This window comes from Pseudomonas sp. App30, from assembly GCF_047947025.1.
Taxonomy (GTDB): Bacteria; Pseudomonadota; Gammaproteobacteria; order Pseudomonadales; family Pseudomonadaceae; genus Aquipseudomonas.
In genome coordinates this window covers 5,694,810-5,750,340 of record NZ_CP133165.1, presented here as the reverse complement: position 1 = coordinate 5,750,340, position 55,531 = coordinate 5,694,810, and the positions used below count along the sequence as shown (strand labels likewise).

The window sequence follows — 55,531 nt, the reverse complement described above, 5'->3', positions numbered from 1 at the left end:
TACGGCGGCCGCCATTCCTTGATCAGCGTCTGCTCCAGCAGCAGCGCCTCGGTCTCGTTGGCGGTGATGGTGGTTTCCACCTGGGCGATACGCCCCACCAGCGCGGCGGTCTTGGGCGCCAGGCCAGTCTTGCGGAAATAGCTGGCCAGACGCTTCTTGAGGTTCTTGGCCTTGCCCACGTAGAGCAGGCGCGCCTCGCTGTCGAACATGCGGTACACCCCGGGGCGACCGCTACAGGTGGACAGGAAGGCAGAAGGATCGAAGGGGGTGTCCATGGTCAAAGTGCAGCGTCAACCATACCGTGCCGTACCGCCAACAGCGTCAGCTCCACGTCGCTGGCGATCGACAGTTTCTCGAAGATGCGGTAGCGGTAGGTGTTCACGGTCTTGGGCGACAGGCAGAGCTTGTCGGAGATGATCTGCACTTTCTGGCAGTTGACGATCATCAACGCGATCTGGATCTCGCGCTCGGACAACAGGTCGAACGGCGAGTTGGTGGTTTGCGGCTGGAACGACTTGAGCGCCAGCTGCTGGGCGATCTGTGGGCTGATGTAGCGTTGCCCGGCGAACACCAGGCGAATGGCCTGGATCATTTCATCCAGGCCGGCGCCCTTGGTCAGGTAGCCGGCAGCGCCGGCCTGCAGCAGGCGCGTGGGGAACGGGTCTTCCTCGCACACCGTCACCGCCACCACCTTGATGTCGGGGTAGCTGCGCAGCAGCTTGCGCGTGGCTTCCAGACCGCCGATGCCAGGCATCTTGACGTCCATCAGGACCACGTCGGGCTTGAGTTCGCGCGTGAGGCGCAGGGCCTCTTCACCCGACTCGGCCTGGCCGATTACCTGCAGCCCGTCGATGTCCGCCAGCATACGGGTAATGCCCGTACGTACCAGATCATGATCATCGACTACTAGGACCCTAATCAAGCAGACACCTCGTTGTTGTGGTCTTTTACGGAATGTTAGCCACCTTAGCAAAAAATCGGATCCGGAACCTAGCGCAAAGCGTCATCCACATGACGCCATGCGCCTGCCTGGCTGCCTTCATCGAGGCTTGGGCGACCCGCGACGCGGGCGCGCGGTGTAGCTGGCGGCCATTTCCGCCAGGCTGATTGCCATGTGCCGGATGGCGTCCTGCCCCTCCCGTGGGAGAACCCGATAATGCCCCAGAACATGCTCCTCGGCCTGGCTTAGCCGATCAGCGGGGATGGGCGCGCGGTCCCCGGTGAGCACATAGAGCACGTCCACCCCGTGGGTGGCGACGCTGGCAAGGTACGTAGCCTTGGGGGTGCGTTCACCGCTTTCGTATTTTCCCTGGGCGTTGGGCTCGACACCACCGATGTCGCCGAACTCCTTCTGGGTCAGGCCAAGCCTGTCCCGTTCTTCCCTCAAACGCGAACCGATTCCAGTCATTTGAATGTATAATCCCTTATTAATCACCCAATCGGGTGATGTTTATAACCACAATTACACCAAATAAAACGGACTTGAACTATGCACGGTATACGGACTGCCGCACAAGCCAGGGCCTGGCTAGACCAGCAGGGAAAATCGGTACAAGAGTTTGCCAGGGAACATGGCGTGGATCCGGCAACCACCTACCAGGTGCTGTCGGGACGCAAGAAGGGACGCCGCGGGGAATCGCACCGCGTCGCCGTTTTGTTGGGGATGAAGGAAGGGATATTGCCGGACCGGGCGCCAGAGTGACGGGCGCCCCGGATCAGTCGCCGCTCAGGCGCTCCATGCGCCAGAAGCACTGGTCCTCGCCAACCTCGGCAAAGCCTTTGCGCAGGTAAAGGTGCCGCGCCGGATTGGACTGGAACACCATCAGCCGCACCCGCGGCAGGCGCCGCTCGCGGGCCAGTTCCACGATCCGGTCCAGCGCCCACCCGCCAATGCCGCGGTTGCGCGCTTCGGGCAGCAGGTGCAGTTCACGGATGAACAGCGCCTGCCGGTCGATGCTCAAGCTGAAATACCCCTGGGCGACGCCATCGGCCAGGACAATGAAATTGTCGCGCCACAACCACGCCTGGTTGAACGCCTCTTCCTGCCACAGCAGGCTGTAGCGGCCGTAGTACGGCAGCATGGCACGGCGCGTGAGGTCACGCGCGAAGGTCAGGTCGTGCTCGGTGGCCGCACGCAGCGCAAGCTCCATCGTCCCTCCCCTCAAGTGAACTGAACCACGTTGCCCTGCCAACCGTTGGCGGCCAGGCGCGCCAGCAGCAACTGGTCGCCCGCGCCTTGGGCTTCGACGACAAGTGAGCCGGAAGCGTCCCACAGCGCGCTGCGCCCGGCAGCCTGCCAGCCACCGGTGACGCCACCATGGTTGGCCACCAGCACCGCCATGCCATGGGTTTGAGCATAGCCCTGAAGGATGGCGCCATCGACCGCGTAGCCCGATTCGCCGATCAGCACGCTGGCGGCGTACAGGCTGGCGCCGGCCTCGCGTGCCAGGCGTGGATGGCTGGCCTGGCCGAAGTCCGCGCACACCGCCAGGGCAATCTGCTCGCCGCCCAGTTGCAGCGGCGCACCGCCATGGCCGGGGATGAAATACGCCTCCTCACCGCCGTGCAAGTGCTGCTTGGTGTAGACCGCCTGCTGGCCATCGGCACCCAATACCAGCGCGCCCACCTGCACGCCTGTTTGCCCGGTTTCACGCAGGGGCAGGCCGACCACGGTGGTCATCGCCAGTTGGCGTGCGCGGTCGCGCAGGGGTTGCAGCACGGGCGCGTCGGGCGCCAGCGCAAGCTCGGCAGCCAGCGTCGGCTCGTAGCCGGTGAGGGACAGTTCGGGAAACAACAGGAACTGCACGCCGTGGGCGGCGGCCAGGTCCATGAAACGCAGGTGGTGGGCGATGTTGGCGGCGAGGTCGCCAGCCACGGCGCAGGCTTGGGCGGCGGCAATGCACAGGCGGGTCATGGGTCCTTCCCTTTGGCGAGACGAGAAGGCCTGCATCATGCCGCAACATTTCCGCCAACGCACCTGCAACGGCAACCCCTTATCTCGTAGCCGCTGCCGGAGGCTGCGCTGGCCAGCATGAACCCTGAACATCTCAAGCGAAGCATAGGGCCAGCGCAGCCTACGGCAGCGGCTACGGAGTTGCAGGGCGTCGCGGCAAGGACAAAATATTGTGCTTGAAACATTTAGCCACGCTGCAGTAAGCTCGGCGCATTCAAACGGAGACATTTCATGTCGCACCCAGCTCACCTCAAGGCTCAACACACTGCCAGCGCTCGTCGCCCGGTAGCGGTTGCCTGCGCGTGCGCTGCCGTTGTTGCAGATTATTACTATGGGTATTGGTTTAGCCACTGGCGCGCCTGATACCTAGATATCCGGCGGCCAGATCCCAAGGTCGCCCGGTTTGAGAAACTCCAAAACCCCCGGTCGGCCTCCCGACCGGGGGTTTTGTTTTTTCCGCCTTCCACGAATTTGATACAGAGGATTACCGCAATGAACTACGCCACCTATTACCGCTACGACTACTGCACCGCCTGGCGATTTACCACCCTCCGTTCGGGCCAGCTTGCCGCCTCCGACCGGTCCTGCCTGGGTGGCCATACACAGACAAACGTCATTAGTCGAACATCGCGATAGGGCTGAGCGAGCGCAGCAGACTGCGCCGCCAGCCCAGGGAAAAATTACACATGAACATCTCCATCAGCGCCCTGCCCCTCGCCACCGCTACCGCCGCCGTCCAGCCCCTGGCCCCCGCCGCCAATGCCCCGGCCCTGCAACGCCTGCCCAGCACCACCGAACTCAAGCAACAGCTGCCCCTGAGCCGCGACCTGGCCCACCAGGTAAACGGCCACCGCAATGCGATCCGCGCCATTCTCGAAGGCCGCGACGAACGCATGCTGGTGGTGGTCGGCCCCTGCTCGCTGCACGACCCCGAAGCCGCGCTGGAATACGCCGAGCGCCTGGCCACCCTGGGCAGCGACCTGAAAGGCCAATTGCTGCTGGTGATGCGCGCCTACGTTGAAAAACCGCGCACCACGGTCGGCTGGAAAGGCCTGGCGTACGACCCGCGCATGGACGGCAGCGACGACATGGTCGGCGGCCTGAAGCTGTCCCGCGACCTGATGCGCGAAATGCTGCACATGGGCCTGCCCCTGGCCACCGAGCTGCTGCAGCCCATGGCCGCCGGCTACCTGGACGACCTGCTGAGCTGGGTGGCGATCGGTGCCCGCACCACCGAATCGCAGATCCACCGCGAGATGGCCAGCGGCCTGAAGATGCCCGTGGGCTTCAAGAACGGCACCGATGGCGGCATCGCCATTGCCTGCGACGCCATGCGCAGCGCTGCCCACCCGCACCGCCATTTCGGCGTGTCGGCCGACGGCCACCCGGCCATCATCGAGACCGCCGGCAACCCCGACACCCACCTGGTGCTGCGCGGCGGCCACCGCGGGCCGAACTACGACCAGGACAGCGTCGCTCAGGTGCACAGCGCCCTGGGTAAGGCCGGCATCCCGGCGCGCATCATGGTCGACTGCAGCCACGCCAACAGCAGCAAGAACCCGCTGCGCCAGCCCGAGGTGTTCAACGACGTGCTGCGCCAGCGCCTGGCCGGTGACCGCTCGCTGGTGGCGACCATGCTCGAAAGCCACCTGTTCGAAGGCTGCCAGGCCATTGGCCCGGGCATGCGCTACGGCGTGTCGGTAACCGACGGCTGCCTGGGCTGGGACGACACCGAGGCGCTGCTACGCAACGCCGCCCGCCAATTGCGCGGCTGAAGCGGACGCAGCCTTCGGCAGCTGCTACATCCTGTGGGAGCTGGCTTGCCAGCGAGCTGTTGGGGCCTTAAAAGCTCGCTGGCAAGCCAGCTCCCACAAGACAGTTGCTGCTACGCGTGTAATGCGGTCCCGTAGCAGCGGCCGCAGGCCGCGTCCCGGGGCGCCACATAATCGCCCCCGGGGCAGCGCTTTTGCGCAAATTGCGGTAGGCTGCCTTCTTTAGGTTTTTTTGGAGTACTTTCCCATGGCCAAAGCCACTGCCCGTCACATCCTGGTTTCCTCCGAAGCCAAGTGCAACGAACTGAAAGCGCAAATCGAAGGCGGCGCCGATTTCGCCGAAGTCGCCAAGGCCAACTCCACCTGCCCATCCAGCCGCCAGGGCGGTGACCTGGGTTCGTTCGGCCCAGGCCAGATGGTCAAGGAATTCGACACCGTGGTGTTCAGCGCCCCGATCAACGTGGTGCAGGGCCCGGTCAAGACCCAGTTCGGCTACCACCTGCTGGAAGTCACCAGCCGCCAGGACTGATACCTGTCCCGCTGCTGACGGCCCGCCTTGTGCGGGCCGTTTTGTTTGTGATCAGTGCCTTGGTTGATGATAGGGTAAGCACGCGCCCACACTCATTCGAACAAGGCAGACAATGCGCTCGGTTTTCGCCCTTCTCCTGCTGACCGCCCAGTTGCTGATGCTCCCCTGCGCCCTTGCCGCCGCGCAGCACGCCCTCACCGTCTACGGCGAGCCGCCCAAGTACCCCGACGGCTTCAAGCACTTCGACTACGTCAACCCCGATGCCCCCAAGGGCGGCAGCCTGCGCCGCTCGGCCGTGGAAATCGGCCAGTTCGACCACCTGCTGCCTTATATAGACAAGGGCACCGGCGTGAGCCAGGTGGACGGCCTGCTGTACGCACCCCTGGCCCTGCGCTCGCTGGACGAGGCCTACACGGTGTACGGCCTGATCGCCGAGAAAATGGAACGCGACGACAGCGGCCTGTGGCTGCGCTTCTATATCAACCCCCAGGCGCGCTTCAGCGACGGCGTGCCCATCACCGCCGCCGACGTGAAGTTCACCTTCAACCTGCTGATGACCCAGGGCAGCCTGCGCTTTCGCACCCAGTTCGCCGAGGTGAAAGACGTCGAGGTCGAAGGGCCGCGCCAGGTGCGCTTCGACTTCAGCGCCAACGACAACCGCAGCCTGCCCCTGGACCTGGCCTCGCTGCCGGTGCTGCCCGAGCACTGGTGGAAAGACCACGACTTCGCCAACGGCGGTGGCTTCGAGGCCGCGCCCGGCAGTGGCCCCTACACCGTAGGCAAGGTCGACAACGGCCGCAGCATCACCTTCCAGCGCGACAAGGACTGGTGGGCCCGGGAGCTGCCGGTGACCCGCGGGCTGTACAACTTCGATCAGTTCGGCATCGAGTTCTTCGGCGACACCGAGGTGGCGCGCCAGGTGTTGCTGGGCGGCGCCTTCGACTACAACCGCGAGTTTTCCGCCACCGGCTACACCATCAAGTACAACAGCGCGGCACTGGACGACGGCCGCCTGCAACGCGCGCACCTGGCGCCGCAAAGCCTGCAGGCCGCCCAGGGTTTCGTGTTCAACCTGCAACGGCCAGTGTTCAAGGACCGTCGCGTGCGCCAGGCCCTGGCCCTGCTGTGGGATTTCGAGTGGACCAACCGCCAGCTGATGCGCAGCATGTACATCCGCCAGCAGAGCTTCTTCGCCAACAGCCCGCTGGCAGCACGGCAGCTGCCGGACGCCGCCGAGCTGAAGATCCTCGAACCCCTGCGCGGGCAGGTGCCGGACGAGGTCTTCACCCAGGTGTTCGAAGCCCCGCGCACCGACGGCAGCGGCTTTATTCGTGACAAGCAATTACAAGCCCTGGCGCTGTTGAAGGCCGCCGGCTGGACGCCCGACGGCGACCGCCTGGTGAACGCCGCCGGCGAGCCGCTGAGCTTCACCTTCCTCAATGGCCAGCCCGGCCTGGAAAAACTCATCCTGCCGTGGAAACGCACGCTGGCGCAGATCGGCATCGACCTGCAGATCCGCCGCATCGACTCTTCCCAGTACATCAACCGGCTGATGGCCCGGGACTACGACATGATCATCACCGGCTACCCGGTGTCGCCCTCCCCCGGCATGGAGCTGTCCAACTACTTCGGCTCCGCCAGCGCCACCGATTCGGGCTCCAGCAACTACATGGTGCTCAAGGACCCGGCGGTCGACACGCTGATCAAAGGCCTGGTCAATGCCAGGACCAAGGCCGACATGACCGAATACGCCCACGCCCTGGACCGGGTGCTGCAGTGGAACTACTACTGGATTCCCAACTACTACCCGCCAGGCACCTCTACCGTGTGGTGGAACCGCTTCGGCATTCCCGCGCACCCGGCGCCCAATGACGAGGCCCCGGAAAGCTGGTGGCAGGTCAGCCCCACGCCGCTGACCAACGCGCAGATGGCCGAGCTGCGCGCCAAGGAGGCCCATTGATGCTGGCCTATACCCTGCGGCGCCTGCTGCTGATCGTGCCGACGCTGCTGATTATCCTGCTGGTCAACTTCGTCATCGTCCAGGCGGCGCCCGGCGGCCCGGTGGAGCAGGCCATCGCCCGCCTGCAGGGCCTGGGCGGCGTGGCCGTGGGCGGTGGCGGCGGCGATTCGGCCCAGGGCGCGTCGCGCGCCAGCCGTGGCCTGGACCCGAAACTGATCAAGGACATCGAGCACCAGTACGGCTTCGACAAGCCCGCACCGGAGCGCCTGTGGCTGATGATCAAGAACTACGCCACGCTGAACTTCGGCAACAGTTTCTTCCGCGGCGCCAAGGTCACCGACCTGATCCTCGACAAGATGCCGGTGACCCTGTCCCTGGGCTTCTGGGCCACGCTGATCACCTACCTGGTGTCGATCCCGCTGGGTATCCGCAAGGCGGTGCACCACGGCAGCCACTTCGATATCTGGAGCAGCACCGCCATCATCATCGGCTACGCCATGCCGGCGTTCCTGTTCGCCATGCTGCTGATTGTGCTGTTCGCCGGCGGCACCGAGCTGAACTGGTTCCCGGTGCGCGGCCTGGTGTCGGAAAACTTCGACCAGCTGTCCACCCTGGGCAAGGTCGCCGACTATTTCTGGCACCTGGTGCTGCCGGTGACCTCACTGGTAATCGGCGGCTTCGCCACGCTCACCATCCTTACCAAGAATTCGTTCCTCAACGAAATCACCCGCCAGTACGTGGTCACCGCCCGCGCCAAGGGGGTCAGCGAGCGCCGGGTGCTGTACGGGCACGTGTTCCGCAACGCGATCCTGCTGGTGGTGGCCGGCCTGCCCCAGGCGTTTATCAGCGTGTTCTTCGCCGGTTCCCTGCTGATCGAAGTGATCTTCTCCCTCGACGGCCTCGGCCGCCTGAGCTACGAAGCAGCCGTGGCCCGTGACTACCCGGTGGTGTTCGGCACCCTGTTCATCTTCACGCTGTTCGGCCTGCTGATCAAACTGGTGGGCGACCTGTGCTACACCCTGGTCGACCCGCGCATCGACTTTGCCGGGAGGAGCGCCTGATGAAACGCCTGTCCCCGGTCTCGCGCCGGCGCCTCGACCGTTTCCGCAAGAACCGCCGCGGCTGGTGGTCGCTGTGGATCTTCATTGCCCTGTTCGCCCTGAGCCTGGGCGGCGAGCTGATCGCCAACGACAAGCCACTGGCCCTGAGTTACCACGGCCAGTGGTACTTCCCGGCCTTCAAGCGCTACACCGAAACCGAGTTCGGCGGCGTGCTGCCGTTCCAGCCCGACTACCGCAGCGACTATGTGCGCAAGCTGATCGCCGACGCCGGCGGGGAAATGATCTTCGCGCCCATTCCGTTCAGCGCCGACACCCCCAACTACGACCTCACCCAGCCGGCCCCCAGCCCGCCCAGCGCCAGCAACTGGCTGGGCACCGATGACCAGGGCCGCGACGTGCTGGCGCGGGTGATCTACGGCGCGCGGGTATCGATCCTGTTCGCCATTGCGCTGACCGTGATCAGCTCGCTGATCGGCATCCTCGCCGGTGCCCTGCAAGGCTATTACGGCGGCTGGGTGGACCTGTTCGGCCAGCGCCTGCTGGAGGTATGGTCGGGGCTGCCGGTGCTGTACCTGCTGATCATCCTCTCCGGTTTCGTCGAGCCCAACTTCTGGTGGCTGCTGGGCATCATGGCGCTATTTTCCTGGCTGGCCCTGGTGGATGTGGTGCGCGCCGAGTTCCTGCGCGGGCGCAACCTGGAGTACGTCAAGGCGGCGCGGGCGCTGGGCCTCAACGACGGCAAGATCATCCGCCGGCACATCCTGCCCAACGCCATGAACGCCACCCTCAGCTACCTGCCGTTCATTCTCACCGGGGCCATTTCCACCCTCACCGCCCTGGACTTCCTGGGCTTCGGCATGCCGGCGGGCAGTGCTTCGCTGGGCGAACTGATCGCCCAGGGCAAGGACAACCTACAGGCGCCGTGGCTGGGTTTCACGGCCTTCTTTACCCTGGCACTGGTGCTGTCGCTGCTGGTGTTCATCGGCGAGGCATTGCGTGATGCCTTCGACCCCCGCGCCTGAGGCCAGCATGAGCGAAAACCTGATCGAAATACGCAACCTGAGCGTGGCCTTCAACGACCACACCGTAGTGCGTGAGCTGAACCTGGACATCCGCCCCGGCGAGTGCCTGGCGCTGGTGGGCGAGTCGGGCTCGGGCAAGTCGGTGACCGCCCACTCGATTCTGCAGCTGCTGCCGCAGACCGGCAGCCACACCCAGGGCAGCATCCGCTACCGCGGCACCGAGCTGCTGGGCGCCCCGGCCAACGTGTTGCGGGAGATCCGCGGCAACCGCGTGGCGATGATTTTCCAGGAGCCCATGACCTCGCTGAACCCGTTGCACACGGTGGAAAAGCAGATCGGCGAAACCTTGCTAGTGCACCGCGGCCTGACCGGCAAGGCCGCCCAGGCGCGCACCCTGGAGTTGTTGCAACTGGTGGCCATCCAGCAGCCGGAAAAGCGCCTCAAGGCCTACCCGCACCAACTGTCCGGCGGCCAGCGGCAGCGGGTGATGATCGCCATGGCCCTGGCCTGCGAGCCCGACCTGCTGATTGCCGACGAACCCACCACCGCCCTCGACGTGACCGTGCAGCGGCGCATCCTGGTGCTGCTCAAATCACTGCAGCAGCGCCTGGGCATGTCGCTGCTGCTGATCAGCCACGACCTCAACCTGGTGCGCAGCATTGCCCAGCGGGTGTGCGTGATGCGCGCCGGCGAGATCGTCGAGCAGGCCGACACCGAAACCCTGTTCTGCACGCCCAAACACCCCTACAGCTGCATCCTGATGAACGCCGAACCGGCCGGCGAGCCGCTGCCGCGCCACGAACGCCCGCCGCTGCTGGACGTCGACAACCTGCGGGTGTGGTACGCCACCAGTGGCGGCTTCCTGCGCAAGCCCCATTACGTCAAGGCGGTGGACGGCATCAGCCTGAGCCTGCAGAAGGGCAAGACCCTGGGCATCGTCGGCGAGTCCGGCTCGGGCAAATCCACCCTCGGCCAGGCCATCCTGCGCCTGCTCGATTCCCAAGGTGGCATCCGCTTCGACGGCCAGCCGTTGGAGGGCCTGACCCCCAAGCAGATGCTGCCGTGGCGCAAGCGCATGCAGGTGGTGTTCCAGGACCCTTTCGGCAGCCTCAGCCCGCGCATGTCGGTGCAGCAGATCATCAGCGAAGGCCTGGAAGTGCACGTCGAGTGCGACGCCGAAAACCGCGAGGAACGGGTGATCAAGGTGCTGGAGGAAGTGGGCCTGGACCCGGCCAGCCGCCACCGCTACCCCCACGAGTTTTCCGGTGGCCAGCGCCAGCGCATCGCCATTGCCCGGGCGCTGGTGCTCAAGCCCGACCTGATCCTGCTGGACGAACCCACCTCGGCGCTGGACCGCACCGTGCAGAAGCAGATCGTCGCCCTGCTGCGCCAGTTGCAGGACAACCATGGCCTGACGTACCTGTTCATCAGCCACGACCTGGCGGTGATCAAGGCCCTGGCCCACGACGTGATCGTGGTCAAGGACGGCCAGGTGGTGGAGCGCGGCGCCAGCCACGACCTGTTCGAAGCCCCGCAACATCCTTATACCCGCGAACTGCTGCTGGCCGCCCACGTGCAGGCCGAGCCGCACTGACCCTGGAGGCATAGGCATGACCCTGAATGGCAAGACGGCATTGGTCACCGGTTCCACCAGCGGCATCGGCCTGGGCATTGCCCACAGCCTGGCCGCCGCTGGCGCCAACGTGATACTCAACGGCTTCGGCGACGCCCAGGCGGTGCTGGCCGAACTGGCCCGCCACGGGACGAAGGTTGGCCACCACCCGGCGGACGTCAGCCAGCCGGCGCAGATCGAGGCGATGTTCGCCTACGCCCAGGCCGAATTCGGCGGCGTCGACATTCTGGTCAACAACGCCGGCATCCAGCATGTGGCTGCGGTGGAAGACTTCCCGGTGGAGCGCTGGGACGCGATCATCGCCATCAACCTGTCCTCGGTGTTCCACGCCGCGCGCCTGGCGCTACCCGCCATGCGCGAGCGCGGCTGGGGGCGCATCATCAACATCGCCTCGGTGCACGGGCTGGTGGGCTCAACCGGCAAGGCCGCCTACGTGGCGGCCAAGCACGGGGTAATCGGCCTGACCAAGGTGGTGGGCCTGGAAACCGCGCGCACCCAGGTGACTTGCAACGCCATCTGCCCCGGCTGGGTGCTGACGCCGCTGGTGCAGAAGCAGATCGACGACCGCGCGGCCAAGGGCGTGGACCCGCAACAGGCGCGCGAGGACCTGCTGGCGGAGAAACAGCCGTCACTGGAATTTGTCACCCCCGAGCAGTTGGGCGAGCTGGTGCTGTTCCTGTGTAGTGAGGCCGGCAGCCAGGTGCGTGGCGCGGCGTGGAACATGGATGGCGGGTGGTTGGCGCAATGACGCGGCCTGCGGCCGCTACATCCTGTGGGAGCTGGCTTGCCAGCGAGCTGTTGGGGCCATAAAAGCTCGCTGGCAAGCCAGCTCCCACAAGACAGTTGCTGCTACGGATGTGCGTAGCAGCGGCCGCAGGCCGCGTCCTGGGCCCGATCAGGTGTTCTCATCATCCACCAGGTTCCAGTCAGCGCTGTCCACGTCCGCCGCCGGCTCCGGCGGCAGTGGCACGCTGCTGGGCTCATGGCCGTTTTCACGGTGCAGCTTGAGGCGCAGGCGCAGGTTGTTCTGCGAGTCGGCGTTCTTCAGTGCTTCCTCCTCGCTGATCGCCCCCTCCAGGGCCAATTCGTACAGCGCCTGGTCAAACGTCTTCATCCCCAGGTTCACCGATTTTTCCATGATGCCCTTGAGCTCGCCGAACTCGTTGCGGTGAATCAGGTCCTTGATGGTGGCGGTGCCCAGCATCACCTCCACGGCCGCCCGGCGCTTACCGTCGGTGGTCTTCACCAGCCGCTGGGAGACGAACGCCTGCAGGTTGTTGCCCAGGTCATTGAGCAACTGCGGGCGACGGTCCTCGGGGAAGAAGTTGATGATGCGGTCGAGCGCCTGGTTGGCGTTGTTGGCGTGCAGCGTCGAGATGGCCAGATGGCCGGTATCGGCGAACGCCAGGGCGTGCTCCATGGTCTCGCGGTCGCGAATTTCGCCGATCAGGATGACATCCGGCGCCTGGCGCAAGGTGTTCTTCAAGGCCGCCTGGAAGCTGCGGGTGTCGACACCCACCTCGCGCTGGTTGATGATCGACTTCTTGTGCCGGTGCACATACTCCACCGGGTCTTCGATGGTGATGATGTGGCCGCTGGCGTTGCGGTTGCGATAGTCGATCAGCGCCGCCAAGGAAGTCGACTTGCCCGAGCCGGTGGCGCCGACGAACAGCACCAGGCCGCGCTTCTGCATGATGGTCTCGAGCAGCACCGGCGGCAGCTTGAGGTCTTCGAAACGGGGAATGTCGAGCTTGATGTTACGGGCGACGATGGACACTTCGTTGCGCTGTTTGAAGATATTCACCCGGAAGCGTCCGACGCCATGAATGGACATGGCCAGGTTCATCTCCAGGTCACGCTCGAAATCCTGGCGCTGTTCGGCGTCCATGATATCGGCGGCGATGGCCGCCACTTCGCCGGGTTTCAGCGCTTCCGCCGACAGTGGCTTGAGCACGCCGTTGAACTTGGCGCAGGGCGGCGCCCCGGTGGACAGGTAGAGATCGGAACCGTCCTGGGAGGCGAGGATTTTCAGCAGGGCTTGGATTTCCATATGCGAGGGTCCACAGGGCGACAATAGAAAAGTAAGCTATAGCTTGGCGGTAGAACACCCCGCCATGCAAATCAAAGGACAACGCACATGAGCGGCACCCCCGTCGGCAGCTCCATCGTCGAACTGATCGAACAGCTGCCGTGGCGCGACAGCCCCCTGCCCGCGCCCGCGCAGTGGCCGCAGAGCCTGCGCACCGCGGTGGACATCGTGGTGCATTCGCCCATGCCCATGTTGCTGCTGTGGGGCCCGCAGCTGTGCCAGCTGTACAACGACAGTTTCGCCCTGCTGGCGGGCAGCAACCACCCCCGCGCGTTTGGCCAGCCGGTGGACCTGATCTGGCCGCAGCTGAAGGAATTCACCGACCCCATCTACCGCGCGGTGCTGGCCGGCGAGGTGCGCACCTACGTGGAACAGGGCTTTACCCTGCCCCGCGACGCCGGCCCTGCCCAGGTGTGGCTGGACCTGACCTACAGCCCCATCCGCGATGAAAGCGGCACGGTGGCCGGCATCCTGGTCACCGCCATCGAAGCCAACGAGCGCCGGCGTGTGACCGCCGAGCTGCAACGCCGCTCCGAAGCCAGCGCCAAGGCCCAGCTCGACACCGAAGAGCGCTTGCAGCTGGCGCTGGAGGCGACCAACGGCGTCGGCACCTGGGACTGGGACATCCGCGAGGACCTGTTCCAGGCTGACGCGCGCTTCGCCCAGTTGCACGGCGTGGACCCGGGCCTGGCCGGCAAGATGCCTATCGGCGAGTACCTCAAGGGCGTGCACCCTGACGACCGCGGCATGGTGGCGCGCAGTATCAATGCCTGCGTGCACAGCGACGGCGAATACGCCAACGAATACCGGCTGCTGCGCCCCGACGGCGAAGTGCGCTGGGTGTACGCCCGCGGCCGCAGCCACAACGACCACCATGGCCGGCCGGTGCGCTTTGTCGGCGCCTCCATCGACATCACCGAGCGCCGCGAGGCCGAACGCACCCTGCTGCGCCTCAACGAAACCCTGGAAGAACGGGTGGCCGAGCGCACCGAGGCGCTGGCCGAGGCCAACCGCCGCCTGCACACCGAGATGCAGGAGCGCGAGCGCGCCGAGGAAGCCCTGCGCCACGCGCAGAAGATGGAAGCCGTGGGGCAACTGACCGGCGGCATCGCCCACGACTTCAACAATATGCTCACCGGCATCATCGGCAGCCTCGACCTGATGCAACGCTATATCGCCGCTGGCCGCGCCGATGAGATCGGCCGCTTCAGCGAGGCCGCCATCACCTCGGCCCATCGCGCCGCCGCCCTGACCCACCGGCTGCTGGCGTTCTCCCGGCGCCAGTCGCTGGACCGCAAGCGCCTGGACCCCAACCAGCTGGTGCACTCGCTGGAGGAGCTGTTCAGCCGCACCAAGGGCGAACACATTCAGCTGAAGATCCGCCTGGCGCCCAATGTCTGGCCGGTGAACACCGACGCCAACCAGCTGGAAAACGCCCTGCTCAACCTGGTGATCAATGCCCGCGACGCCATGCCCGACGGCGGCACCCTGCGCATCGAGACCAGCAACCTGAGCCTGGCCGCGCCTGGCGAGGAGCCGGGACTGGAAGCCCTGAAGCCCGGCCAGTATGTGCTGCTGAGCGTCAGCGACGACGGCGCCGGCATGACCCCGGCGATCCAGGCCAAGGCCTTCGACCCCTTCTTCACCACCAAGCCCATCGGCCAGGGCACCGGCCTGGGGCTGTCGATGATCTACGGCTTTGCCCAGCAGTCGGGCGGCCTGGTCACCCTGCACAGCGAACCGGGCCAGGGCACCTGCGTGCGCCTGTACCTGCCGCGCCACGTCGAGCAGGAGGAGGCCAAGCCCAAGGTGCTGGCGCCCCAGGGCGCGCCGCTGGCGCAGCACGGTGAAAGCGTGATGGTGGTGGAGGACGACCCGGCGGTGCGCATGCTGGTGCTCAACGTGTTGGACGAACTGGGCTACCACGCCCACCCGGCGGCGGACGCCAAGGCCGCCTTGCCGCTGCTGGAGTCGAGCCTGCGCATTGACCTGCTGGTGACCGACGTGGGCCTGCCCGGCCTCAACGGCCGGCAGCTGGCGGAGATGGCGCGCCAGCATCGGCCGGGGCTCAAGGTGCTGTTCATGACCGGCTATGCGGAAAAAGCCGCGGAGCGCCACAGCTTCCTCGCCGAGGGCATGGACATGGTCACCAAGCCGTTCTCCATTGACCTGCTGGCCAACAAGATTCGCGAGATGATCAATCAACCCGCCGCCGACAGCTGATTTGCGGCATAATCGCGCGCTTTTTCAACGTCGTTCACAGGGCCCCGCGTCATGAAAGCTCAAGCTCGCCACATTCTGGTGAAAACCGCCGAAGAGGCCGAACAACTCAAGCAGCGCATCGCCAAGGGCGAAGCCTTCGACGTGCTGGCGAAGAAATTCTCCACCTGCCCGTCGGGCAAGCGCGGCGGCGACCTGGGCGAAGTGCGCCCGGGGCAGATGGTGGGCGCCATCGACCAGGTTATCTTCAAGAAGCCGCTGCGCACCGTGCATGGCCCCATCAAGAGCAAGTTCGGCTACCACCTGGTGCAGGTGTTCTACCGCGACTGATCCCCCGTAGCAGCGGCCAAAGGCCGCGTCCCGGCCCGGACGCAGCCTTCGGCAGCTGCTACGGGGTTGTCAGAACTGGGTGGTGAAGGTTTCCACCACGTTGAAGCGTTCGTCGACGATGCAGCCTACCCGCCACTTGTCGAACGTCAGGCACGGGTGCGAGGTGCCGAAGGCGATGATGTCGCCGATGCGCAGGTCTACCCCCGCCGCCACCTTCACGAACGCGTGCTGGTCCATGATGCGGGTGACCTCGCAGGCACTGACGTCATCGCCGGTGTCGCCCAGCAACCCGGCCCGGTAGCGCCGCAGCGGCTGCGGCATGCCGGCGTCATGGGCGACGTCGCGCTTGCCCAGCGCCACGATCGCACAGCCCGGTTCCGGCACCGATTGCACGTGCGCCCACACCTCCATGGCCGGGCGCAGCCCCTCGCCCAGGTCGGCACGACGAGCCAGCACGCCGCCCTGGGCGACCTTGTAGATGCCATGGTCATGGGCCACGTAGCTACCCGGGCGCAGCACGGCCAGGAAGCGCCCACGGGCGGCGTGGGCGTCGAAAGCCTCGGCAATCAGGTCATACCAGGCCGAACCGGACGCGGTGACGATGGGTTGCGGCAACGCAAAGGCGCCCTGCCCCTGCAACTCGACCGCCAGGCTGACCAGCGAGGCGGCGAAGGCGCGGATAGCGGCAATTTCCTGCTCGCCGTGGATCACCCCCTCGTAGCCTTCGATGCCGGTGAGGCGCAAGGCCGGCTGGGCAGCGATGGCGGCGGCCAGCGCCTTGACCTCGGCCTCGCTGCGGCAACCGCAACGGCCGCCGGCCACGCCGTACTCGATCATCACGTTGAGGTGCTGGCCGCGTTCGGCGAAGTATTCACCCAGGGCCAGCACCTGGTCCGGGTGGTCCACCAGGCAGTGGAAGTCGAAGCTGGGGTCCAGCAGCAGGTCGGCGACCAGGCGCATGTTCGCCGCGCCCACCAGCTGGTTGGCCATCAGCACCCGGCGAACACCGGCCGCATAGGCCGCGCAGGTTTGCACCGCGGTGGCCAGGGTGATGCCCCAGGCGCCGCGCTGCAGCTGCCGGGCGAACAGCGCCGGGGCCATGCTGGTCTTGCCGTGGGGCGCCAGCTGCGCGCCGCTGGCGCTGGCGAACGCCTGCATCCAGCGAATGTTGTGTTCCAGCGCTTCGCCGTGCAGCACCAGGGCTGGCAGGCTGACGTCGATCAACAGGTTGTCGCCCGGTACCGCGGCGCCCTTCTCCACTACTTGCATAACGTATCTCCAGGGGCGGCAACGCGCGCGATCATGCTCGGGGTTTGGCTTTGTAGGCCACGCAGTCGATTTCGACCTTGCAGTCCACCACCATGCTCGATTGCACGCACGCCCTCGCAGGCGCCAGGTGCGGCGGGAAGTATTCGGCGAAGACCTTGTTGAAGCTCCAGAAGTCGCGCGCATCGTCCAGCCACACGCCGGTGCGCACCACGTGCTCCAGGCCGTAGCCCGCCTCGTGGAGGATGGCGACGAGATTCTGCAGGGTCTTGTGGGTTTGCGCGACGATGCCGCCGTCGATGATCTCGCCGTTTTCCATGGCCACCTGGCCCGATACATACAGCCAGCCATCGGCCTCCACCGCCCGTGCGAAGGGCAGCGGCTGACCACCGGCACCTGTGCTGCCGGTGCCATGACGAGTAATGGACATGAGGACTCCTGTGCTCTCGCGCTGAACGCAATGATGGGTAATATGCACCGCCATTGTGCCAGCCGCCCCGCCCGCCATCGACGACAACTTTGCGACAGGGTTTGAAAATCCGATACCAAATTCACATGCGCGCAAGGCCGCGACCGCGCTACTATCAGCGTTTGCGCTGGACGCATGATTTTTTCAAGGACTAGAAATGCCGCTGACTTTCCGTCGCCTCGCCCTCTTTTGTGCCTTCCTGTGTTTCGCCCTCGCCCTGATCTGGGGTACCTCCGCCGAACGCCTGCTCGCCTTCTGGGACATCCCTCACAGCGAAGCCGCCGCCTTGCTGGGCAGGCGCATTGCCGCGCTGCTGCTGGGCGTGGGCGTGATGTTTTTCTGCGTGCGCGGTTGCCCGCCGTCGCCGGCGCGGGCTGCCATGGTGCGCGGGTTCATGGTGGGCTGCCTGGCCATGGCACTGTTGGGGTTATTCGACTGGCTCAGCGGCCATGCCGGCCCCGGCATCCTGATTTCGGTGTTCGCCGAGCTGGGCCTGGGCCTGGCGTTCGTCAGCGTGGGCAATGGCGAGCGCGCCATCCTGCGGCAGATGCAAGCGTCGCGCTGATACCTCGACAAGGCACAAAAAAACCGGCGCGCCCGAAAGGGAGCAGCCGGTTTTTTTACGCGCAGTTGAACCAATCAGAGGCTGTCGTTCACCCGTCGCACCTGGTTCAGGTGGCGGTGCGCCAGGTCGGCGCGCAGGCCGGCGATCAGGTTCGAGATCGCCCGGCTGCTGTTGAGCTGCTGCGCGCTGATGCCGGTGACGGTGAGGTCCACCCGGTCCGATGTTCGATCAAACACTCGCACCGTCAGGGACTGGTCCTGGGCCAAGGTGCATTGGCAACGCTGGGGCAGAAAACTTGATTCAATGATGTTGCGCAGTTCAAGGGTGGACAACATGGCAAAAGCTCCATTTCTTATCGGTTGCGTCCGTGATTTTTCAGCGGCTTCGTGCAGCCTAGATGGCTATTTGATTGCGCGCTGCACCACCGGTCTGATGGCAGGGATCCTGCACTTTTCTTGTGCAGCTTCCATGCCCGGCCACCGCCGCCAAGCGTATCGTTGAAAATCAACGACATACCCGCTAGAAATCAAAAAGCCATCATGCAAAATGCCACGTTACAGGTCGCAGCCCCTGCAATTTGCACACCTTCCCTGCGCTGAAACTTAACCGCCCTCGCCATGGTCAGCTGAAAATATCGTACAGGACGTCAGATCCCAGAGGTTCAGCCCAGGAAGTACACATCATGGCCAAGCCGTTGAGCGAAGATCGTCGCAGCCCGCCTGCCGACACCCCCTCAGAGCCAGCTCCCATCCCGCCCCACCTGGCGCCGCAACGGGCCACCCGCGTCGAGCAGCCGCCCGAAGGCGAATGGTTGTTCGAGATCAAGCATGACGGCTACCGGCTGATGAGCCGAATCAGCGGCGGCGAGGTGCGCCTGTTCAACCGCGAGGGGTTGGACTGGACCGCCGAGCTGCCGCACCAGGCGCAGGCCATCGCTGCGCTGCAGCTCAACGAGAGCTGGCTGGACGGCAAGCTGGTGCAGGCCAACGCCGAGGGCGTGGCCGACTACCTCGCCCTGCAGGAGGCCTTCGAGGCCGGCCGCTGCATGGACCTGCAGTACTACCTGTTCGACCTGCCGTTCCACAACGGCGAGGACCTGCGCGAGCAGCCGCTGGAGCAGCGCCGCGCGCGCCTGCGCAAGCTGCTGGGCAGCGCCAAGCATCCGCTGCTGCGCTTCTCCGACAGCTTCACCGCCAGCACCCCGGACATCCTCGAAGGCGTCTGCACCCTGAACCACGAAGGCGTGATCGGCAAGCGCCGCGGCAGCCTGTACCGCGACGGCGAGCGGAACCTGGACTGGATCAAGCTGGACTGCGTGACCGACGCCAGCCATGCGCCACTGATGACCGAAAGCCAGGCCCGCCACACGGACGAACCCAGCCATGACTTCAGCGATGGCCACCGCGAGTCTGTCGCCGGGGTGTCCATCAGCCACCCCGAGCGCGTACTCGATCGCGTCAGCCAGACAGCCCGTGTCGACCTGGCGCGTTTTTACCAGCGGATCGGCGCCTGGCTGCTGCCGCAGTTGCGCCAACGCCCGGTGGCCCTGATGCGCGCGCCCCACGGCGTCGAGGGCGACCTGTTCCTGCAGCGCCACACCGAACACCTGGCCTTGCCGCACATCACCCTGCTACCTCCCGCCCTCGACCCCGGGCACGCGCAGCTGATGCAGGTCGACCGCCTGCCGGCGCTGATCGAGGCCGTGCAGCGCGGCGCCGTGGAATTCCACGCCTGGGGCGCCACCAGCGACCGCCTGGACCTGCCCGACCGCCTGGTGCTGGACCTCGACCCCGACCCGGCGCTGCCCTGGGGCATGGTGCTGGACGCCACCGCCCAGACCCAGGCGCTGCTCGATGAACTGGGCTTGCGCAGCTACCTCAAGACCAGCGGTGGCAAGGGCATGCACATCATCGTGCCACTGGCCCGCCACGCCCGCTGGAACCGCGTGCTGGGGTTCGCCAAGGCCATCGCCCACTACCTCATGACCCAACTGCCCGAGCGCTTCACCGCCACCCAGGGGCCGCGCTACCGGGCGGGGCGCATCTTCGTCGATTACCTGCGCAACCAGCGCGGCGCCAGCACCGTGGCCGCCTACTCGGTACGGGCCCGCCCCGGCCTGCCGGTGTCCACGCCCATCGCCCGGCACGAGCTGGCCAACCTGGAAAGCGCGCGTCACTGGCACGTGGGCAACATTGGCGAGCGCCTGGAACAACTGCCCACCGACCCGTGGCAAGGCTATGACAACCGCCAACGCCTGACCACGCGCATGTGGACGCAGCTGGGCGTGGAGCCGCCCCATGATTAGGATCCGATTATTGTGTGGTTTGAAAAGGTGTTTCACTAACTGTTAGCTGGCTCATAGTTAGCACACAGGCTATCGTGCAGGTGTCGAGACAGGATGTCTCAACGTTTGCCCTTGAATGGCCAATGCCCGGAGATCCCCAACCCCGAGGGCATTGGTCTTTTTTTTGGCTGGGATGCGCCGCCCCGGCTACCCGGGGGCGCCCACCTTCATCTGCCTGCCTGGCACAGAAATAACATATTTGTTATTCTGCGCTCCATGACTTATACCCTAACCTATTACAATGAAAGCGTTCAGGATGATGTGCTTGCATTGCCGCCGGGTTTGCGTGGCCGCTACTTTGCCTTGACCGATCGCATGGAGCTTCACGGTCCCAACCTCGGGGAACCCCACAGCAAGGCGTTTGGCGAGGGGTTGTTCGAGCTGCGCCTGAAGTCCGCTGAAGGCATTGCCAGGGCGTTCTACTGCACCTTGGTCAACAAGCGAATCGTGGTCCTGCACAGCTTCGTGAAAAAGACCGACAAGACGCCTGTCAAAGACAGACGGTTGGCCGAAACCAGAATGAAAGAGGTAAAGAACAATGCTGACTCACGCTGAGCTTAAAGCCAAGGCCTTGGCGGAGCCCGAAGCGCTGGCCGAGTACGAACGGCTGAACCGCGAGGAATTTGCCCTGCTGGACGAGATGCTCAATGCGCGCCGGGAAGCAGGGCTGACCCAGGCGCAGGTGGCCGAGCGCATGGGCACCAAGGCGCCCGCCGTGGCGCGCCTGGAGCGGGCACTGGCGTCCGGCAAGCACTCCCCCAGCCTGGACACCTTGCGCAAGTACGCCGCCGCGCTGGGCAAGAGGATTGAAGTGCATTTCGTCTGAGCGCCCTATCTGCGCGTCAACGCCGCGCCGCCAACAGCCCCACCCCCGCGCAACTCAACAACACCGCGCTCGCGCGGTTGAACACCCGCCGTGGCCGCGGCTGGCTGAACCAGCGCTGCAGGTGGCTGCCCAGCCAGGCGTAGATGGCGATGGCCAGCCATTCCAGCAACAGGAACATGGCCCCCAGCCAGAAGAACTGCTGGCCCACCGAGGTGGGGCCGTCGACCGAGACGAACTGCGGCAGGAAGGCGGTGAAGATGAGGATGGCCTTGGGGTTGCCCGCCGCCACCCAGAACTCCTGCCCCGCCAGTTTGAACAGGCCGCGGCTGCCCGGCCCGCCCGGCGCCTGGCCGTCCACCGGGGCGCGCCACAGCTGCACGGCGAGGTAGAACAGGTACAGCGCACCGGCCACCTTGACCATCAGGAACAGCCGTTCCGACGCATGCAGTACCACTGCCAGGCCCATGGCCGCCAGGGCGATCATACCGGCGAAGGCCAGCAGCCGCCCGGCGCCCGCCAGGCACGAGGTGGCGAAGCCGTGGCGGCTGGCGTTGTTCAGGGACAGCAGGTTGTTCGGCCCCGGGGCCATGTTCAAGGCAAAGCAGGCGGGCACGAACAGCAGCAGGGTCGCAAGGTTCACGGCATGACGCTCCAGGCAAGACGGCCTGGCAGCTTAGCACCGCCTGTCGGGCTGGCTCAACGAGGGTCGTCGGGGCTCATTTCACCGTCGTCGGTCTCGGTGCGGACCTTGTCCGGGTCCAGTTCCGGGTCCTTGTCCAGGGGAATGGGCGGCAGGTTTTCATCGCCCGGGCGCGCATCGGGCGGTACCGGGTCGGGAGCCAAGGGGTTGCTGGAGCGGTCGAGGGGGTCGGAGGTCATGGGACACCTGTACGCGCGGGGCTGGTTTTATTGTGATCGCCATCCGCGCCAGGAGTTGCCTGCTGGCGCGCTCACGCCAGTTCCGGCTCCACCCGGTCCCTGCCACCCTGCTTGGCCGCGTACACGCCGGAATCGGCGCGCAGCAGCAAGGCATCGGCGCCCTCGCCGCGGCGCCAGCTGGCCACGCCGAAGCTGGCGGTGACGACGCCCACGCCATCCACCGGAGTGTGGCGCAGGCCCTGCCACAGCTCCAGGGCCAAGGCGTGGGCCTGCTCGCCGTTGCTGCCGGGGCACAGCACCATGAATTCCTCGCCGCCCAGGCGGCAGAAGACGTCGGTGCGGCGCAGGCGATGGCTGATTTTCTCGCAGATGTTCTTGAGCACCCGGTCGCCCACGGCGTGGCCGTAATGGTCGTTGATGCGCTTGAAGTGATCGATGTCGAGCATGATCACCGACAAGTGCAGATGATCGCGCTCGGCGCGGTCCAGTTCGACCTTGAGGCGCTCCTGGAAGTAGCGGCGGTTGTGGATGCCGGTGAGCACGTCGGTCACCGACAGGGCGCGCAGTTCTTCCTCCACCCGCTTGAGGTCGGAGATGTCCGTGAGGTAGCCATGCCACAGGGTGCCGCCGCCCGGCGTCGGCTCCGGCGTGGCCTCGCCGCGCACCCAGCGCAGGCCCTGGCGCGGCAGCTGCACGCGGTACTCCTCGCGCCATGGCGTCTGGTGCTCGGCGGAATAGCGGATCGACTCCAGCACCCGCTCGGCGTCGTCGGGGTGGATGCGCTGCATCACCAGCCGGCCGTCCTCGCGCAGGGCGCTGGGCTCCATCTCGTAGATGTCGCGGATGCCGTCGCTGGCCCAGCTGAAGCTGGTGCGGCCGTCCGGGTCGAGGCGGAACTGATAGATGCCCCCCGGTACCTCGGCGCTGAGCTTGCGCAGCAGCTGGTCGCGGGCGGCCAGGGCCTCGTGCACGCGCTTGCGCTCGGTGATGTCGATGCACACGGCCAGGTGCCCCACCCACTGGTCTTTCTCGTCGAGCACCGTGGTGGCCAGCATGTTCACCGGCATCCGGCTGCCGTCGCGGCGCACCAGGGTCCACTCGCGGGCCTGGTCGCCGCCGTCGCCGGGGGTCTCCACCAGCATCGCCTGGGCCAGGGGGATGTCGCGCTCGTAATAGGCGCGCAGGGTGCAGGCGCGCGCCACCAGCTCTTCACTCAGGTGCAGGTTCTGCAGGGTCAGGTGCCCCACCGCTTCCTCGCTGCGGTAGCCCAGCATGCGTTCGGCGCCGGCGTTGAAGATGGTGATCAGGCCATTGAGGTCGGTGGCAATGATCGCCACCTGGGTCGCGGCGTTGAGCACGCTGCTCAGCTGGTTGTGGGTGATGCGCAGGGCCTGCTCGCTGCTGCGCAGCTGCGAGGTGCGCTGCTCTACCAGCTTCAAGGCCCGCTGGCGCTGGCTGACCAGGCTATAGAGCAAGGCGCTGAGCATCAGCGTCAGCAGCGCACCCAGGGTCACCACCACGTTCAGCGGCGAGGTGTGATTGGCCTCGGCGAACAGCGGGCTGGGGCTGATGTCCAGCTGGTAGTCGCGGTCGGCCAGGCGTAACAGGTGCGTGGCGGTCAGGCCCTCGGGCGGCGCCGGGTTGCTGGACTCGTACAGCACTTCATGCTCGCCCGCCGTGGACAGGTCGAGGATGCGCACGTGCAGGTTGTCGTCGTTCTGCGCCGGCAAGCCGTCGCCCATCAACTGGCCGAGGCTGATGACCGCCGACACGAAGCCCAGCGGCGGCCCGCCATCCTTGCCCGGCACGGGCGCCACCATCAGCACCCCGCGGCTGTTGCGCAGGGCCACGCCCACCAGATTGACCGGCGGGGTGACGGCCAGGTCGCCGGTCTTCAGGGCGCGCTGCAGGGTCTCATGCCGCGAGGGCTGGGAGTTCACGTCAAAGCCCAGGGGCAGTTTCAGCCGTGTCTGCGACTGGGTGAAGAACACCGGATAGTACTCGTCACGCGTGGCGGCTGGCACCAGCGAACCGTCCGGCCGCTGGTCGCGGATGGCAAAGTCCTCGATGCCCTCGTCACGGGCTGCCTGCTCGAAGGCGGCGCGCTGGGCGTTGGTCACCCGCGGCAGCCAGGAATAGGCCTGAGTGCGCAGCAGCAACGGCCCGGCATAGCCTTCGTATTCGTGGCGGCTGACGTTGTCGGAATAGCTGAAAAAACGGCGCAGGCCAGCCAGGCGCTGGGTCTGGTCCTCGAAGCGCTCTTCGATGCGGCTGAAACGTTCGTTGGCCAACAGCTCGAAGCGTTGCCGCAACTGCCGCTGATACAGCTCGGAGGTGCCCAGGGCCACCAGGCTGGTGACCACGGCGCCAGCGGCCAGCGCCAGCGAGGCGATAAGCCAGGCGGAGGCATCCTCACTGATAAAGCCAAGAATTTTCGGGCGAACGGCATGCAACGACATAAGCGGAACTCACAACGCCGGCGTGCTTCGTATCACTTTGGCTTTGGCTCAGTTATAGCTATTTGCCAGTAGTTTGCCTAGTGAGTCATCAAGCGAAATTGTTGATCATGGGGTGCAGCAAAAAGGGCTCCATGGGAGCCCTTTCGCGATGTAGCCAAAATGTACGACAGTCAGGACTGGCGCGGGCTACCGTTCATCGGGCCTGAATTTTCCAGGCGCGGTGAATCTTGCTGTTGCGGGCGAAGTCCGGGTCCAGGGTCTGGGCGCTGATTTCTTCCACCTGGTAACGCTCGCCCAGGTGCTCGTCGAGCTGGAACTTGCGGAAGTTGTTGGAGAAATACAGCACCCCGTCCTTGGCCAGGCGCGCCACGGCCAGGTCCAGCAGCTCGACGTGGTCGCGCTGCACGTCGAACACGCCTTCCATGCGCTTGGAGTTGGAGAAGGTCGGCGGATCGATGAAGATCAGGTCGTATTCCTCGCGGTTGGCCGCCAGCCACGCCATCACGTCACCCTGCTCCAGGCGGTTCTTGTCGGAGAAACCGTTCAGCGACAGGTTGCGGCGCGCCCAGTCCAGGTAGGTTTTCGACAGGTCGACGCTGGTGGTGCTGCGCGCGCCGCCCTTGGCCGCGTGCACGCTGGCCGTGGCGGTGTAGCAGAACAGGTTGAGGAAGCGCTTGCCGGCCGCCTCGCGCTGGATGCGCAGGCGCATCGGCCGGTGGTCCAGGAACAGGCCGGTGTCCAGGTAGTCGGTGAGGTTCACCAGCAGCTTGATGCCGCCTTCCTGCACTTCGGTGAACTGGCCCTGGGCGCTCTGGCGCTCGTATTGCTTGGTACCGCTCTGGCGCTCGCGGCGCTTGATGATCACGCGGCTCTTGTCGATGCCCAGCGCCTGGGGAATGGCGGCCAGGGCGTCGAACAGGCGGGCCTGGGCCTTTTCCGGGTCGATGGATTTCGGCGCGGCGTATTCCTGCACGTGGACCCAGTCGTGGTACAGGTCGATGGCCAGGGCGTACTCGGGCATGTCGGCGTCATACACGCGGTAGCAGTCGACCTTCTCGCGGCGGGCCCACTTGCCCAGCTGCTTGAGGTTCTTCTGCAGGCGGTTGGCGAACATCTGCCCGCCTTCGCTCAGGCGCGCCTGCTCGACCACAACCGGTGCCGGCTTGATCGGGTTGCCGTTCTTGTTGACGCGCGCGTACGGGTCGGCAGCCGGCTGGGTGGCCTGCTCGTCGGCCTGCTCACGTTCCAGCTGGCGCTGCTCGGCGGTGCGACGCTCGCCGGTGACGAACTGATCGGGCAGCACCTTGATCAGCAGCAGCTTGCACGGCAGCGCGCCGTTCCAGAACGAGTATTGTTTGTGGCTGCGAATGCCCATGCGCTTGCCCAGGTCCGGGGCGCCGGTGAACACCGCCGCTTCCCAGTTCAGGCAGGCCTGGCGCAGGCGCTCGCCGAGGTTCTGGTAGAGGTACAGCAGGCTGGCCTCGTCACCCAGGCGCTCGCCGTAGGGAGGGTTGCAGATCACCAGGCCTTTCTGGTTCTGGTCCGGGCGCGGCTCGAAGGTCGCGACTTCGCCCTGGTAGATCTTGATCCAGTCACTGAGGCCGGCACGCTCGACGTTGTTGCGGCCAGGCTGGATCAGGCGCGGGTCAGCTTCGTAGCCGCGGATCCACAGCGGTGGCTTGGCCAGGCCGGCGTCGGCACGGGCCAGCGCCTCGTCGTGCAGCTTGCGCCACAAGGCCGGCACGTGACCCAGCCAGGCGCTGAAGCCCCAGCGGGTGCGCTTGAGGTTGGGGGCGATGTCGGCGGCGATCATCGCCGCTTCCACCAGGAAGGTGCCCACGCCGCACATCGGGTCGGCCAGCGCGCCGCCTTCGGCAGCAATGCGCGGCCAGCCGGAACGGATCAGGATCGCCGCCGCCAGGTTTTCCTTCAGCGGCGCCGCGCCTTGCTGCAGGCGGTAGCCGCGCTGGTGCAGGCTGTGGCCGGACAGGTCCAGGGACAGAATGGCTTCGCCACGGTCCAGGCGCAGGTGCACGCGCAGGTCGGGGTTGAGCTTGTCGACGCTGGGGCGCTCGCCCTCGGGGGTGCGCAGCTTGTCGACGATGGCGTCCTTGACCTTCAGGGCGCCGAAGTGGGTGTTGTCGATGCCCGAGCCATGGCCGCTGAACTCCACCGCCAGGGTGCCGTCGGGCAGCAGGTGGTCCTGCCAGTCCACGTCGTGCACGCCGTGGTACAGGTCTTCGGCGTCCTTCATGGCGAAGCGCTTGAGCACCAGCAGCACGCGGTTGCCCAGGCGCGACCACAGGCACAGGCGGTAGGCCGTTTCCATGTCGGCCATGCCGCGCACGGCGGAGGTGTGTTCGCGGGTGTCTTCGAGGCCAAGCGCGGTGGCTTCCTCAGCAAGCAGGCCTTCGAGGCCCTTGGGGCAGGTGAGGAAGAGTTCGTAACGATCCGACATGGGGTATCCAGGGGCATGAGCCATAAATGGAAGGGCAACGCATCACCCTTCCCGAGTTTAACCAGGCGCTTTTCTGTGGAAGCGCCCGTGTGACACCACCGTGGTGTCGACCGCCGGGACTGGAAATCGGCTGTGGAACAGCCTTTGATCGCCCCGGCAGAAAAAAATTCTGCAAAACGACGGGCCTGAAAATGACCCTTCGTCGTTTAATACTGAAAAGCATTTAGCCATCAATCCCTGATGGCAACGTCCCATTACTGGGGCTGCAAGGCTGATCATAGCCGGGTTTAACCCCCGCTGGCCTTTGAAGCATCCTTTTACTTATGGTCGAGACACCATAATCGTTACGTCCTTATGACAAAACGGTCGTTCACACGGAAGAACGCATTGTTTAGAAATCCCTACAGGCCGCATCGCAATGGTACGGCACCACTGCTCGCCACGCCGGCAGCGAGCATCCAAAACCGGCAGAAAGACTCTGCCCGGCCTCAGACGAGGCCGACGGGACATAACAGTCAACAGACGAGGGCAACACCCTATGAGAAGACTTAAGCGTGATCCGTTGGAACGAGCATTTTTACGCGGATACCAATATGGCATCCATGGCAAATCCCGTGAGCTTTGCCCTTTTACTCTACCGTCAGTTCGTCAAGCCTGGATCAATGGCTGGCGTGAAGGACGCGGCGACAACTGGGACGGTATGACCGGCACTGCGGGTATCCACAGACTCAACGAACTTCACGCGGTCGGCTGACGAGGACGATTTTTCTCTTACATTTTCGTGATCAACCATGCGCGCCCTAACGGGCGGCGGGCGAGAGCCCAGGGGCCCCTTCGAGGGCCCCTTTTTTATGCCTTCAGCCTCGTGGCAGCGCGGCGATGGCGTCCACCGCCTCGCGGATCAGCGCCGGGCCCTTGTAGATGAAGCCCGAGTACAGCTGCACCAGGCTGGCGCCGGCGGCGATTTTCTCGGCCGCGTGCTTGCCTTCGGTGATACCGCCCACCGCGATGATCGGCATGCGCCCGGCCAGCTCGCCGGCCAGCACCTTGACGATGTGGGTGCTCTTCTCGCGCACCGGCGCGCCCGACAAACCGCCCGCCTCGTCACCGTGTGCCAGGCCCTCGACGCCTTCACGGCCCAGGGTGGTGTTGGTGGCGATGACCGCGTCCATGCCGGAGGCCAGCAGCGCCTGGGCCACTTGCACGGTTTCCTCGTCGCTCATGTCCGGGGCGATCTTGATCGCCACCGGCACGCGCTTGCCGTGCTGCACGGCCAGCACTTCGCGGCGTGCTGCCAGGGCGTCGAGCAGCTGCTTGAGCGACTCGCCGAACTGCAGGCTGCGCAGGCCCGGGGTGTTGGGCGAGCTGACGTTGACGGTGATATAGCTGGCGTGGGCGTAGACCTTGTCCAGGCAGATCAGGTAGTCGTCGACGGCGCGCTCCACCGGGGTGTCGAAGTTCTTGCCGATGTTGATGCCCAGCACGCCCTTGTACTGCGACGCGCGCACGCGGTTCAGCAGGTTGTCGACGCCCAGGTTGTTGAAGCCCATGCGGTTGATGATGGCGGTGGCTTCAGGCAGGCGGAAGATGCGCGGCTTGGGGTTGCCCGGCTGCGGGCGCGGGGTCACCGTGCCGATCTCGACGAAGCCGAAGCCCAGCTGGGCGAAACCGTCGATGGCCGCGCCGTTCTTGTCCAGGCCTGCGGCCAGGCCCACCGGGTTGTCGAACGCAAGGCCCATGACGGTCACGGGCAGGCGCGCCGGCGCCTTGGTCAGCAAGCCGTTGAGCCCCAGGCGGCCACCTGCGCCGATCAGGTCCAGGGACAGGTCGTGGGAGGTTTCCGGAGAGAGTTTGAACAACAGCTGGCGGGCCAGGTTATACATGGGCAGGCATGACTCGTTGGAAGATCGTCGGGGGCCGGCATTATAGCCACATTTACGCCCCCGTAGCAGCTGCCGCAGGCGGCGTCCGCATCCAGCACCGTCCCGGTGCACTGGCATACCTCTTGCGTCACATTGGGTACTTTTACACGGACCCCCACCATGACCGAGCCCCACACCCCCCTGGCCTGGGTGGCCGGCAGCGATGCGCCGGAGATAACCAGCCTGAACATCGGCTACATGGCCCTCACTGACTGCGCCCCGCTGGTGGTCGCCGCCACCCAAGGCTTCGCCCAGCCCCACGGCCTGACCCTGAACCTGCACCGCCAGGCGTCCTGGGCCGGGCTGCGCGACAAACTGTTGAGTGGCGAACTGGACGCTGCCCACAGCCTGTACGGCATGGTCTACGCCGTGCACTTGGGCATAGGCGGCACCCCGGCCAGCGACATGGCGGTGCTGATGGGCCTCAACCAGAACGGCCAGAGCATCAACCTGTCACCCACCCTGCAGGCCGTTGGCGTGACCAGCCCCGAGGCACTGGCGCGCCACGCGCACCAGCAAGGTGCGCGCCTGACCTTCGCCCAGACCTTCCCCACCGGCACCCACGCCCTATGGCTGTATTACTGGCTGGCCGCCCAGGGCATCCACCCGCTCGACGACGTCGACAGCGTGGTGGTCCCCCCGCCGCAGATGGTGGCGCACCTGCGCGCCGAGCGAATCGACGGCTTCTGCGTGGGCGAGCCCTGGGCCGCCAGCGCCGTGGACCAGGGCCTGGGCTTCACCCTCAGCACCAGCCAAGCGATCTGGCCCGACCACCCGGAGAAGGTGCTGGCGTGCACCCAGGCCTTCGTCGACCAGCACCCCAACAGCGCCCGCGCCCTGGTGGCCAGCGTGCTGCAGGCCAGCCGCTTCATCGAGCAGAGCCCGGAAAACCTGCGCGGCACCGCGCAGCTGCTCAGCGGCGCGGAGTACCTGGACGCACCACTGACCGCCATCGAGCCGCGTCTGCTGGGCAACTACGACGACGGCCTGGGCCACCACTGGCATGACCCCCACGCCCTGCGCTTCTTCGCCGGCGGCAGCGTCAACCAGCCGTGGCTGTCCGACGCCATGTGGTTCATGACCCAGTTCCGCCGCTGGGGCCTGCTGCGCCATGACCCGGACTACCTGGGCATCGCCCGGCAAGTGCAGCAGACCGCGCTGTACCGCAGCGCAGCCGCCAGTGTCGGTGTGCCAGTGGCCCCTGATGATCTGCGCAGCAGCCAACTGATCGATGGCAAGGTCTGGGACGGCAGCGACCCCGCCGGCTACGCGCGCAGCTTCGCCCTGCATGCCTTGGCCGATGACTGACGGGAGACGACCACTATGCTGCGTATCCTGTTGATCAACGACACCCCGCGCAAGGTCGGGCGCCTCAAGTCGGCGTTGGTGGAAGCCGGTTTCGAGGTGATCGACGAGTCGGGCCTGACCATCGACCTGCCGGCGCGCGTCGAAACGGTGCGCCCGGATGTCATTCTGATCGATACCGAGTCACCGGGCCGCGATGTGATGGAGCAAGTGGTGCTGGTGAGCCGTGACCAGCCGCGCCCCATTGTGATGTTCACCGACGAACACGACCCGCAGGTAATGCGCCAGGCGATCAAGTCCGGGGTCAGCGCCTACATCGTCGAAGGCATCCAGGCCCAGCGGCTACAGCCGATCCTTGACGTGGCCATGGCCCGCTTCGAGAGCGACCAGGCCCTGCGCGCGCAACTGCAGGCCCGCGACCAGCAGCTGGCCGAGCGCAAGCGCATCGAGCTGGCCAAGGGGCTGCTGATGAAGATGAAGGACTGCAAGGAAGAGGAGGCCTACACCCTGATGCGCCGGCAGGCCATGAGCCGCCAGCAGAAGCTGATCCAGGTGGCGGAGCAGATCATTGCCATGAGCGAACTGCTGGGCTGATCCCCACCCTTGTTCCGTAAGAACGCGCGTGGGGGCTGGCCCGGGATTTGCTTTGTATCAGCCAGGTAGCCAACGGCGGTTGCCCCCACATTGAACGACAAAGACGTCGCACACCCTCTCGCCCTGGCGAGCCGGGTTGCGGCGTTTTTTCGTTTTCGGCCCCTGCTGCCCCCTGTCGAGGTGTTCGATGAGCACAAGCTTCTGGAAATCCGGCCATGCCCCTACGCTGTTCGCCGCCTTCCTGTATTTCGATCTGAGCTTCATGGTCTGGTACCTGCTGGGCCCGTTGGCCGTGCAGATCGCCAACGACCTGCAATTGACCACCCAGCAACGCGGCCTGATCGTCGCCACGCCGATCCTTGCCGGAGCCATCCTGCGCCTGGTGATGGGCGTGCTGGTGGATCGCCTGTCGCCCAAGACCGCTGGCCTGATCGGCCAGTGTACGGTGATCGTGGCGCTGTTCTGCGCCTGGCATTTCGGCATCCACAGCTACGAGCAGGCGTTGCTGCTGGGCGTGGGCCTGGGCGTGGCGGGTGCCTCGTTCGCAGTGTCGCTGCCGCTGGCCTCGCAGTGGTACCCCGCCCAGCACCAGGGCAAGGCGATGGGCATCGCCGGGGCCGGCAACTCGGGCACGGTTTTCGCCGCGTTGTTCGCCCCGGCGCTGGCCGCGGCGTTCGGCTGGAACAATGTCTTCGGTTTCGCCCTGCTGCCACTGCTGGCCGTGTTGCTGGCGTTCAGCCTGCTGGCCCGCAACGCCCCGCAACGGCCCAAGCCCAAGGCCGTGGCGGATTACCTCAAGGCCCTGGGCGACCGTGACAGCTGGTGGTTCATGTTCTTCTACAGCGTGACGTTCGGCGGCTTCATCGGCCTGGCCAGCGCCCTGCCCGGCTACTTCAACGACCAGTACGGCCTGAGCCCGGTGACGGCGGGCTACTACACCGCCGCCTGCGTGTTCGGCGGCAGCATGATGCGGCCCCTGGGTGGTGCACTGGCCGACCGTTTCGGCGGCATCCGCAGCCTGCTGGCGATGTACAGCGTGGCCGCGATCTGCATCGCCGCCGTGGGCTTCCACCTGGGTAATTCCTACGCGGCGCTGGCGCTGTTCGTCGGCGCCATGCTCGGCCTGGGCGCCGGTAACGGTGCGGTGTTCCAGCTGGTGCCGCAACGGTTCCGCCTGGAGATCGGCGTGATGACCGGCCTGGTGGGCATGGCCGGCGGCATCGGCGGCTTCCTGCTGGCCGCAGGTTTGGGGGCGATCAAGCAGCACACCGGCGACTACCAGTGGGGCCTGTGGCTGTTCGCCGCCCTGGCGGTGGTGGCCTGGTTCGGCCTGCACGGGGTCAAGCGCCGCTGGCGCACCACCTGGGGCTCGGCCGCCGTTACTGCGGCGCGGGTCTGACCATGCCCTTGCAATTGAGCTGTGCCCAGGCCAGCGCCTGCGGGCCACGCGCGGAAAACCAGGATGCCCTGCGCCTGGTCACCCCGGCGCCGGAACTGGCTGCCAGCAAGGGCTACCTGTTCGCCCTGGCCGACGGCGTCAGCCAGTGCGCCGACGGCGGCCTGGCGGCGCGCGCCACGCTGCAGGCCCTGGCCCTGGATTACTACGCCACGCCGCAGACCTGGGGCGTGGCCCAGTCCCTCGACCGCCTGCTCAGCGCCCAGAACCGCTGGCTACAAGCCAACGGCGGCGGCCAGCCGCTGCTGACCACCCTCAGCGCCGTGGTGCTGCGCGGCCAGCGCTTCACCCTCGCCCATGTCGGCGATTGCCGGGTGTACCGCTGGCAACCGGGCCAGTTGCGGCAGATCAGCGAAGACCATGTGTGGGAGTCGGCGGGCATGGAGCACGTGCTGACCCGCGCCTTGGGCCTGGACCGGCACCTGGTGGTGGACTATCAGGAGGGTGAACTGCAGGACGGCGAAGTGTTCCTGCTGCTCAGCGACGGCGTGTGGGCGACCTTGGGCAACACCCAGATTGCCGCGGTGCTGGCCGACCACGTGGGCCACCTCGACCAGGCGGCCCAGACCCTGGTGAGCGCCGCCCACCTGGCCGGCAGCCAGGACAACGCCAGCGCCCTGCTGGTACGTATCGACAAACGTGGCGCCGACAACCTTGGCGACACCTTGCACCAGCTGCGGCAATGGCCGCTGCCGCGCACGCTCAAGCCCGGCCAGGTGTTCGAGGGCTGGACGGTGGTGGCGCCATTGGCCCAGAGCCGGCAATCGCTGCTGTACCGGGTCGAGGACAGCCAGGGCCAGCGCTGGCTGTTGAAGACACTGCCGGCCGAACGCCACGACGAGGCGGGCGCGCAGCAGGCGCTGCTGATGGAGGAATGGTTCCTGCGCCGCGTGGCCGGCCGCCACTTCCCCCAGGTGCACGCCCTGCCCGGCCGCCAGCACCTGTACTACGTGATGCGTGACTACCCCGGCCAAACCCTGGCCCAGTGCCTGGCACACCAGGGGCCGCTGCCCCTGGCGCACTGGCAGGCGGTTGCCCAGGGCTTGTTGCGGGCGCTGGGGGCGCTGCACCGGCGCAACATCATCCACCGTGACATCAAGCCGGAGAACCTGCTGCTGGGCGACGACGGCGAGCTGCGCCTGCTGGACTTCGGCCTGGCGTACAGCCCCGGCCTGTCCAGCGACAGCCCCAACGCCCTGCCCGGCACCCCGAGCTACCTGGCGCCGGAGTGTTTCAGCGGCGCGCCTCCGTCGCCACAACAGGACCTGTACGCCGCAGGCGTGTGCCTGTACCAGCTATTGACCGGCCACTACCCCTACGGCGAAATCGAGGCCTTCCAGCACCCGCGCTTCGGCGTCCCGGCCAATGCCCACCGCTACCGCCCCGACGTGCCCGACTGGCTGGACGCCATGCTGGCGCGCAGCGTGACGGCCGACCCGACGCAGCGCTTCGAGACGGCAGAGGAATGGCTGCTGGTGCTGGAACAGGGTGAAAGGCAGGGCCTGCAACCGCGTGCCTTGCCGTTGCTGCAGCGTGAACCGCTGAGGGTGTGGCGGGGGTTGGCGCTGGGGTCGCTGCTGGTGAACCTGGTGCTGCTGGTGTGGGTGTTGCAGCACGCTTGACGCCAGCTGCGCGGCGAGCCGGACGCAGCCTGCGGCAGCTGCTACAGGGATGGGCAGCCCGCCGCATCGCGGTTTCTGTAGCAGCGGCCCAAGGCCGCGTCCAAGGCGCCGCGCTGTTGCCGGCACACCGCGGCGCATCCGGACGCAGCCTGCGGCAGCTGCTACGGGGATGCGCGGAACCCGCAGGCGAAAAAAAACCCGGCCTAGGCCGGGTTTTTTTCAAGCTTTATCCAATTACTTGGATTGAGCTTCTACTTCAGCTTCTACGCGACGGTTAGTAGCGCGACCAGCGTCAGTCGAGTTGTCAGCGACTGGACGGGTTTTGCCGTAGCCGATCGAGTCAACACGGTTGCCTTGCACGCCGTACTGGTTGACCAGTACGTTTTTAACGGCCAGGGCACGACGCTCAGACAGCTTCTGGTTGTAGGCGTCTGGACCGACGTTGTCGGTGTGGCCTTCAACACGAGTAGTGGTCTGTGGGTACTGCTTCATGAAGTCAGCCAGGTTCTTGATGTCAGCATAGCTGTTTGGCTTGACGACCGACTTGTTGAAGTCGAATTTCACGTCCAGCTGAACGCGAACGACTTCTGGAGCTGGAGCTGGAGCTGGCTCTTCAGCAACTGGAGCTGGAGCTGGTGCTGGAGCAGGAGCCGGAGCCTTGCCGCCGTTACCGCCGAAGTTCACACCCAGGCCGATGGTAGGAGCGTAGTCCCACTTGCCGTTGTCCAGTTTGTAGTCAGCATCGATACCGGCACGAGCGTACAGGTTGTCGGTGATGTACCACTTGGCGCCAGCGCCGATGGTAGCGAAGGTGGAGCTGTCGCGACCGCTGTGGCCGTCAGCTTGCACGTTGCTCAGGCTCTGGTGAGCGAAGCCACCGGAAACGTACGGACGAATGGCGTCGCCGACAGTACCGAAGTGGTACATGGCGGTCAGGGAGCCAGTGTCACCGTGGATTTTCTGGCTGCCAGTACCATCGTTCGAACGAGTGTAGTTGGTCTTGCCGTAGCCCAGGATGACTTCAACGTCGTCGGTCAGGAAGTAGCCCAGCGAAGCGCCGGCAGTACGGCCGTCTTCGACGTGCTTGACGCTGTCGTTGTAGTTCTTCTGGTAGAAGGCTTCACCTTCGACCGCGCCTTGGCCTTGTGCCAAAGCGCCGAAAGAAGTTGCGGCAACAAGAGAACCAATGGCAATGCCTAAGGTGTTTTTCAGTTTCATCCGTTAAATCCCCATCTGGTGATTGTTAAGCAGTACCCCCTTACACGGGGGACAACTCGGCGGCCAGTCTAGCAGAACTAGCCCCCACGTTAGAGATATTTGCACCGAACTAAGTTTCGGCGATACCTGCAAATTTCTCACGTAGCTTGTCGAGCGCACGTTTGTATCGCATTTTCGTCGCGCTCAAACCCATGTGCATGATGTCCGCGATCTCTTGAAACTCAAGCTCTGCGACGAATCGAAGCACAAGTATTTCTCGGTCGATCGGGTTGACATGTATCAGCCAACGATCCAATCCACCACGCTCCTCCGGTTTCGGCGCCTTCTCTTCGGATGCCTCCTCGAGCGGGTCGAGGCTCAATGCATCCATGAGGCGGCGCTTGCGCCGTTCCTTACGGTACTGCGTGATACATTCGTTGTAGGTGATGCTGTAGAGCCAGGTCTTGAACTTCGATTTACCCTCGAAATTCTTCAGACCGTACAACACCTTCAACATCACCTCCTGACAGACATCGTCAGCATCACGATCGTTCCCTAAATATCTCGCACACACGTTGAACAGGGTTCGCTGATAGCGCCTCATCAGCTCTTCGTAGGCACGGGTGACGTGAAAAAGCTCCACATGCGAACGCGCCACCAGCTCCTCGTCTGTGAGCGTGCGGGGGTCGTAACGCAGGGGCAACGAATGAACTTTATTCAAAACAAGTCGGGCCGACAGTCAGGTCAATATCCACCATGGCCCGACACCCGGGCCATTTTGCGGCGGCATACAGTAGCAGAATTTGCCGGCTCAGCGGCTACTAACCCGCTGCTCCAAGAGGATCCGATTCGACAGGGAAACCAATTCCCCGTCGTCGGTCAGCACCGTCGTCTTGACCGTGCCGATCTCCTCGATCTGGCCTTCAACCTCTCCAATTCGCACTTGTTGCCCCACCTGGTACAACTCCCGCACGTAAATTCCTGCCAGGATCTGCCCGGCGATTTCCTTGCTGCCGAGGCCCATGGCCAATGCAACGGCCAGACCAACGGTAATCAAAACAATGACGATGACGTGGTTCAGCAGGTCGGTCTTGACCTCGAGCTGGCTAATGGCCACCGAGATACTGATGACAATGACCAGCCACTGAGCCACTCGCCCAAGCCCTGCCGAGTAGTCCAGCCCCACGCCTTCGGCCGCGCCGCGCACCAGGCCGTTCACCAGTTGCGCCAGCAGCACGCCGACCAACAGCACCAGCGCGCCACCGAAAACCTTCGGCAAATAGAGCGCCAGCATGTCGAGCGTAGCTGAAACTCGCTGCAAGCCAAGGGATTCGGCCGCAGAAACCAGGAAAATCAGCAACACGAACCAGTAGACGATCTTGCCCACCAGGGTGGAAATCGGCACCTGGATGCCGCCGCGGCTCATCAGCTTGGTCAACCCGGTGCCTGCCATCAGGCGGTCCAGGCCCAGCTTGGCCAGCAGCTTGGACAACAGGGTATCGAGCAGCTTGGCCACGACAAAGCCCAGCAGCAGCACCACCAACGCACCGAACAGGTTGGGGATGAAATTCGCGACCTTCGTCCAGAGTGCGGTCATGGCCGTCACCAGGCTCTGAGTCCAGAGATCAAGTTGCATAGTCAATCAGCCTTATCAGCAGTGGGTTTGCGTCGCGAGACTGGCGCCACATGACCCGATCCATTTTCCACGGCGATCATGAAGGCCTGCAGCCAACGGCCCATCAGGCTGAACAGATCGCCGGCGCCGACTTGCCGATTGGCAGTCTTGAGGACACGCCCCAGGCAGGCGTCGTCATCCCGCCCTGGGGAGGAAGACGCCTTGAGCATGTCACGCAGTGATTCTTCAAACGGATCGTGCATACGCACCTCACGAATTATCAGTCAAAGACGAGAGCTGTCGCAGGCGGGTCACATCGATCCGGCAGGCATATGCAACCATATGTGTCCTGAACGGCGCCTAAACCCAACGCAATCGACGAAACAGCCACCATTGCCCCACGCCCAGCAGCACCATCAGCGTGCACGCCACCAGGAAGCCATACGGGCTGGTGTTCAGCGGAATGCCACCGACGTTGATACCCAGCAGCCCGGTCAGGAAACTCATGGGCAGGAAGATACAGGTGATGATGCCGAAACGGTACATGGTGCGGTTCATGCGCTCGTTCAGGCGCCGGTCCTCCGCCTCCAGCACCAGGCCCACGCGCTCGCGGGTCAGCTCCAGCTCTTCGAGGTAACGGGTGAGGCTGTTGTTCAGCTCGTTCCAGTAGTCCGCGTCGTCGTCGACGAACCACGGCAATTTGTTGCGCGACAGCTGGCCGAAGATTTCCCGCTGCGGCGCCAGGAAACGCCGCAGCCCGGCGGCGCGCCGGCGAATCTGCAGGATGCTGCCGTGTTCGGGGGTGTATTGCTCGTCGGCGTCGATCTTGTCTTCCTCGTCGTCGACCACCTCGCTCAGCTCGCCCACCAGGGTCTGCACCTTCTCGGTGAGGTACTGGGCCAGGTAGAGGATGAGTTCGGAGGAGGTACGCGGGCCACGGCCCTGCTGCAGCAGCACCATCAGCTCGTCGGTGGCGCGCAGCGGGCGCAGGCGCAGGGAGATCACCCGGCGGGCTTCGGCGAAGATACGCACCGAGACCATGTCCTCGGGCTCGGCACCGGGGTTGAGGTTGACGCCGCGCAGGAACAGCAGCAGCTGGTCATCGGGCAACGGCAGCAGCCGCGGCCGGGTGTTTTCCTCCAGCAGCAGGTCACAGCTGAACTCGTTCAGCCCGCTGTCGTTGCGCAACCACGCCTGGGTTTGCGGATGGCCACGGTCCCAGTGCAGCCAAAGGCTTTCCTGCGGTTCCAGTACCAGCTCATCCAACTGCGCGCGGGCGATCTGCCGCGCACCACCTTTACCGTCGAGCACCAGGGCCTGCACCAGGCCCCACTGCGCGTTTTCTTCCTCGAACATCCACACCCCGATGATTGATTGCGAACCGCTTAACTCGGCATTTTCAATGCGCTGGGGGACACGATAACGCCATTGTTGTCGGCGTAGATGAATTCTCCCGGCTTGAACGTGACACCGGCGAAGGTCACCGGCACGTTCAGGTCGCCCAGGCCACGCTTTTCCGTACGCAGCGGGTGGCTGGCCAGGGCCTGCACGCCGACGTCGGTCTGGGCGATGGCGTCGACGTCGCGGATGCAACCGTAGATCACCAGCCCTTCCCAACCGCTCTTGGCGGCCTTGTCCGCCAGCATGTCGCCCAGCAACGCGCAGCGCAGCGAGCCGCCGCCATCCACTACCAGCACCTTGCCCTTGCCGTTCAACTCCACCTGGGCCTTGACCAGGGAGTTGTCCTCGAAGCACTTGATGGTGACGATTTCGCCACCGAAGGAATCGCGCCCGCCGAAGTTGCTGAACATGGGTTCCAGCACCTTGACCAGCTCGGGGTAGGCATCGCACAAATCGGGAGTGAGGTAATGCATGGGGTAACTCCTGTCAGCTCAAGACACGGTCGATCGAAAAGGCGACCGCTACTGTAGGAACGAGCCGGCCTGCCCTGCGTTTACACCCTGCGTGCGTCGTTGCCAACGCACGCGCAATCGACATAGCTTAGCCGCCCCACCGCTGACCGTGAAGTCACGCACCCACGGGCACTTCCTGCGCCTGCGCCAGCAACGGCGCGTGGGGGTTGTGCAGCCAACGCCCCACCAGCGGCCAGACCTCGGCCTGGGCGGCCTTGCTGACCAGCATCTCGACGTGGCCGAAGTTGTCGGCGAAGCCGTGGTCGCGGCCCAGTTGCACGAACTGGCGCTGGTCGCCACCAAAGGCCTCGAACAGCTTGCGGCAGGCCCACGGCGGGTCCTGGTGGTCAGCGCTGGCGGTCACTGCCAGCAACGGCACCTGCACCTCGGCCAGGCCCGCCCACCAGTCTTGCTTGCCGTCGCCAAAGCGGCCGAACAGGCCATACCAGCGCATGGCCTCCAGGGCCAGGCCGATGGGCTCGTCCTCGGGGCCGCGCTTGAGGCGCGAGCCGGAAATGTGGGCGAAACGCTTGAGCAGCAGGCGTGCGCTCCATTCCACCGGTGGCATTTTCAGCGGCCAGTAGGTGCGGCTGACCTGGCAGCCGAACAACGCTGCCGAGGCGACGTTGTCCTGCGGCAGGTAACCACCGCCCAGGGCGGCCGCCAGGCTGATGCCGCCCAGGGAATGGCCGATCCAGTGCGGCGCGCGGCCGGTCTGCTCCTGCACGAACGCGCCGATCACCGGCAGGTCGTAGCGGGCGTAGTCGGCGACGCGGTTGCGGGCGTAGTCCAGGTTGCGCGGCGACAGGCCGTGGCCGCGCATTTCCGGAATCCACACGTCAAACCCTTCGCGCACCAGCCAGGCCCCCAGGCCGATGCCGCGGGGCGACACCCAGAAGCGCCGGTTGGAAAAGCTGCCGTGCAGCAGGATGACGGGCACGCCGCCAGGTTGCGCCTGGTCGGCCAGGCCCAGGCGGGTCACGGCCAATTCAACGCTGGCATCCGGGCTGTTGGCAGCCTTGATGCGATAGACGTCTTCGCTCAGGTCGCCACGGCGCTCGGCGCTGAGCAAGGCGACCGGGAAGAGATTGCTGCTGCTTTGCATAAGACTTCTTGTACAGAAAATAAACGGAAGATCAAAAACACCCGTAGCAGCTGCCGAAGGCTGCGTCGCTGTTTGCAAAGCGACGCAGCCTTCGGCAGCTGCTACGGGTGAGTGGGGCTTGCGCCCCTTGCAGCTATTACGCGGCGCCCTGGCCCTCGGCCAGGAAGAACCAGGTTTCCAGCACGGAATCCGGGTTCAGCGACACGCTTTCGATGCCCTGCTCCATCAGCCACTTGGCCAGGTCAGGGTGGTCCGAGGGGCCCTGGCCGCAGATGCCGATGTATTTGCCGGCCTTGTTGCAGGCGGCAATGGCACTGGCCAGCAGCTTCTTGACCGCCGGGTTACGCTCGTCGAACAGGTGCGCGATGATACCCGAATCGCGGTCCAGGCCCAGGGTCAGCTGGGTCATGTCGTTGGAGCCGATGGAGAAGCCGTCGAAGAATTCCAGGAACTCATCGGCCATCAGCGCGTTGGACGGCAGCTCGCACATCATGATCACGCGCAGGCCATTGACGCCACGGCCCAGGCCGTTCTCGGCCAGCAGGTCGACCACCTGGCTCGCCTCGCCCAGGGTGCGCACGAACGGCACCATGATCTCGACGTTGGTCAGGCCCATGTCGTTGCGCACGCGCTTGAGGGCGCGGCATTCGAGCTCGAAGCACTCGCGGAACGACTCGCTGATGTAGCGCGAGGCGCCACGGAAGCCCAGCATCGGGTTTTCTTCTTCCGGCTCGTACAGCTTGCCGCCGATCAGGTTGGCGTATTCGTTGGACTTGAAGTCCGACAGGCGCACGATGACCTTTTTCGGCCAGAACGCGGCGGCCAGGGTGCTGATGCCCTCGACCAGCTTGTCGACGTAGAAGTCCACGGGGGCGCTGTAACCGGCGATGCGCTTGTCGACGCTGTCCTTGATGTCGGCTGGCAGGCCGTCATAGTTCAGCAGCGCCTTGGGGTGCACGCCGATCATACGGTTGATGATGAATTCCAGGCGCGCCAAGCCGACACCGGCGTTGGGCAGCTGGGCGAAGTCGAAGGCGCGGTCGGGGTTGCCGACGTTCATCATGATCTTGAACGGCAGCTCCGGCATGGCATCCACCGAGTTCTTCTTGATGTCGAAGCCCAGTTCGCCCTCGAAGATGTAGCCGGTGTCGCCTTCGGCGCAGGACACGGTCACGCCCTGGCCGTCGACCAGCAGTTGGGTGGCGTTGCCGCAACCCACGACGGCTGGAATGCCCAGCTCACGGGCAATGATGGCCGCGTGGCAGGTACGCCCGCCACGGTTGGTGACGATGGCGCTGGCGCGCTTCATCACCGGTTCCCAGTCCGGGTCGGTCATGTCGGAGACCAGCACGTCGCCTGGCTGGACCTTGTCCATCTCGGACACGTCCTTGATGATGCGCACGCGGCCGGCGCCGATGCGCTGGCCGATGGCACGGCCTTCCACCAGCACGGTGCCCTTCTCTTTCAGCAGGTAGCGCTCCATGACGTTGGCCTGGGAGCGGCTTTTCACGGTTTCCGGACGGGCCTGCACGATGTACAGCTTGCCGTCGTCACCGTCCTGGGCCCATTCGATGTCCATCGGGCACTGGTAGTGCTTCTCGATGATCATGGCCTGCTTGGCCAGCTCGCTGACCTGCGCGTCGGTAAGGCAGAAGCGCGCGCGGTCGGCCTTGTCGACGTCGACGGTCTGCACCGACTTGCCGGCCTTGGCCTCGGCGCCGTAGATCATCTTGATGGCCTTGCTGCCCAGGTTGCGGCGCAGGATGGCCGGGCGGCCCGCTTCCAGGGTGTGCTTGTGCACGTAGAACTCGTCAGGGTTGACCGCACCCTGCACCACGGTTTCGCCCAGGCCGTAGGCGCCGGTGATGAACACCACGTCGCGGAAGCCCGATTCGGTGTCCAGGGTGAACATCACGCCGGCGGTGCCGGTTTCCGAACGCACCATGCGCTGCACGCCGGCCGACAGGGCCACCAGCTTGTGGTCGAAGCCCTGGTGCACGCGGTAGGAAATGGCGCGGTCGTTGAACAGCGAGGCGAACACTTCCTTGGCCGCGCGAATGACGTTGTCGACGCCGCGGATGTTCAGGAAGGTCTCCTGCTGGCCGGCGAACGAGGCGTCGGGCAGGTCTTCGGCGGTAGCGGAGGAACGCACGGCCACGGCGATGTCCGGGTTGCCCTTGGACAGTTCGGCGAAGTGGGCGCGAATCTCGGTGTTCAGTTGTTCGGGGAACTCGGCGTCCATGATCCACTGGCGGATCTGCGCGCCGGTCTTGGCCAGGGCATTCACGTCATCCACGTCCAGGGCGTCCAGCGCCGCATGGATCTGAGCGTTCAGGCCGCTCTGTTCGAGAAAATCGCGGTAAGCCTGAGCCGTAGTGGCAAAGCCACCGGGTACCGATACGCCGGCACCGGCAAGGTTGCTGATCATCTCGCCAAGGGATGCGTTCTTGCCCCCCACATGCTCAACATCGTGTTTGCCGAGCTTATCGAGGGAAACTACGTACTCTACCAAGGTGATCTCTCCACTAACTGTGTTGGAAAAGCTCAGGACCCGTACAGCTCCCGATTGGGAGGGTGCCGAGTGTTTATGGCCTGGACCCGGAAAATAAGTGAGAATGCCAGGCAATCAAGGCCGACAAATCCGGCCTATCATATCCAAGAATCGTCACCAGCTTAAGGCCCAAGGCGCAAATGAAACGATCTGCTTTCTTTATCTCAGACGGCACGGGTATCACCGCCGAAACGCTGGGGCAGAGCCTGCTGGCTCAATTTGAGAACATTACGTTCAACAAGTTCACGCGCCCCTACATCGACAGCGTCGACAAAGCCCGGACGATGGTCAAGCAGATAAACGATTCAGCCGACCGCGACGGCGTGCGACCGATCATTTTCGATACCATCGTCAACCAGGAAATCCGCGAGGTGCTGGCCACCTCCAACGGCTTCATGATCGACATCTTCTCCACCTTCCTGGCCCCACTGGAGCAGGAACTGAGCGCCCATTCGTCCTATTCGGTGGGCAAATCCCACTCCATCGGGCACAACTCCAACTACATGGAGCGCATCGAGGCGGTGAATTTCGCCCTGGACAACGACGACGGCGCGCGCACGCACTACTACGACAAGGCTGACTTGATTCTGGTCGGTGTTTCCCGTTGCGGCAAGACGCCAACGTGCCTGTACATGGCAATGCAGTTCGGTATTCGCGCAGCCAACTACCCGCTGACCGAGGACGACATGGAGCGCCTGCAGCTGCCGGCAGCCCTCAAGGCCCACCAGCACAAGCTGTTCGGCCTGACCATCGACCCCGACCGGCTGACCGCGATCCGCCACGAACGCAAGCCCAACAGCCGCTATTCGAGCTTCGCCCAGTGCGAATTCGAGGTGCGCGAGGTGGAAAACCTGTTTCGCCGCGAGAACATCCCCAATATCAATTCAACACATTTCTCGGTTGAAGAGATTTCCGCCAAGATCCTTGTAGAGAAAGGCGTGGAGCGCCGGTTCAAATAACCCCGACCCCGCACCCCGTTCGCTGGCGCCATGAAACCATCATGCTAGAATGCGCCGCCCGCGCCGTGGGTGCTGATTTCCGGGAACCATGACCATCAAGCCTCTGCACCGCCTGATCTGCCTGCTGTTCGTCCCAGGCCTTGCCACGGCCGCCGAAAAGACCACCTACGGCCTCAACGAATACGCACGCCTGGACGATATCGACCTGCAGGTGGCCGCCAAGCTCGACACCGGCGCCAAGACCGCCTCGCTCAGCGCCCGCGACATCAAGCGCTTCAAGCGCGACGGCGAGTCCTGGGTACGCTTCTACCTGGCCATCGACTCGGCTCACAGCCACCCCATCGAGCGCCCCCTGGCGCGTGTCACCCATATCAAGCGGCGCGCCGGCGACTACGACGCCGATGCCGGCCAGCACTACACCGCCCGCCCGGTCATTACCCTGGCCGTGTGCATGGGCCAGGAAGAACGTGACATCGAGGTCAACCTCACCGACCGCAGCGCGTTCCAGTACCCGCTGCTGATCGGCAGCGACGCGCTCACGCATTTCAATGCGCTGGTCGACCCCAGTCTAAAATATGCCGCCGGCAAGCCTGCCTGCCGCAACGCTCCTACCGCAGAGTAATCCCGATGCGTTCGCTTACCCTCCATCTGAAAGTCCTCATCGCCGTCCTGGTCACCCTGGGCCTGGCGATCACGGCCTATCAGATCTTCGTGCTCGGCATCCCCATGACCGAGGACGAGACCGACGACCTGTGGAACATCGACGCCAAGGTCGAGTTCGTCGCCAGCCCCAAGGACCCGGTCAAGATCCAGATGTTCGTGCCACCGCTGACCCGCGACTACGTGAGCCTGAACGAAAGCTTCATCTCCAATAACTACGGGGTGAACGTCAACCGCATCGACGGCAACCGCAAGGTCACCTGGTCGGCGCGCCGCGCCAGCGGCAACCAGACCCTGTACTACCGCCTGGTGCTGACCAAGCGCTACAGCAGCGAGAAGCCCAAGATCAAGGGCCCGACCTTCCGCGACAGCATGACCATCGACGGCCCGGAGAAAATCGCCGCCGAAGCCCTGCTGGCGCCGATCCGCCAGCATTCGGCCGACGTCGAGACCTTCGTCAGCGAGACCATCAAGCGCGTCAACAACCTGGGCGACGACAACGTCAAGCTGCTGCTGGCGGGCGACCCGTCCACCGCGCACAAGGCCAGCATCGTCGACCTGCTGCTGTCCATCGCCCACGTGCCCATGGAAAAGGTCCACACCATCCGCCTGGTGGCCGACCAGCCGCAGGCACCCGAGCTGTGGCTGCGCAGCTTCAACGGCAGCCAATGGCTGTACTTCAACCCCGACACCGGCGAACAGGGCCTGCCCGCCGACCGCCTGGTGTGGTGGACCGGCGACGAAAACCTGATCAGCGTGGAAGGCGGCAAGAAGGCCCTGGTGACCTTCACCCTCAATAACAGCGAGATGAACGCCATCCGCCTGGCCAAGCTGACCGACGCCAACACCGACGCCGACTTCCTCGAATACTCGCTGTACAGCCTGCCGCTGCAGACCCAGCAGACGTTCATGATCATGGTGATGATCCCCATCGGCGTGCTGGTGATCCTGATCCTGCGCAACCTGATCGGCCTGCAGACCCTGGGCACCTTCACCCCGGTGCTGATCGCCCTGGCGTTCCGCGAGACCCAGCTGGGCTTCGGCATTGCCCTGTTCACGGTGATCACCGCCCTGGGGCTGTCGCTGCGCTCCTACCTCGAGCACCTGAAGCTGCAGATGCTGCCACGGCTGTCGGTGGTGCTGACCTTCGTGGTGGTGCTGATCGCCGCCATCAGCCTGTTCAGCCACAAGCTGGGCCTGGAGCGCGGCCTGTCGGTGGCGCTGTTCCCGATGGTGATCCTGACCATGACCATCGAGCGCCTGTCCATCACCTGGGAAGAGCGCGGCGGCAGCCATGCCATGAAAGTGGCCATCGGCACGCTGTTCGCCGCCTCGCTGGCGCACCTGCTGATGACCGTGCCGCAGCTGGTGTACTTCGTGTTCACCTTCCCGGCCATCCTGCTGATCATGGTCGGCTTCATGCTGGCCATGGGGCGCTACCGCGGCTACCGCCTGACCGAGCTGTTGCGCTTCAAGGCCTTCGTCAAGGCGGACAGCTGAATGTTCGGCCTGTTCAAGACCTGGAAAGCCCTGCAGGCGCGGGGCATCATGGGCATCAACCGGCGCAACGCCGACTACGTGCTCAAGTACAACAAGCGCAGCCTGTACCCTATCGTCGATGACAAGATCATCACCAAGGAACGGGCGATCGCCGCCGGCATCCACGTGCCGGAAATGTACGGGGTGATTGCCACCGAGAAGGAAATCAGCCAGTTGCCGGCCATCATCGGCGGGCGCAGCGACTTCGTCATCAAGCCGGCCCAGGGCGCCGGCGGCGACGGCATCCTGGTGGTGGCCGACCGCTTCGAGGGGCGCTACCGCACGGTGTCGGGGCGCATCATCAGCCACGACGAAATCGAGCACCAGATTTCCAGCATCCTCACCGGCCTGTACTCCCTGGGTGGCCACCGCGACCGCGCGCTGATCGAATACCGGGTCACCCCCGACCAGATCTTCCGCAGCATCAGCTACGAAGGCGTGCCGGACATCCGCATCATCGTGCTGATGGGCTACCCGGTGATGGCCATGCTGCGCCTGCCCACCCGCCAGTCCAACGGCAAGGCCAACCTGCACCAGGGCGCCATCGGCGTGGGCGTGGACCTGGCCACCGGCGTGACCCTGCGCGGCACCTGGCTGAACAGCATCATCAGCAAGCACCCCGACACCACCAACGCGGTGGACGGCGTGCAACTGCCCAACTGGGACGGCTTCATGAAGCTGGCCGCCGGCTGCTATGACCTGTGCGGCCTGGGCTACATCGGCGTGGACATGGTGCTGGACCAGGAAAAAGGCCCGTTGATCCTGGAGCTCAACGCCCGCCCGGGGCTGAACATCCAGATCGCCAACGACTGCGGCCTGACCCACCGCACCGAAGCGGTGGAAGCGCGCCTGGCGGAGCTGGCGGCCGAAGGGCTCACGGAAAGCGCAGCAGAGCGCGTGCGCTTTACCCAGGGGCTGTTCGGGCACGTGCCGACACCCGCCTGAGACTTGTGGGAGCTGGCTTGCCAGCGAGCTTTGCCTTGCCGCCAACAGCTCGCTGGCAAGCCAGCTCCCACATGGCAGCGGCTACACAGTTCGCGCCCACAGGTCTACAATCGCCCCCCTCGCTTTTCGATGGTGTTCCACCGCCCGCATGCCTACCTGCTCCGTCGTACCCCTGCCCTACAGCCCCGACCCCGGCGCCTGGTTCGCCGCCATCCGCCACGCCCCCGGCGCCATCCTGCTGGACAGCGCCAAGCCGGCCGCCGAGCGCGGGCGCTTCGACATCCTCAGCGCCTGGCCGATAGAAACCCTGCGCGCGCTGCCGGATGAAAGTGGCGACGCCTACCTGCAACGCCTGCGCGCAGCCCTTGGCCGCCTGGGCCCGGCGCGGCTGCCCCAAGGCACGGAGCTGCCGTTCGCCGGTGGGCTGATCGGCTACCTGAGCTACGATTTCGGCCGGCGCCTGGAGCACCTGCCCAGCGTGGCCGTGGACGACCTGCAACTGCCCGATGCGCACCTGGGCCTGTACGCCTGGGCGCTGATCAGCGACCACGAGTTGCGCAGCAGCCAGCTGATGTTCCACCCCAGCGTGGGCGCCGACGAGCGCCAGCGCCTGGCCACGCTGTTCAGCCAGCCCGCCAGCCGCGCGGCCGGCCCGTTCAAGCTGGACGCCCCCATGCGCCCGGACCTGGCGCCCGAGCAGTACCGCCACGCGTTCGAGCGCATCCAGGCCTACATCGCCGCCGGCGACTGCTACCAGGTGAACCAGACCCAGCGCTTCCGCGCGCCCTGCCATGGCGACCCATGGACCGCCTACCGCGCCCTGCGCGAGGCCTGCCCGACGCCGTTTTCCGGGTTCCTGGCCCTGGAGGACGGCAGCGCCATCCTCAGCCTGTCGCCGGAGCGGTTCGTGCAGGTCAGCGACGGCCACGTCGAGACCCGCCCCATCAAGGGCACCCGCCAGCGTGACGCCGACCCTGCGCGCGATGCCGCCAACGGCCGCGAGCTGCTGGCCAGCCTGAAGGACCGGGCGGAAAACCTGATGATCGTCGACCTGCTGCGCAACGACCTGGGCCGCACCTGCAAGATCGGCTCGGTGCGCGTGCCCGAGCTGTTCGCCCTGGAAAGCTACCCCAACGTGCACCACATGGTCAGCGCCGTGATCGGCCAGCTGGCCGACGGCAAGGACTGCCTCGACCTGCTGGCTGGCAGCTTCCCCGGCGGCTCGATCACCGGCGCACCGAAGATCCGCTCGATGCAGATCATCGACGAGCTGGAGCCCACCCGTCGGGCACTGTACTGCGGTTCGCTGCTGTACCTGGACGTGCGCGGGCACATGGACAGCTCCATCGCCATCCGCAGCCTGCTGGTGAAGGACGGCCAGGTGAGCTGCTGGGGCGGTGGCGCCATCGTGGCGGATTCGCGCTGGGAAGATGAATATGCCGAGTCGGTGTTCAAGGTCAGGGTGCTGATGGACACCCTCGCCGCCTTGTAAATGTGGGAGCTGGCTTGCCAGCGAGCTTTTCAGCCCCATGAAAAACTCGCTGGCAAGCCAGCTCCCACAGGGACTTTTTGTTACCATCAGACACAAATGAGCGCCCAAGCGCCGAATGACCTAGGAAGCCGCCTGATGAGCCTGAACCTCGACGTCGCCGAACTCGCCGCGACTTATGCCAACAAGTCCCCCCAGGACATCCTCAAGCTTGCCTTCGAGCACTTCGGCGACGAGCTGTGGATCTCCTTCAGCGGCGCCGAAGACGTGGTGCTGGTGGATATGGCGTGGAAGCTGAACAAGAACGTCAAGGTATTCAGCCTCGACACCGGCCGCCTGCACCCGGAGACCTACCGGTTCATCGACCAGGTGCGCGAGCATTACAACATCGCCATCGAGCTGGTGTCCCCCGACCACACCCGGCTTGAGCCGTTCGTGAAGGAAAAGGGCCTGTTCAGCTTCTACAAGGACGGCCACGGCGAGTGCTGCGGCATCCGCAAGATCGAGCCGCTGCGCCGCAAGCTGTCCACCGTGAAGGCATGGGCCACCGGCCAGCGCCGCGACCAGAGCCCGGGCACCCGCAGCCAGGTTTCGGTGATGGAAATCGACGGCGCATTCTCCACGCCCGAGCGCCCGCTGTACAAGTTCAACCCGCTGGCGCAGATGAGCAGCGAGGAAGTCTGGGGCTACATCCGCATGCTCGAACTGCCGTACAACAGCCTGCACGAACGCGGCTTCATCAGCATCGGCTGCGAGCCCTGCACCCGCCCCGTGCTGCCCAACCAGCACGAGCGCGAAGGCCGCTGGTGGTGGGAAGAAGCCACGCAGAAGGAATGTGGGCTGCATGCAGGCAACCTGATCCAGAAAGCCTGAAGCAAAAAAAACCGGCCAGATTGGCCGGTTTTTTTATGCCCGAAGGCCGGGAATCAATGCACCGGCAGCTCGACGCCGTCAAACAGCTCTTCCAACTCCTGCTTGTTGTGGCACTGGATGGCCTTGGCCATCACGTCGCGGGTCAGGTGCGGGGCGAACTTCTCGATGAAGTCGCACATGAAACCACGCAGGAAGGTGCCACGGCGGAAGCCGATCTTGGTGACGCTGGCCTCGAACAGGTGGTCGGCGTCGAGCATGACCAGGTCACTGTCGAGCTTGGTGTCCACCGCCATCTTGGCGACGATGCCCACGCCCAGGCCCAGGCGCACGTAAGTCTTGATCACGTCGGCGTCGGCCGCGGTGAACACCACCTTGGGGGTCAGGCCGCGGTGGCTGAAGGCTTCGTCCAGCTTGGAACGGCCGGTGAAACCGAACACGTAGGTCACGATCGGGTATTCGGCCAGCACTTCCAGGGTCAGCTTCGGCAGCTTGGTCAGCGGGTGCCCCTGGGGCACTACCACGCAACGGTTCCAGCGGTAGCACGGCATCATGATCAGGTCGCCGAACAGCTCCAGCGCCTCGGTGGCGATGGCAAAATCGACGGTGCCGTCGGCGGCCATCTCGGCGATCTGCATGGGCGAGCCCTGGTGCATGTGCAGCGCCACGTCGGGGTATTGCTTGATGAAGTTGCTGATCACCGGCGGCAGCGCGTAGCGCGCCTGGGTGTGGGTGGTGGCGATGGACAGCGTGCCTTTCTTCTCGTTGGAGAATTCCTGGGCGATCTGCTTGATGCTTTCCACCTTGCGCAGGATCTCGCCGGCGGTGGTGATGATGCGCTCACCGGCCGGGGTGACCCGGGTCAGGTGCTTGCCGCTGCGGGCGAAGACTTCAACGCCCAGCTCGTCCTCGAGCAAGCGGATCTGCTTGCTGATGCCGGGCTGGGAGGTATAGAGACTTTGTGCTGTCGCGGAGACGTTGAGGTCGTGGTGCGCTACTTCCCAGATGTAGCGCAATTGTTGAAGCTTCATATGAATCCCTCAAAGCAGATAAACGCCAACAGCGACGAGTTATAACTATATTAATGGTCTGGGTAATAAATCTAGAACTTTTTATCAGATTTTGTACGTGAGTGCACCCTTGCCCGCGCTCAAGCCTTGCGCCGGCCCAGCTGCTGGGACAGCGGCACCATGTAAACCGGCACCGTAGAGAGCTGCAACACCCGCGCGGCGGTGCGCCCCAGGGGAATGTCGGCACCGGCGCCGTGGCTGTGGCTGCCGACGATCAACAGGTCCACCGCCAGGCGCTGGGCCTGGTCGAGGATGACCTGGGCCGGGTCGCCCTGGCGCACGCGCACGGCGGTGATCAGGGCCAGGTCCTGCTGGCCCTCGCCCAGCTCTTCGCGGAAGCCGTCGAGCACCTTGTGCTCGATGCCGGCCATCATGGTGCTCAGGCCCTCGCTGTGCAGCTCGTTGAGGGTAGGCTCGTCCAGGTAGCTCTGCAAAACCGACTCGGCGAACAGCCCCATGGGCTCCACGGCATGAATCACGTAGAGGTCGGCCTTGAAGGTGCGCGCCAGGGCCAGCGCGTGTTGCATCACGTAGGGGGCGTACAGACCCAGGTCAGTGGCATACAGCATCGAACGGATCATGTGATCTCCTCGACTGCCAAAACGGCAGAGCTTGCACAAGCTTAGCAGCGCCGCCCACAGTCCGACGCCCCGCTCATAACCTGGCGGACGGGACTCACGGCAGCTCGTCGGGCGCGCGCAGCAAGGCCTCGCGCACCCGCAGGTCGATTTCGCCAGCCAGCAGCCGTGCGTTCAGCGCGCCATGGAACTGGCCGTTGTGCACGACAAAGATTGCAGGCAGGTGGAAGACCTCGTACCTTTGCACCGCGCCGAAGTTGTCGCCGGCATCGATCCAGCACAGGCGCTGCACCGCCAGCGGCAGGCGCGGCAGCTCGCGGCGCGCCACCCGGCAGCTGGCACAGCCGGCGCCGGTGAAAATCAGCAGTGACGTACCCGGCGCATCCAGCAATACGTGATCTATAGTCAAATCAGTCAGTTCCAGTTCCTGCAGGGGCCTGCAGGCATCTTCGTCAACCAGCTGACACTCGGAGCCAGTGTTCATGGGTCGTTTTCTTCCTCATCCTTTCGATGTAGCCGTAGAGTTGAACCTGTGTCACCGCCCTGCCCTTGCCGCCCGCCGCCTGCACGTGATCAGCCTGGGCGGCGTGGCCTGCCAGCACCACCGCGCCTACCGCGCCGGCACCGCCATCGACCTGAGCATGCCCACCCTGAACAACGGCCTGCGCTACCCCGGCTACGTGGCCTGGTGCCGCAAACAGCCTGCAGGCTACCTGATCGGCGTGGCGTTTACCGATGAACAGACGCTGTTCGGCGCGCGCATGGGCGAGCAGGTCTGCCAGATCCAGCAATACTGCGAAACACAATCACCCTTTTCCGCCAACGTGGAAAGCATCGACGCGCTGGCCCGGCAGTGGGTGGAGCGCCACGCCGCGGAGTTCTCCCAGGCCAGCCTGAGCGACGCTTCGTATTAAATTCGTTACGCATTTCGCCCGCGCCCCATTGTCGCAGCCCCTGCGTTCGCGCTAAGGTTCCGGTCCCCGCTGCGCCCAAAATAAGCTGTGCTCCGCCGCGCGGGGGGATCGCTGGCGGCCGGCACCCGTGACCTGACGAGTAACACGATGGCTGATTTACCGATCGACGACCTCAACGTCGCCTCCAACGACACCCTGATCACCCCCGACCAGCTCAAGCGGGACATCCCCCTGAGCCCGGCCGCGCTGAAGACCGTGACGCAGGGCCGCCAGGTTGTCCGCGATATTCTCGATGGCAAGGACCACCGCTTGTTCGTGGTGATCGGCCCCTGCTCCATCCACGACATCAAGGCCGCCCACGAATACGCCGAGCGCCTCAAGGCCCTGGCCGCTGAAGTGAGCGACACCCTGTACCTGGTGATGCGCGTGTACTTCGAGAAGCCGCGCACCACCGTGGGTTGGAAAGGCCTGATCAACGACCCGTACCTGGACGACTCGTTCAAGATCCAGGACGGCCTGCACATCGGCCGCCAGCTGCTGCTGGACCTGGCGGAAATGGGCCTGCCGACCGCCACCGAAGCTCTCGACCCGATCTCGCCGCAGTACCTGCAGGACCTGATCAGCTGGTCGGCCATCGGCGCGCGCACCACCGAATCCCAGACCCACCGGGAAATGGCCTCGGGCCTGTCCTCGGCCGTGGGCTTCAAGAACGGCACCGACGGCGGCCTGACCGTGGCCATCAACGCCCTGCAGTCAGTCTCCAGCCCGCACCGTTTCCTGGGCATCAACCAGGAAGGTGGCGTGTCCATCGTCACCACCAAGGGCAACGCCTACGGCCACGTGGTGCTGCGCGGCGGCAACGGCAAGCCCAACTATGACTCGGTAAGCGTCGCCCTGTGCGAGCAGGCCCTGAACAAGGCCAGCATCCGCCCCAACATCATGGTCGACTGCAGCCATGCCAACTCCAACAAGGACCCGGCCCTGCAGCCGCTGGTGATGGAGAACGTCGCCAACCAGATCGTCGAGGGCAACAACTCGATCATCGGCCTGATGGTGGAAAGCCACCTGAACTGGGGCTGCCAGGCCATTCCCAAGGACCTGGCCGAGCTGCAGTACGGGGTGTCCATCACCGATGCCTGCATCGACTGGGCCAGCACCGAGACCACCCTGCGCAACATGCACGCCAAGCTCAAGGACGTGCTGCCCAAGCGCGCCCGCGGCTAAGCAGCGCGCACATGAAAACGCCGGGGCATGCCCCGGCGTTTTCGTGTCTGGCTGATGGCCGACGCGTGTTCAGGTCTTGGCGGCGTGCCGCTGGTGACGTTCCATGTAGCGCTCCACGTAGGAGCACGACGGGATCACGGTGTACCCCATACGGTCGGCATAGGCCAGCGCCTGCTCGGTAAGGGCCGCGGCAATGCCGCGGCCGCGCAACGCGTTGGGCACGAAGGTACGATAGATATCCAGCGTCTGCTTACCCAGGTCCATGTAGGTCAGGTAGGCACGATGACCGTCTACGTTGGTCTCGAATTGATGACCGGCCTGGTCATGGTGGATGGACAACGCCTCGCTCATCACAACTCCTCGCGGGTCTTGTATGTGACCCTTACCTTACCGATGTTTTTCCGGCGAAGGAACCTCTACGCCACCCCGTGCCTGTTTCGACACAGAGACGAGCTTTGTCGTTCTCTTTTCAAAGGAGCACGTAGCTCAATAGTAGGCGCCGTTGCCACCGACACTCAAGACACTCGCCCGGCTGTACGTAACATTTACGTGACCGAACATCTGAAGGCAGCCCCGACTGAACATTGCCGAATGTTAAACCTTCGACGACTGCCGACAATTGAAGTCACTACTAGTTCAGTAAAAAACACTTTAGCAGGCTTTACCAAACACACCGGGAAGCGTTGCCCAGGTTTAATAGTGACCGCTGCAAAGGTGATGCAGCTCACACCTCACCCGCCCCTTGACGCCTTTTCCAGACTGGCTGGTGGAACCTGTACGTGGGCTGTCGTCAATACAACAGAGGGGTTGGCGAGAATTTTTTTTGCTTCTTGCGTTAGGTCATTTTACTTACTACAAGTAATGGGTACTATGTACGCCGGCTATTTTCTCACTCACGAGAGATGGCTTTAAATAGAAAGTCCTTGAAGGGGATCACGATGAACAACGTTCTGAAATTCTCTGCTCTGGCTCTGGCCGCCGTCCTGGCTACCGGTTGCAGCAGCGCCTCCAAAGAAACCGAAGCTCGCCTGACCGCTACCGAAGATGCTTCGGCTCGCGCTCAAGCTCGTGCTGACGAAGCTTATCGCAAAGCTGACGAAGCTCTGGCTGCTGCCCAGAAAGCTCAACAGACTGCTGACGAAGCCAACGAGCGCGCTCTGCGCATGCTGGACAAGGCAAGCCGTAAGTAATAGTCCCTCGGGATTATTGCAAGGCCAGCCCACCTTTGGTGGGCTGGCTTTTTTTATGCCTGGAACAAACAGCAGCCGTTACCGTTGTTTGTGGTCTTGTCTCGGGTTGTGATCTTGCTTCGGCTTGTGATCTTGATCTGGCTTTTGATCTTGATCTGGCTTTTGATCTGGCTTTTGATCTTGATTGTATGCCCCGTAAAGCGCCCGGGCCGACTGGAGGCGTCGATCAACGGGCTGCCCGAAGGGCCGAGGCCGCAGGCCGAAGAGACGGTAACCCGCAGGCTTCTATAGCGGGTGCCGTCTGCCCGTTGAGCGGCGCCGGAAGGAGGGGACCCGTAGCGCAGCGGAGGGCCCAAGCAGGGGCAAGCGTTTTTTGCTTACTTTTTTTGGCGTCTGAAAAAAAGTGAGTCGGCGTAAGGCCGAAACAGTCGGTGGTCGCACCGCGAAAATGGATATGTCCGAATCCCTCAGAAGCGAGATTCGAAAGCCATGCACATATCCAATACCAAGGGTGATGCACAATCACCTTTCCGCCCTTACGGCGGCTCACTTTTTGTCAAACGCCACAAAAAGTAAGCAAAAAAGGCTTGCCCCTGCTTGGTCCCTACGCTTCGCTTCGGGTCCCCTCCCTCCGGCGTCGCCCAAGCGGCCGACGGCCCGGAATAGAAGCGCCTCCGGTTCCGTCTTCCCCGGCTACGCCGTGGACCGCTCGGCCAACGCCTCCAGTCGGCCCTGGCGCTTTATGGGGCACACAATCAAGATCAAAGGCCGCACGGAAGCAAAAGCGATCTGCGGCGCCACGACAAGCTATGTACCGGTCATAAAAAAGGGAGACCCTGCGTCAGCGGCCTCCCCCTTTTTGATGCCAGCCGGCAATCAATCCATCTTCTGCACCGGCACCTGCGGCGCAGGCGTCACCGGCGCCTTGGAAATAACCGAGTCGTTCGCAGACCCCGCCACGCCAGGCGCCGCGATTTCCACCGGCAGGCCGTCCTCGGCCGCCACCACGTCACGCACGGTATCCCAGTTCATCTGCATGTTGGTGCCGTTGAGGTCCGGGCGGTTGAGCATCGCGTTGATCACCGCGGTGTGCTTGTCCACCGCCGACGGGTCGCCCTTGGCGTCCAGCGGGGTGTGGGCCTCGATGTAGATCTTGCCTTCGCTCACGCCGAACTTGTAGGGCTCGTTGATGATGCGCACCGGAGTACCCACCGGCACCATTTTCGACAGTTCAAGCACGTTGAAGTTGTACATGCGGAAGCAACCATGGCTGGTGCGCATGCCGATGCCGAACTTCTTGTTGGAACCGTGGATCAGGTAGCCCGGAATGCCCAGGGTGAACTTGAACGGGCCCAGGGGGTTGTCGGGGCCGGCCGGCACCACGTTCGGCAGCGGGTCGCCGTCGGCGGCGTGTTCGGCCTTGATCGACGCGGGCGGGGTCCAGGTCGGGTTGGGGATCTTGCCGGTGATCTTGGTCTGCGAGATTGGCGAGCCCCAGCCTTCGCGACCGATGCCGATCGGGTAGGTGTAGACGACGTTCTCGCCCTTGGGGAAGTAGTACATGCGGTATTCAGGCAGGTTGATCACGATGCCTTCGCGCTTGCCCGGCGGCAGGATGAAGCGGGTGGGCAGCACGATCTCGGTGCCGGCGCCCGGCAGCCAGGCATCGACGCCAGGGTTGGCGGCGATCATTTCCAGGTAGCCCAGGTCGTTGGCTTCACCCAGGTCGGCAAAGGTGTCTTCGTACTTGGCCTTGATCACCTGGACCTGACCGACGATGTCCTGGCCGGGCGGCGGCAGGGGGAATTCCAGTGCCGCAGCGGGACCGGCGGCGATGGCAGCGGTCAGGGCCAGGCAACGGGTGACGACGGAAAAGCGCGGCAACATCCGAGGATCCTTTGCAAAACGAGAGGGATAATCGGACGATTGTACACCGGCGTCCCGCTTACCGGGAGGCCTGTGGGCGGCCAGCGGATGA

Annotated in this window: 55 protein-coding genes (1 of these 55 running past the window's edge); 28 read left to right on the top strand and 27 right to left on the bottom strand. The window is 64.7% G+C overall.

All coding sequences use genetic code 11. The annotated features are described in order from the left end of the window. From uvrC to RAM80_RS26515, 3 genes are all read right to left on the bottom strand, one after another. A protein-coding gene (gene uvrC / locus RAM80_RS26525) for an excinuclease ABC subunit UvrC (RefSeq protein ID WP_416423353.1) crosses the window boundary here: on the bottom strand, positions 1-275 show its 5' end (the start). It extends 1,549 nt beyond the left edge of the window; 275 of the gene's 1,824 nt are visible here — the first part of the coding sequence; it begins with the start codon at positions 273-275; the stop codon falls past the left edge of the window. A gap of 2 nt (positions 276-277) precedes the next feature. Then, the gene (gene uvrY / locus RAM80_RS26520) at positions 278-922 is read right to left on the bottom strand and encodes a UvrY/SirA/GacA family response regulator transcription factor (RefSeq protein WP_416423352.1); all 645 of its coding nucleotides are present in this window, start codon (positions 920-922) and stop codon (positions 278-280) included. Between the two features lie 117 nt (positions 923-1,039). Continuing rightward, positions 1,040-1,408 carry a helix-turn-helix domain-containing protein gene (locus RAM80_RS26515; protein WP_416423351.1) on the bottom strand — a complete coding sequence of 123 codons (369 nt, stop codon included), beginning with the start codon at positions 1,406-1,408 and terminating at the stop codon, positions 1,040-1,042. Between the two features lie 81 nt (positions 1,409-1,489). Between RAM80_RS26515 and RAM80_RS26510 the strand changes: the two genes are divergently transcribed. Then, positions 1,490-1,702 carry a DNA-binding protein gene (locus RAM80_RS26510; protein ID WP_416423350.1) on the top strand — a complete coding sequence of 71 codons (213 nt, stop codon included), beginning with the start codon at positions 1,490-1,492 and terminating at the stop codon, positions 1,700-1,702. Positions 1,703-1,715: 13 nt separating this feature from the next. Here RAM80_RS26510 and RAM80_RS26505 read toward each other — a convergent pair whose 3' ends face one another. Together RAM80_RS26505 and RAM80_RS26500 are read right to left on the bottom strand one after the other, a co-directional pair. After that, the gene (locus RAM80_RS26505; RefSeq protein ID WP_416423349.1) at positions 1,716-2,150 is read right to left on the bottom strand and encodes a GNAT family N-acetyltransferase; all 435 of its coding nucleotides are present in this window, start codon (positions 2,148-2,150) and stop codon (positions 1,716-1,718) included. Between the two features lie 11 nt (positions 2,151-2,161). Then, positions 2,162-2,914: a carbon-nitrogen hydrolase family protein gene (locus RAM80_RS26500; protein WP_416423348.1), complete on the bottom strand. Its 753-nt coding sequence runs from the start codon at positions 2,912-2,914 to the stop codon at positions 2,162-2,164. A gap of 725 nt (positions 2,915-3,639) precedes the next feature. Here RAM80_RS26500 and RAM80_RS26495 point away from each other — a divergent pair. The 7 genes from RAM80_RS26495 to hbdH all read left to right on the top strand — a co-directional run bounded on the left by RAM80_RS26495 (position 3,640) and on the right by hbdH (position 11,678). After that, the gene (locus RAM80_RS26495) at positions 3,640-4,728 is read left to right on the top strand and encodes a 3-deoxy-7-phosphoheptulonate synthase (RefSeq protein WP_416423347.1); all 1,089 of its coding nucleotides are present in this window, start codon (positions 3,640-3,642) and stop codon (positions 4,726-4,728) included. A 244-nt stretch (positions 4,729-4,972) separates the two neighbouring features. Beyond that, the gene (locus RAM80_RS26490) at positions 4,973-5,254 is read left to right on the top strand and encodes a peptidylprolyl isomerase (RefSeq protein WP_007952068.1); all 282 of its coding nucleotides are present in this window, start codon (positions 4,973-4,975) and stop codon (positions 5,252-5,254) included. 112 nt (positions 5,255-5,366) lie between these two features. After that, positions 5,367-7,214 (top strand): extracellular solute-binding protein, encoded by a 1,848-nt coding sequence (locus RAM80_RS26485; protein WP_416423346.1) that lies wholly within the window; start codon positions 5,367-5,369, stop codon positions 7,212-7,214. Then, positions 7,214-8,275, top strand: a complete 1,062-nt coding sequence (locus RAM80_RS26480; protein WP_416423345.1) for a microcin C ABC transporter permease YejB — start codon at positions 7,214-7,216, stop codon at positions 8,273-8,275. Before RAM80_RS26485 ends, RAM80_RS26480 begins: the two co-directional genes overlap by 1 nt. Then, positions 8,275-9,297, top strand: a complete 1,023-nt coding sequence (locus RAM80_RS26475) for an ABC transporter permease (RefSeq protein WP_416423344.1) — start codon at positions 8,275-8,277, stop codon at positions 9,295-9,297. Before RAM80_RS26480 ends, RAM80_RS26475 begins: the two co-directional genes overlap by 1 nt. A 7-nt stretch (positions 9,298-9,304) precedes the next feature. Beyond that, the gene (locus RAM80_RS26470; protein ID WP_416427567.1) at positions 9,305-10,891 is read left to right on the top strand and encodes an ABC transporter ATP-binding protein; all 1,587 of its coding nucleotides are present in this window, start codon (positions 9,305-9,307) and stop codon (positions 10,889-10,891) included. A gap of 16 nt (positions 10,892-10,907) precedes the next feature. Next, positions 10,908-11,678, top strand: a complete 771-nt coding sequence (gene hbdH, locus RAM80_RS26465; protein WP_416423343.1) for a 3-hydroxybutyrate dehydrogenase — start codon at positions 10,908-10,910, stop codon at positions 11,676-11,678. A 147-nt stretch (positions 11,679-11,825) separates the two neighbouring features. Here hbdH and RAM80_RS26460 read toward each other — a convergent pair whose 3' ends face one another. Further along, entirely contained in the window at positions 11,826-12,980 is a 1,155-nt protein-coding gene (locus tag RAM80_RS26460; RefSeq protein WP_416423342.1) for a PilT/PilU family type 4a pilus ATPase, read from the bottom strand. An 87-nt stretch (positions 12,981-13,067) separates the two neighbouring features. Between RAM80_RS26460 and RAM80_RS26455 the strand changes: the two genes are divergently transcribed. After that, a complete protein-coding gene (locus RAM80_RS26455; RefSeq protein WP_416423341.1) occupies positions 13,068-15,242 on the top strand; it encodes a PAS domain-containing protein in 2,175 nt (724 codons plus the stop codon). Between the two features lie 51 nt (positions 15,243-15,293). Continuing rightward, positions 15,294-15,569, top strand: a complete 276-nt coding sequence (locus RAM80_RS26450; RefSeq protein ID WP_008369722.1) for a peptidylprolyl isomerase — start codon at positions 15,294-15,296, stop codon at positions 15,567-15,569. 69 nt (positions 15,570-15,638) lie between these two features. Here RAM80_RS26450 and RAM80_RS26445 read toward each other — a convergent pair whose 3' ends face one another. Then, positions 15,639-16,838 carry an amino acid deaminase gene (locus RAM80_RS26445; protein WP_416423340.1) on the bottom strand — a complete coding sequence of 400 codons (1,200 nt, stop codon included), beginning with the start codon at positions 16,836-16,838 and terminating at the stop codon, positions 15,639-15,641. Positions 16,839-16,869: 31 nt separating this feature from the next. Further along, positions 16,870-17,265 (bottom strand): RidA family protein, encoded by a 396-nt coding sequence (locus RAM80_RS26440; RefSeq protein ID WP_416423339.1) that lies wholly within the window; start codon positions 17,263-17,265, stop codon positions 16,870-16,872. Between the two features lie 196 nt (positions 17,266-17,461). Here RAM80_RS26440 and RAM80_RS26435 point away from each other — a divergent pair, with 196 nt between their 5' ends. Beyond that, positions 17,462-17,869: a hypothetical protein gene (locus RAM80_RS26435; protein WP_416423338.1), complete on the top strand. Its 408-nt coding sequence runs from the start codon at positions 17,462-17,464 to the stop codon at positions 17,867-17,869. Between the two features lie 74 nt (positions 17,870-17,943). Here the strand turns inward: RAM80_RS26435 and RAM80_RS26430 are convergent, their stop codons facing one another. Next, on the bottom strand, positions 17,944-18,204 hold the full coding sequence (locus tag RAM80_RS26430) for a DUF1652 domain-containing protein (protein ID WP_416423337.1): 261 nt from the start codon (positions 18,202-18,204) through the stop codon (positions 17,944-17,946). 347 nt (positions 18,205-18,551) lie between these two features. Here RAM80_RS26430 and ligD point away from each other — a divergent pair, with 347 nt between their 5' ends. The 3 genes from ligD to RAM80_RS26415 all read left to right on the top strand — a co-directional run bounded on the left by ligD (position 18,552) and on the right by RAM80_RS26415 (position 21,039). Then, the gene (gene ligD / locus RAM80_RS26425) at positions 18,552-20,174 is read left to right on the top strand and encodes a non-homologous end-joining DNA ligase (protein ID WP_416423336.1); all 1,623 of its coding nucleotides are present in this window, start codon (positions 18,552-18,554) and stop codon (positions 20,172-20,174) included. Between the two features lie 93 nt (positions 20,175-20,267). Next, positions 20,268-20,768: a type II toxin-antitoxin system RelE/ParE family toxin gene (locus RAM80_RS26420; RefSeq protein WP_416423335.1), complete on the top strand. Its 501-nt coding sequence runs from the start codon at positions 20,268-20,270 to the stop codon at positions 20,766-20,768. Then, complete coding sequence (locus RAM80_RS26415) at positions 20,752-21,039, top strand: helix-turn-helix domain-containing protein (RefSeq protein WP_416423334.1); 288 nt, start codon at positions 20,752-20,754, stop codon at positions 21,037-21,039. Before RAM80_RS26420 ends, RAM80_RS26415 begins: the two co-directional genes overlap by 17 nt. A 16-nt stretch (positions 21,040-21,055) precedes the next feature. On the opposite strand, the gene RAM80_RS26410 is transcribed toward RAM80_RS26415, so the two are convergent. From RAM80_RS26410 to rlmKL, 4 genes are all read right to left on the bottom strand, one after another. After that, positions 21,056-21,679: a LysE family translocator gene (locus RAM80_RS26410; RefSeq protein WP_416423333.1), complete on the bottom strand. Its 624-nt coding sequence runs from the start codon at positions 21,677-21,679 to the stop codon at positions 21,056-21,058. 56 nt (positions 21,680-21,735) lie between these two features. After that, a complete protein-coding gene (locus tag RAM80_RS26405) occupies positions 21,736-21,918 on the bottom strand; it encodes a hypothetical protein (protein WP_416423332.1) in 183 nt (60 codons plus the stop codon). 71 nt (positions 21,919-21,989) lie between these two features. Continuing rightward, positions 21,990-24,377, bottom strand: a complete 2,388-nt coding sequence (locus RAM80_RS26400; protein ID WP_416423331.1) for a diguanylate cyclase — start codon at positions 24,375-24,377, stop codon at positions 21,990-21,992. 193 nt (positions 24,378-24,570) lie between these two features. Continuing rightward, positions 24,571-26,835, bottom strand: a complete 2,265-nt coding sequence (rlmKL, locus tag RAM80_RS26395; protein ID WP_416423330.1) for a bifunctional 23S rRNA (guanine(2069)-N(7))-methyltransferase RlmK/23S rRNA (guanine(2445)-N(2))-methyltransferase RlmL — start codon at positions 26,833-26,835, stop codon at positions 24,571-24,573. 538 nt (positions 26,836-27,373) lie between these two features. Here rlmKL and rmf point away from each other — a divergent pair. Next, positions 27,374-27,589, top strand: a complete 216-nt coding sequence (gene rmf, locus RAM80_RS26390; RefSeq protein WP_008368461.1) for a ribosome modulation factor — start codon at positions 27,374-27,376, stop codon at positions 27,587-27,589. Between the two features lie 103 nt (positions 27,590-27,692). On the opposite strand, the gene RAM80_RS26385 is transcribed toward rmf, so the two are convergent. Then, positions 27,693-28,718, bottom strand: a complete 1,026-nt coding sequence (locus tag RAM80_RS26385) for a quinone-dependent dihydroorotate dehydrogenase (RefSeq protein ID WP_416423329.1) — start codon at positions 28,716-28,718, stop codon at positions 27,693-27,695. Positions 28,719-28,877: 159 nt separating this feature from the next. On the opposite strand from RAM80_RS26385, the gene RAM80_RS26380 reads away from it, so the two are divergent. From RAM80_RS26380 to RAM80_RS26365, 4 genes are all read left to right on the top strand, one after another. Continuing rightward, positions 28,878-30,065 carry a CmpA/NrtA family ABC transporter substrate-binding protein gene (locus RAM80_RS26380; protein WP_416423328.1) on the top strand — a complete coding sequence of 396 codons (1,188 nt, stop codon included), beginning with the start codon at positions 28,878-28,880 and terminating at the stop codon, positions 30,063-30,065. A 15-nt stretch (positions 30,066-30,080) separates the two neighbouring features. Continuing rightward, entirely contained in the window at positions 30,081-30,656 is a 576-nt protein-coding gene (locus RAM80_RS26375) for an ANTAR domain-containing response regulator (protein WP_416423327.1), read from the top strand. A 187-nt stretch (positions 30,657-30,843) separates the two neighbouring features. Further along, entirely contained in the window at positions 30,844-32,055 is a 1,212-nt protein-coding gene (locus RAM80_RS26370; protein WP_416423326.1) for a nitrate/nitrite transporter, read from the top strand. 2 nt (positions 32,056-32,057) lie between these two features. Further along, entirely contained in the window at positions 32,058-33,734 is a 1,677-nt protein-coding gene (locus tag RAM80_RS26365) for a protein kinase domain-containing protein (protein WP_416423325.1), read from the top strand. A gap of 234 nt (positions 33,735-33,968) precedes the next feature. Here the strand turns inward: RAM80_RS26365 and RAM80_RS26360 are convergent, their stop codons facing one another. From RAM80_RS26360 to ppsA, 8 genes are all read right to left on the bottom strand, one after another. Continuing rightward, complete coding sequence (locus tag RAM80_RS26360) at positions 33,969-34,952, bottom strand: OmpA family protein (RefSeq protein WP_416423324.1); 984 nt, start codon at positions 34,950-34,952, stop codon at positions 33,969-33,971. Positions 34,953-35,061: 109 nt separating this feature from the next. Further along, positions 35,062-35,652, bottom strand: coding sequence for an RNA polymerase sigma factor SigX (gene sigX / locus RAM80_RS26355; protein ID WP_008368464.1), 591 nt, complete (start codon positions 35,650-35,652; stop codon positions 35,062-35,064). A 90-nt stretch (positions 35,653-35,742) separates the two neighbouring features. Further along, positions 35,743-36,567 carry a mechanosensitive ion channel family protein gene (locus RAM80_RS26350; protein ID WP_416423323.1) on the bottom strand — a complete coding sequence of 275 codons (825 nt, stop codon included), beginning with the start codon at positions 36,565-36,567 and terminating at the stop codon, positions 35,743-35,745. 2 nt (positions 36,568-36,569) lie between these two features. Next, positions 36,570-36,815 carry a CrfX protein gene (locus RAM80_RS26345; RefSeq protein WP_416423322.1) on the bottom strand — a complete coding sequence of 82 codons (246 nt, stop codon included), beginning with the start codon at positions 36,813-36,815 and terminating at the stop codon, positions 36,570-36,572. 91 nt (positions 36,816-36,906) lie between these two features. After that, positions 36,907-37,902, bottom strand: coding sequence for a zinc transporter ZntB (locus tag RAM80_RS26340; protein ID WP_416423321.1), 996 nt, complete (start codon positions 37,900-37,902; stop codon positions 36,907-36,909). A gap of 29 nt (positions 37,903-37,931) precedes the next feature. After that, on the bottom strand, positions 37,932-38,420 hold the full coding sequence (rraA, locus tag RAM80_RS26335) for a ribonuclease E activity regulator RraA (protein ID WP_416423320.1): 489 nt from the start codon (positions 38,418-38,420) through the stop codon (positions 37,932-37,934). A gap of 154 nt (positions 38,421-38,574) precedes the next feature. Next, positions 38,575-39,564 (bottom strand): alpha/beta fold hydrolase, encoded by a 990-nt coding sequence (locus RAM80_RS26330; RefSeq protein ID WP_416423319.1) that lies wholly within the window; start codon positions 39,562-39,564, stop codon positions 38,575-38,577. A 136-nt stretch (positions 39,565-39,700) separates the two neighbouring features. Next, the gene (gene ppsA, locus RAM80_RS26325) at positions 39,701-42,076 is read right to left on the bottom strand and encodes a phosphoenolpyruvate synthase (protein WP_416423318.1); all 2,376 of its coding nucleotides are present in this window, start codon (positions 42,074-42,076) and stop codon (positions 39,701-39,703) included. 179 nt (positions 42,077-42,255) lie between these two features. On the opposite strand from ppsA, the gene RAM80_RS26320 reads away from it, so the two are divergent. From RAM80_RS26320 to RAM80_RS26295, 6 genes are all read left to right on the top strand, one after another. Beyond that, complete coding sequence (locus RAM80_RS26320) at positions 42,256-43,074, top strand: pyruvate, water dikinase regulatory protein (RefSeq protein ID WP_416423317.1); 819 nt, start codon at positions 42,256-42,258, stop codon at positions 43,072-43,074. Between the two features lie 88 nt (positions 43,075-43,162). After that, a complete protein-coding gene (locus RAM80_RS26315; protein WP_416423316.1) occupies positions 43,163-43,696 on the top strand; it encodes an ATP-dependent zinc protease in 534 nt (177 codons plus the stop codon). A 5-nt stretch (positions 43,697-43,701) separates the two neighbouring features. Beyond that, positions 43,702-45,234, top strand: coding sequence for an inactive transglutaminase family protein (locus tag RAM80_RS26310; RefSeq protein WP_416423315.1), 1,533 nt, complete (start codon positions 43,702-43,704; stop codon positions 45,232-45,234). Then, positions 45,235-46,218, top strand: a complete 984-nt coding sequence (locus tag RAM80_RS26305) for an alpha-L-glutamate ligase-like protein (RefSeq protein ID WP_416423314.1) — start codon at positions 45,235-45,237, stop codon at positions 46,216-46,218. It abuts the gene before it with no gap. 148 nt (positions 46,219-46,366) lie between these two features. Continuing rightward, positions 46,367-47,710: an aminodeoxychorismate synthase component I gene (pabB, locus tag RAM80_RS26300; protein WP_416423313.1), complete on the top strand. Its 1,344-nt coding sequence runs from the start codon at positions 46,367-46,369 to the stop codon at positions 47,708-47,710. 135 nt (positions 47,711-47,845) lie between these two features. Then, positions 47,846-48,580: a phosphoadenylyl-sulfate reductase gene (locus RAM80_RS26295; RefSeq protein ID WP_416423312.1), complete on the top strand. Its 735-nt coding sequence runs from the start codon at positions 47,846-47,848 to the stop codon at positions 48,578-48,580. A gap of 53 nt (positions 48,581-48,633) precedes the next feature. On the opposite strand, the gene cysB is transcribed toward RAM80_RS26295, so the two are convergent. The 3 genes from cysB to RAM80_RS26280 form a co-directional block, all read right to left on the bottom strand. After that, a complete protein-coding gene (cysB, locus tag RAM80_RS26290; RefSeq protein ID WP_416423311.1) occupies positions 48,634-49,608 on the bottom strand; it encodes an HTH-type transcriptional regulator CysB in 975 nt (324 codons plus the stop codon). A 119-nt stretch (positions 49,609-49,727) separates the two neighbouring features. After that, positions 49,728-50,228, bottom strand: coding sequence for a universal stress protein (locus RAM80_RS26285; protein WP_416423310.1), 501 nt, complete (start codon positions 50,226-50,228; stop codon positions 49,728-49,730). A 94-nt stretch (positions 50,229-50,322) separates the two neighbouring features. Then, positions 50,323-50,709, bottom strand: coding sequence for a thioredoxin (locus tag RAM80_RS26280; RefSeq protein ID WP_416423309.1), 387 nt, complete (start codon positions 50,707-50,709; stop codon positions 50,323-50,325). Between RAM80_RS26280 and RAM80_RS26275 the strand changes: the two genes are divergently transcribed. Further along, on the top strand, positions 50,708-51,139 hold the full coding sequence (locus RAM80_RS26275) for a PilZ domain-containing protein (protein ID WP_416423308.1): 432 nt from the start codon (positions 50,708-50,710) through the stop codon (positions 51,137-51,139). The genes RAM80_RS26280 and RAM80_RS26275 overlap by 2 nt on opposite strands. 147 nt (positions 51,140-51,286) lie before the next feature. Further along, positions 51,287-52,363: a 3-deoxy-7-phosphoheptulonate synthase gene (locus RAM80_RS26270; protein WP_416423307.1), complete on the top strand. Its 1,077-nt coding sequence runs from the start codon at positions 51,287-51,289 to the stop codon at positions 52,361-52,363. Between the two features lie 69 nt (positions 52,364-52,432). On the opposite strand, the gene RAM80_RS26265 is transcribed toward RAM80_RS26270, so the two are convergent. Continuing rightward, complete coding sequence (locus tag RAM80_RS26265; protein ID WP_416423306.1) at positions 52,433-52,714, bottom strand: GNAT family N-acetyltransferase; 282 nt, start codon at positions 52,712-52,714, stop codon at positions 52,433-52,435. A gap of 587 nt (positions 52,715-53,301) precedes the next feature. On the opposite strand from RAM80_RS26265, the gene oprI reads away from it, so the two are divergent. Continuing rightward, complete coding sequence (gene oprI, locus RAM80_RS26260) at positions 53,302-53,553, top strand: outer membrane lipoprotei OprI (protein ID WP_008372139.1); 252 nt, start codon at positions 53,302-53,304, stop codon at positions 53,551-53,553. Positions 53,554-54,429: 876 nt separating this feature from the next. Here the strand turns inward: oprI and RAM80_RS26255 are convergent. Next, positions 54,430-55,440, bottom strand: coding sequence for a L,D-transpeptidase family protein (locus RAM80_RS26255; protein WP_416423305.1), 1,011 nt, complete (start codon positions 55,438-55,440; stop codon positions 54,430-54,432). Positions 55,441-55,531: the final 91 nt, after the last annotated feature.

What these genes read in the sequence shown, in the direction of transcription:
- ligD (WP_416423336.1), top strand. Translation starts at nt 18,552, where the DNA reads ATGGCCAAGCCGTTGAGCGAAGATCGTCGCAGCCCGCCTGCCGACACC.
- RAM80_RS26515 (WP_416423351.1), bottom strand. Translation starts at nt 1,408, where the DNA reads ATGACTGGAATCGGTTCGCGTTTGAGGGAAGAACGGGACAGGCTTGGC.
- RAM80_RS26285 (WP_416423310.1), bottom strand. Translation starts at nt 50,228, where the DNA reads ATGATCCGTTCGATGCTGTATGCCACTGACCTGGGTCTGTACGCCCCC.
- RAM80_RS26445 (WP_416423340.1), bottom strand. Translation starts at nt 16,838, where the DNA reads ATGCAAGTAGTGGAGAAGGGCGCCGCGGTACCGGGCGACAACCTGTTG.
- RAM80_RS26480 (WP_416423345.1), top strand. Translation starts at nt 7,214, where the DNA reads ATGCTGGCCTATACCCTGCGGCGCCTGCTGCTGATCGTGCCGACGCTG.
- RAM80_RS26380 (WP_416423328.1), top strand. Translation starts at nt 28,878, where the DNA reads ATGACCGAGCCCCACACCCCCCTGGCCTGGGTGGCCGGCAGCGATGCG.
- RAM80_RS26310 (WP_416423315.1), top strand. Translation starts at nt 43,702, where the DNA reads ATGCGTTCGCTTACCCTCCATCTGAAAGTCCTCATCGCCGTCCTGGTC.
- RAM80_RS26440 (WP_416423339.1), bottom strand. Translation starts at nt 17,265, where the DNA reads ATGTCCATTACTCGTCATGGCACCGGCAGCACAGGTGCCGGTGGTCAG.
- RAM80_RS26320 (WP_416423317.1), top strand. Translation starts at nt 42,256, where the DNA reads ATGAAACGATCTGCTTTCTTTATCTCAGACGGCACGGGTATCACCGCC.
- RAM80_RS26490 (WP_007952068.1), top strand. Translation starts at nt 4,973, where the DNA reads ATGGCCAAAGCCACTGCCCGTCACATCCTGGTTTCCTCCGAAGCCAAG.
- rlmKL (WP_416423330.1), bottom strand. Translation starts at nt 26,835, where the DNA reads ATGTCGGATCGTTACGAACTCTTCCTCACCTGCCCCAAGGGCCTCGAA.
- RAM80_RS26485 (WP_416423346.1), top strand. Translation starts at nt 5,367, where the DNA reads ATGCGCTCGGTTTTCGCCCTTCTCCTGCTGACCGCCCAGTTGCTGATG.
- RAM80_RS26315 (WP_416423316.1), top strand. Translation starts at nt 43,163, where the DNA reads ATGACCATCAAGCCTCTGCACCGCCTGATCTGCCTGCTGTTCGTCCCA.
- RAM80_RS26255 (WP_416423305.1), bottom strand. Translation starts at nt 55,440, where the DNA reads ATGTTGCCGCGCTTTTCCGTCGTCACCCGTTGCCTGGCCCTGACCGCT.
- RAM80_RS26280 (WP_416423309.1), bottom strand. Translation starts at nt 50,709, where the DNA reads ATGAACACTGGCTCCGAGTGTCAGCTGGTTGACGAAGATGCCTGCAGG.
- hbdH (WP_416423343.1), top strand. Translation starts at nt 10,908, where the DNA reads ATGACCCTGAATGGCAAGACGGCATTGGTCACCGGTTCCACCAGCGGC.
- RAM80_RS26475 (WP_416423344.1), top strand. Translation starts at nt 8,275, where the DNA reads ATGAAACGCCTGTCCCCGGTCTCGCGCCGGCGCCTCGACCGTTTCCGC.
- RAM80_RS26340 (WP_416423321.1), bottom strand. Translation starts at nt 37,902, where the DNA reads ATGTTCGAGGAAGAAAACGCGCAGTGGGGCCTGGTGCAGGCCCTGGTG.
- RAM80_RS26365 (WP_416423325.1), top strand. Translation starts at nt 32,058, where the DNA reads ATGCCCTTGCAATTGAGCTGTGCCCAGGCCAGCGCCTGCGGGCCACGC.
- RAM80_RS26510 (WP_416423350.1), top strand. Translation starts at nt 1,490, where the DNA reads ATGCACGGTATACGGACTGCCGCACAAGCCAGGGCCTGGCTAGACCAG.
- RAM80_RS26370 (WP_416423326.1), top strand. Translation starts at nt 30,844, where the DNA reads ATGAGCACAAGCTTCTGGAAATCCGGCCATGCCCCTACGCTGTTCGCC.
- RAM80_RS26455 (WP_416423341.1), top strand. Translation starts at nt 13,068, where the DNA reads ATGAGCGGCACCCCCGTCGGCAGCTCCATCGTCGAACTGATCGAACAG.
- RAM80_RS26505 (WP_416423349.1), bottom strand. Translation starts at nt 2,150, where the DNA reads ATGGAGCTTGCGCTGCGTGCGGCCACCGAGCACGACCTGACCTTCGCG.
- RAM80_RS26500 (WP_416423348.1), bottom strand. Translation starts at nt 2,914, where the DNA reads ATGACCCGCCTGTGCATTGCCGCCGCCCAAGCCTGCGCCGTGGCTGGC.
- RAM80_RS26275 (WP_416423308.1), top strand. Translation starts at nt 50,708, where the DNA reads ATGGGTCGTTTTCTTCCTCATCCTTTCGATGTAGCCGTAGAGTTGAAC.
- RAM80_RS26330 (WP_416423319.1), bottom strand. Translation starts at nt 39,564, where the DNA reads ATGCAAAGCAGCAGCAATCTCTTCCCGGTCGCCTTGCTCAGCGCCGAG.
- RAM80_RS26375 (WP_416423327.1), top strand. Translation starts at nt 30,081, where the DNA reads ATGCTGCGTATCCTGTTGATCAACGACACCCCGCGCAAGGTCGGGCGC.
- rmf (WP_008368461.1), top strand. Translation starts at nt 27,374, where the DNA reads ATGAGAAGACTTAAGCGTGATCCGTTGGAACGAGCATTTTTACGCGGA.
- RAM80_RS26435 (WP_416423338.1), top strand. Translation starts at nt 17,462, where the DNA reads ATGCCGCTGACTTTCCGTCGCCTCGCCCTCTTTTGTGCCTTCCTGTGT.
- RAM80_RS26385 (WP_416423329.1), bottom strand. Translation starts at nt 28,718, where the DNA reads ATGTATAACCTGGCCCGCCAGCTGTTGTTCAAACTCTCTCCGGAAACC.
- RAM80_RS26350 (WP_416423323.1), bottom strand. Translation starts at nt 36,567, where the DNA reads ATGCAACTTGATCTCTGGACTCAGAGCCTGGTGACGGCCATGACCGCA.
- RAM80_RS26295 (WP_416423312.1), top strand. Translation starts at nt 47,846, where the DNA reads ATGAGCCTGAACCTCGACGTCGCCGAACTCGCCGCGACTTATGCCAAC.
- RAM80_RS26460 (WP_416423342.1), bottom strand. Translation starts at nt 12,980, where the DNA reads ATGGAAATCCAAGCCCTGCTGAAAATCCTCGCCTCCCAGGACGGTTCC.
- RAM80_RS26415 (WP_416423334.1), top strand. Translation starts at nt 20,752, where the DNA reads ATGCTGACTCACGCTGAGCTTAAAGCCAAGGCCTTGGCGGAGCCCGAA.
- RAM80_RS26305 (WP_416423314.1), top strand. Translation starts at nt 45,235, where the DNA reads ATGTTCGGCCTGTTCAAGACCTGGAAAGCCCTGCAGGCGCGGGGCATC.
- rraA (WP_416423320.1), bottom strand. Translation starts at nt 38,420, where the DNA reads ATGCATTACCTCACTCCCGATTTGTGCGATGCCTACCCCGAGCTGGTC.
- pabB (WP_416423313.1), top strand. Translation starts at nt 46,367, where the DNA reads ATGCCTACCTGCTCCGTCGTACCCCTGCCCTACAGCCCCGACCCCGGC.
- RAM80_RS26405 (WP_416423332.1), bottom strand. Translation starts at nt 21,918, where the DNA reads ATGACCTCCGACCCCCTCGACCGCTCCAGCAACCCCTTGGCTCCCGAC.
- RAM80_RS26430 (WP_416423337.1), bottom strand. Translation starts at nt 18,204, where the DNA reads ATGTTGTCCACCCTTGAACTGCGCAACATCATTGAATCAAGTTTTCTG.
- oprI (WP_008372139.1), top strand. Translation starts at nt 53,302, where the DNA reads ATGAACAACGTTCTGAAATTCTCTGCTCTGGCTCTGGCCGCCGTCCTG.
- RAM80_RS26400 (WP_416423331.1), bottom strand. Translation starts at nt 24,377, where the DNA reads ATGTCGTTGCATGCCGTTCGCCCGAAAATTCTTGGCTTTATCAGTGAG.
- RAM80_RS26270 (WP_416423307.1), top strand. Translation starts at nt 51,287, where the DNA reads ATGGCTGATTTACCGATCGACGACCTCAACGTCGCCTCCAACGACACC.
- RAM80_RS26420 (WP_416423335.1), top strand. Translation starts at nt 20,268, where the DNA reads ATGTCTCAACGTTTGCCCTTGAATGGCCAATGCCCGGAGATCCCCAAC.
- RAM80_RS26495 (WP_416423347.1), top strand. Translation starts at nt 3,640, where the DNA reads ATGAACATCTCCATCAGCGCCCTGCCCCTCGCCACCGCTACCGCCGCC.
- RAM80_RS26470 (WP_416427567.1), top strand. Translation starts at nt 9,305, where the DNA reads ATGAGCGAAAACCTGATCGAAATACGCAACCTGAGCGTGGCCTTCAAC.
- RAM80_RS26360 (WP_416423324.1), bottom strand. Translation starts at nt 34,952, where the DNA reads ATGAAACTGAAAAACACCTTAGGCATTGCCATTGGTTCTCTTGTTGCC.
- RAM80_RS26265 (WP_416423306.1), bottom strand. Translation starts at nt 52,714, where the DNA reads ATGAGCGAGGCGTTGTCCATCCACCATGACCAGGCCGGTCATCAATTC.
- RAM80_RS26450 (WP_008369722.1), top strand. Translation starts at nt 15,294, where the DNA reads ATGAAAGCTCAAGCTCGCCACATTCTGGTGAAAACCGCCGAAGAGGCC.
- cysB (WP_416423311.1), bottom strand. Translation starts at nt 49,608, where the DNA reads ATGAAGCTTCAACAATTGCGCTACATCTGGGAAGTAGCGCACCACGAC.